Genomic DNA, 56,887 nt, shown 5'->3' on the forward strand with positions numbered 1-56,887 from the left:
CTTCCCCTTGCCGGGTGTGCAGAGGACTTTCACCCCCAAGTCATCCGGCTCGCCACCACAGCGGGTCGGACAGCGCCAGTCACGGCGCTACGCGCCATGCCTGGCGCACCAAAAAAAAATGCGCTGCCGAAGCAGCGCATTTCTCAACTACCGGGCGTCAATCCAGCAACGACATCAACGCTTTCGGCTTACGCTCAACCCGCGCGCGAAAGCAGCAACGCATTGGTCCGCTTCACGAAGCTCGCCGGATCTTCCAGCGCGCCGCCTTCGGCGAGCAGTGCCTGATCGAACAGCAGATGGCACCAGTCGTCGAAATTCGCGCTATCGGCATGCAGACCCTTCACGAGGGCGTGCTCCGGATTCACTTCGAGAATTGGATGGAACTCAGGCGCCTGCTGGCCCGCGGCCTTCAGCATGCGCTGCAGGTAGCCGCTCATTTCGCCGTCGTCGGCAACGAGGCACGACGGCGAGTCGGTCAGGCGGAACGTCAGACGCACGTCCTTCGCCTTGTCCTTCAACGCTTCCTTCATCTTCTCGACGAGCGGCTTGAACGCTTCGCCGATCTTCTCCTGCGCCTCTTTTTCCTCGTCGTTCAGCGCGCCGAGATCGAGGTCGCCGCGCGCGACGCTTTGCAGCGGCTTGCCGTCGAATTCGTTGAGGAACGACAGCATCCATTCATCGACGCGATCGGTCAGCAACAGCACTTCGACGCCCTTCTTGCGGAACACTTCGAGATGCGGGCTGTTCGACGCGGCCTGCCACGTGTCGGCGGTCACGTAGTAGATCTTCGTCTGCTCGGGCTTCATGCGAGCGACGTAGTCGGCCAGCGACTCGGTCTGCTCGGCCGTGCCCGTATGCGTCGTCGCAAAGCGCACGAGCTTCGCGACGCGCTCGCGATTGGCGAAGTCCTCGCCGATGCCTTCCTTCAGCACCTGGCCGAATTCCTTCCAGAAGCCGGCGTATTTTTCCTTATCGGCGTCGTTGTCCGCATTGGCCAGTTCTTCCAGCATCGACAGCGCGCGCTTGGTCACGCCTTCGCGGATCGCCTTCACGTCGCGGCTTTCCTGCAGGATTTCGCGCGACACGTTGAGCGGCAGATCGGCCGAATCGACCACACCCTTCACGAAGCGCAGGTACGTGGGCAGCAGTTGCTCGGCGTCGTCCATGATGAACACGCGCTTCACGTACAGCTTCAGTCCGCCGCGCTGCTCGCGGTTCCACAGATCGAACGGCGCGTGCGCCGGCACGTACAGCAGTTGCGTGTACTCGCTGCGGCCTTCGACGCGGTTATGCGTCCACGTCAGCGGATCTTGATGATCGTGCGAGATGTGCTGGTAGAACTGCTTGTATTGCTCGTCGGTGATGTCGTTCTTCGAACGGGTCCACAGCGCGCTCGCCTGGTTGACGGTCTCGTCCTCGTCCTTCGTGACCATCTCGCTCTTTTCCGCGTCCCACTCTTCCTTCTTCATCAGGATCGGCAGCGCGACGTGGTCCGAGTACTTCTGGATGATCGACTTCAGCCGATACGACGACAGCAGTTCGTCCTCATCGGCACGCAGATGCAGCGTGATGGTCGTGCCGCGCGCGGCGCGCTCGATCGTCTCGACCGCGAAATCGCCTTCGCCCGCGCTTTCCCAGCGCACGCCTTCCGAGGCCGGCAAACCGGCGCGGCGCGTCTCGACGGTGATCTTGTCCGCGACGATGAAGCCCGAGTAGAAGCCCACGCCAAACTGGCCGATCAGCGCCGCGTCCTTCTGCTGGTCGCCCGACAGCTTGCCGAAGAATTCCTTGGTGCCCGAACGCGCGATCGTGCCGAGGTGCGCGATCGTCTCGTCGCGACTCATGCCGATGCCGTTGTCGTCGATCGTGATGGTGCGCGCGGCCTTGTCGAACGACACCCGAATCCGCAGGTTCGGATCGTTCTCGTACAGCGCGCTGTTTTCGATCGCCTCGAAGCGCAGCTTGTCGGCCGCGTCGGACGCGTTCGAAATCAGCTCGCGCAGAAAGATTTCCTTGTTGCTGTACAGCGAATGGATCATCAGTTGCAGAAGTTGCTTCACTTCTGCCTGAAAGCTCATGGTTTCTTGTGCCATGGTCGGACTTCCTCTCTGTTGCGAATTGGGGGATGAGCGGCGGCCGAAGCGGATTCCAACCGCGGTTCGGGCTCGCCGTGCCGGAGCGCCGGACCGCCGGATCGTCCGCGCAAATGGGGACGCTCCGGCGCGGTTTCAAGAGGCCCGGCGCGCGACGCCGTCGAGATAACGGCTTAGAAACGCCGGTAATTCAGGATCGCCGCAATTGGCGATGTTGAAGCGCATCCACGTGCTCGGCGACTGCTGCGGCGAAAACAGCCCGCCCGGCGTCAGCAGATAGCCGGCTTCGTGCCCGGCCGCGGCGAGCGCGCCTGCGTCGACGCCGGTGTCGGCCCACAGGAACATCCCGGCCGTCGGCGTCAGAAACAGCTTCATGCCGGTCTTCTCGATCATCCGCACGGCCTTCTCGCGCACGCCGTCGAGCCGTGCGCGAATGCGCTCGACGTGCCGCCGGTAGTGGCCCTCGGTCAGGATCTTGTAGATCACGCGCTCGTTCAACTCCGGGCTCGTCATGCCGACCAGCATCTTCTGATTGGCGACCACCATCGCGACCTCTGCCGCGCATGCGATGAAACCGACGCGCAAATTCGGCGCAAGCGTCTTCGAGAAACTGCCGAGGTAGATCACGCGCTTTAGCTGATCGAGGCTCGCGAGCCGCGTACCCGCGTAGCTGGGCGGGCACAGGTCGCCGTAGATGTCGTCCTCGACGACGATGAAGTCGTACGCCTCGGCAAGCCGCAGGATGCGGAACGCCTGCGCGGCGCTCAGCGAGGTGCCGGTCGGGTTCTGCAGCACCGAGTTGATCACCAGCATTTTGGGCCGCCATTCCTGGACCAGCGCTTCGAGCGCGTCGAGATCGGGGCCGTTCGGCGTGTACGGCATGCCGACGAGCCGCGCGCCCTGCGACGCGAAGCAGCCGAACATCTGGAACCACGCCGGATCGCCGACGATCACCGCATCACCCGGCTTCACGTAGATGCGCGAAATGAGGTCGATCGCCTGGGTGACGCCCGACACCATCACGATCTGCTCGGGCAACGCGCCGATCTCCAACTCCTCGAGCCGCGTCTGCAACTGCTGACGCAGCGGCAGGAAACCTTGCGCGGTGCCGATGCCGAGCATCTGCATGCCGCTTTGCCGGCCGAGCGTGCGCAGCGCGTTGGTGATCAGGTCGCCGTCGAGCCAGCGGGCCGGCAGATAGCCGAGGCCCGGGCTGCGCTCGGGCCGCGCGCCGGTGTGCAGCATGTTGCGCAGCAGCCAGACGACGTCGATATTGGCCGGCGCGGGCAGCGTCTCGGCGCGCGGGTGCAGCTCGGAGACCGTCGCCGCGCCGCCCTGGCGCTCGCGCACATAGAAGCCGGACCCCCGCCGCGACTCCAGAAAACCCTGCGCGACGAGCCGCTCGTACGCTTCGACCACCGTGAAGCGCGACACGCTCTTGTCGAGCGCTAGCTTGCGGATCGACGGCATGCGCATGCCGGGGCGGAACACGCGCTCCTCGATGCGGCGCCGCGCCCATTGGACGAGCTGTTCGACTAGCGTCAAGGACGCGGTGTCGTGCGGGGCGGGAATCTGGGTAAGCGGGACGGACATGACGGACTCCAACTGTACCGAACAGTATCGCGCCGATTGTACCGTTACTGTGCAGGTCACGGCCGTTACATTTGAATCCAGCGCGGCTGGTGACACCATGTAAATCCATACGTATGGCGCGCCGATCCGGCAAACGGTTATGCTTACGGCCCCGGCAGCGTTGCCCACAAGCGTGGCGCGCAACTGGCCCTTGCACAGAACAGCGTTTTCCGTCGATCCGCCATGACCACCCTGACAGCCCAATCGCTCAGTCTCGATCACCTCGTCGTCTCCGCGCGCACCTTGGACGAAGGCGTCCAGTACGTCGCCGATACGCTCGGCGTCGCGCCGGCCGGCGGTGGCGCGCATCCGCTGATGCGGACCCACAATCGCCTGCTCGGCCTGTGGGGCGGGGTCTACCTGGAAGTGATCGCCATCGATCCGCACGCCGCGGCCGAGGCAACCGATGGCACCGCGCCGCGCCCGCGCCTGTTCGCGCTCGACGACCCGGCGACGCAGGCCCGACTGGAAAACGGGCCGTATCTGTCGCATTGGGTCGCGCGCGTCGAGCGGCCGAAGCATCTGGCGACGTGGCAAGCGCAGTATCCGCAGCGCATCGCGCCGGTCGTGCCGATGACGCGCGGCGATTTCACGTGGGGCCTGACGGTGCCCGACGACGGGTCGTTCCCCGCGTGGCAAGGCGCCGGCGACGGCGTGCTGCCCTCGCTGATCCAGTGGGACTCGACGCGGCATCCGTCGCAGTCGCTGGCGCCGACCAACCTCGCGCTGAAAGCGTTGAAAGCCGTGCATCCGCGGCCAGAGCTGATTGGCGAGCAACTGCGCTGGCTCGGCGCCGCGCACCTGCTAGACGTACAGCCGACCGACGGCGCCGCGGCGCTCGTCGCCGAATTCGAAACACCCGAGGGTTCTCGAACCCTCGGATAAACAGCGCGTGATTGGGCACCCCCCGTGGCAACCCCGGTGGCACCCCAACGGCAATGGTTGGCCAGTCGCGCGATAATTGAAATTTTGACCGGTTCCAGAAATACCAGAGGAGATCATGGACCAAAGCGACCTGAAAGCCCCCACGTGGCAATTGTCCGAACGCGCGCGCAAGCTCACGAGCTCCGCGATCCGCGAGATCCTGAAGGTCACGGAACGGCCCGAAGTCATCTCCTTCGCCGGCGGCCTGCCCTCGCCTGCCACCTTCCCGGCCGAGCGCATGCGCGAGGCGTCCGACCGCATCCTGCGCGACACGCCCGCCGCGGCGCTGCAGTACAGCGCGACCGAAGGTTATCTGCCGCTGCGCGAATGGGTCGCGCAACGCTACTCGATCAACGGCGCGCAGATCCGTGCGTCGCAGGTGCTGATCACGACCGGCTCGCAACAGGCGCTCGACCTGCTCGGCAAGGTGCTGATCTGCGTCGATAGCCCGGTGCTGGTCGAAACGCCGACCTACCTCGGCGCGCTGCAATCGTTCTCGATGTACGAGCCGCACTACGTGCAGGTGCCAACCGACGAGCAGGGCCTGATCCCCGAGGGCCTGAAGCCGGAACTGACCAATGGCGCGCGTCTGCTGTACGCGCAGCCGAATTTCCAGAATCCGACGGGCCGCCGTCTGCCGGTCGAACGCCGCCGCGCGCTCGCCGAGTTCGCGAAGACCGCGCCGTTCCCGGTGATCGAGGACGATCCCTACGGCGCGCTCGACTATGCGGGCGAACCGCTGCCGACGATGTTGTCGATGGCGCCCGATCACATCGTCTATCTCGGCTCGTTCTCGAAGGTGCTCGCGCCGGGTCTGCGGGTCGGTTTCATCATCGCGCCCGAGGAACTGATCTTCAAACTCGTGCAGGCCAAGCAGGCCACCGACCTGCACACGCCGAGCTTCACGCAGCGCATCGTGCACGAGGTGGTCAAGGACGGCTTTCTCGACACGCACGTGCCGACGATCCGCGAGCTGTATCGCAACCAGTGCGACGCGATGCTCACCGCGCTCGAACGCTATATGCCCGAAGGCGTCAGCTGGAACCGTCCGGAAGGCGGCATGTTCATCTGGGTCAATCTGCCGGCGGGCATCGACACGATGAAGCTGCTCGAGGAAGCGGTCGCGCAGAACGTCGCGTTCGTGCCGGGCGCTCCGTTCTTCGCGAGCGAGGCGCAGCACAACACGCTGCGTCTGTCGTTCGTCACGGTGCCACCGGCTAAAATCGACGAAGGCGTGGCGCGTCTCGCCGCACTCGTGCGCGCGAAAATCTGAACGGCGTTAGCCGCACTGCCATCGGGGCGAAGCTTGCACGCGCGTTGCGGGCGGACTTCGCCCCGCCTGCATTCATGCAATCTCACCGAAACGAGGAAACGATATGGCTCAATCGAATGTGTACGACAAGCTCAAGGAACTCGGCATCGAATTGCCGGCGGCGGGTGCGCCGGCAGCGGCCTATGTGATGAGCGCGCAAAGCGGCAACACGGTGTACCTGTCGGGCCACATCGCCAAGAAGGACGGCAAGGTGTGGGTCGGCAAGCTCGGCGCGACGCTCTCCACCGAGGAAGGCAAGGCCGCCGCGCGCTCGATCGCGATCGATCTGCTCGCCACCTTGCATGCGCACGTCGGCGACCTGAACCGCGTCACGCGCGTCGTCAAGCTGATGAGCCTCGTCAACTCGACGCTCGAGTTCACCGAGCAGCATCTGGTCACCAACGGTGCGTCCGAACTGATCGCCGACGTGTTCGGCGAACGCGGCAAGCACGCGCGCTCGGCGTTCGGCGTCGCGCAGATTCCGCTCGGCGCGTGCGTGGAGATCGAGCTGATCGCCGAGGTCCAATAGCATCGACGCGATGTGACAATGCGTGCGGTGTCGCGCGAGATCGGCACCTGATTCACGCCGCATTGCGATTGAAACGCGCCGACCGGTGTCACGCACCGGCGGCGCGTTTCTGTTTTATGGCGACGGTGGATCGCCGCCGCGCAGGCGGATAGAATCCGCGAACTCCCTCAATGTCCATTGCACCGGGGCCTGTCGATGTCCGCTCACACCGTTCGTTTCAAACAGGTCGACGTGTTTACGTCGACACCGTTCAAGGGCAATCCGCTTGCCGTCGTGTTCGATGCCGACGCGCTCGATACCGCGCAAATGCAGGCCATTGCGCGCTGGACCAATCTGTCCGAAACCACGTTTCTGCTAAAGCCGACCGACGCGGCCGCCGACTATCGCGTGCGCATCTTCACGCCGGGGGGCGAGTTGCCGTTCGCGGGTCATCCGACCTTGGGCACCGCGCATGCTTTACGCGAAAGCGGCTACCAGCCGAAGCAGGCCGGCAAGCTGATCCAGCAATGCGGCGTGGGTCTCGTCGAACTCGAAGCGCTCGACGGCGGCGACAACATGCACGGCGCATGGGCGTTCGCCGCGCCGCCCGCGCGCGTGACACCGCTCGCCGAGCATCGTTACGAAGCGCTGTCTACGGCTTTACGTAGTCAGGCGATCGACTTCAGCGCGCCGCCATGCGCGGTCGACAACGGTGCGCCGTGGCTCGTGGTGCGGGTCGATTCGGCACGCGCCTGCCTCGCGCTCGAACCCGACGCGGCGGCGCTCGCCGAGTTCGCGCATTCGGTCGACACGCACGGCGTCGCCGTGTATGGACCACACGACGCCGACGGCCCCGCGACGTTCGAGGTCCGTTGCCTGATGGCGGGCGGCGGCTTCGGTGTCGGCGAAGACCCGGTGACGGGCAGCGCCAATGCCGCGCTCGCGGGTCTGCTGAACCTGCAGCACCGTCGTCCCGCTGCACGCTACACGGCGCGTCAGGGCACCGCGCTCGGGCGCGCGGGCCACGTGTCGGTCCACTACGACGATGCGCGCGGCAAGATCTGGATCGGCGGGCCTTCGGTGACGATCGTCGACGGCACGTGCCGGCTCGCGTAAGCGAGCTGCGGCTTCGCGCGCACGCCACGGCGACACGCCACATGCCGCCGCTTCACACCACAAAAAGCCGCAGCGCGATGGCGTCGCCATACCTGGTTCTCCGAATTCATCGTGGCCGGATTGCAAAAGCCCTGCCAGAAACTGCCCAGTGGCAGGCACCGTTGCCGATGAAGTCTTCGACAAATCACGGACCGGCCGCGTCATAAGACCGGCGATGCAGGCCACGTGAACAGCCGCACCCGCGCGCCCGCCGCGCGAGCGTATACCCCATGCCCGGAAGCTTCCTTAATCCAGTGGCATTCAGTAATATCGAACCGTATCCGATGACCTGTGGACGGTCCGGCGCGGCGCCACGCCCTCTCATCCTGCGCAGCAGCTTTGGCATCTTGGTCACCATGCAGCCATCCATCTATTTCGCGCAGTCGATGCCCATGCGTTTGCAAGCGGCCCGCACCCAGCCAAGGCCCGCGCGATGACTCAGTCCCGCTTCTCCGAGCCGCGCGAAGCCAGGCCGCGACGCGATCCATTGGTCACGCGCCGGCGCGCATTGCTCGTCATTCCCGCCCTCGGGGTACTCGTACTGATCCTGCTGTGGACCGTGATCTTCGCGCGGCTGTCGGTAGAAAGGGACGCGACGTACCGCGAAGCGATGGCGTCTTCCGCAATACTTTCCGCGGCGCTCGAGCAGCACACCATCAAGGCGATTCACCAGGTCGATCAGATCACGCGCTTCGTCAAGTACGAGTTCGAAAAGACGCCCAATCATTTCGATCTCGCGAGCACGGTCGAAAAAGGCGTCGTGCAAAGCGAAACGCTCGTGCAGGTGTCGATAATCGACGAGCACGGCAGACTGATCGCCAATACGGCCGAACTCAACCCCGCTCACATCGACTTGTCGGACCGCGAGCACTTCAAGGTCCACGAGCACGAAAACGACGACCAGCTGTACATCAGCAAGCCCGTGCTCGGCCGCGTGTCGGGTCACTGGACGCTGCAGATGACGCGGCGTCTCAATCATCCGGACGGCTCGTTCGCGGGCGTCATCGTGGTCTCCGAAGACCCGAGCTACTTTACGTCGGACTTCTACAACAACGCGGCGATCGGCCGCGAAGGCGTGATCGCGGTGATCTCGGACAGCGGCACCGTGCTCGCGCGCCGCACCGGCAACGCCAGCAGGACGAGCAGCACGTTCACCGCGAGCGGCACGTATCCGACCTCGGAGCATGTGTCGGGCACCTACGTCGATTCGATCGACAACGTCACGCGCATCGTGTCGTACCGGCACATCGACGGCTATCCGCTCGGCGTGCTCGTCGGTCTTTCGCAGGGCGAAGAATTCGCCGATTACAACCACACGCGCAACGTCTATCTGTTGATGGCGGGCTTCATCTCGCTCGCGATGCTCAGCTTCTTCGCGGTCGCGACCGGCCTGATAGGCAAACTGCTAGGCCGCGAGCGCGAGATGACGCAACTCGTCGAATACGATCTGTTGACCGGCCTGCGCAATCGCTACGCGACGCTGCAGGCGCTGCGCCATGACGTCGCGCAGCCGTTCAACCTGGGTCGCCTCGCGATTCTTTTTATCGACCTCGACAACTTCAAGACCGTCAACGACACGCTCGGCCACAACGCCGGCGACATCGTGCTGCAGATGACAGCCTCGCGCCTCGCCACCGCGGTCGGCGACGACGGCGCGCTGAGCCGCATCGGCGGGGACGAGTTCGTCGTCGTGATCAAGGGCGACGATGTCGAAAAGCGCGCGGTCGCGCTCGCCGAAGCCGCCGGCGAAGCGTTCTCGAAGCCGTTCGAGGTGCGCGGCAGCGCGTTCGTGCTGCATGCGAGCATCGGCATCGCGCTGTACTCGGTCGCCAACGAAAGCGAGATCGACCTGCTGAAGAAAGCCGACCTCGCGATGTACAGCGCGAAGGACGCCGGCAAGAACTGCTACCAGTTCTATTCGCCGCATCTGTCGCACCGCGCCGACCATCTGATGAAGTGGGAGCAGCAGTTGCGCGTCGCGCTGGCCGAGGGGCAACTGTTCCTCGCCTATCAGCCGAAGATCGATCTGAAGCGCCGCTGCATCACCGGCTTCGAAGCGCTCGTGCGCTGGAACCATCCGCAGCACGGACTGATCCCGGCCAACGAGTTCATCCCCGTGGCCGAGTCGACCGGCCTGATCGTGCCGATCGGCGACTTCGTGATCGAGACCGCATGCCGTCAGCTCGCGCAATGGCAGCAGCAGGGCTACGACACGCTATCGCTCGCGGTGAACATTTCGGCGGTGCAGTTCTGGCGCGGCGACCTGTTCGAAACGGTCTCGCGCGCGATCGAGGAAACCGGCATCTCCGCCCGTCGCCTCGAACTCGAAATCACCGAAACGACGATGATGGAATTTCCGGAAGTGGTCTCCGAAAAAATCTTCGCGCTGAAGCGTCTCGGCGTACGCATCGCGCTCGACGATTTCGGCACCGGCTACTCTTCGCTGTCCTATCTCAACCGCTTTGCCGTCGATACGCTGAAGGTGGACCGCTCGTTCGTCCAGGCGATTCCAGGCGACCGCAGCGTCTGCGTAATGGTCACCGCGATCGTCAACCTCGCGCGCTCGCTCGGGCTCACGGTGGTGGTCGAAGGCACGGAGACCGAAGAGCAGATTGCGTGGCTGGCCGCGCTCGGCCATATCGAGGCACAGGGCTTCCTGTTCTCGCGGCCAGTGCCAGTGGAGGCGATCCCGGCACTGCTCGAGCGCTTCGGGGTATGCGGCATGAACAGCGTCGGCGGCCGCCGCGTCGCGCACGAAGCCCACAGCGCAAGCAGCCTATCCAGCAACAATTAAAGGACGGGCACCCGCACGGCGGGGCCCGCGCAGCGCCGATGCAGACCATCACGAGCGATGAGACTGCCCGCCGCGGGCAACGGGAACCGCTATGGACGCTGTTCCGGGTCGTGTGCGGCCTGTCGGCGCTGTCCTGGGGCGGTCTCGCGTTGATGGCGCAGCTCGAGCATCATTACGTGGAACGCGAGGGGCGGCTCTCGCGCGTGGCGTTCTCGGACCTGATCGCGCTCGCGTGGATGGTGCCGGGACCCGTCGGCTGCAACGTCGCCGTGCAGCTCGGGCACGCGCTGCGCGGACGCGCGGGCGCATGGGTCGCCGGGGTGGCGAGCGTACTGCCCTTCTTCACGCTGATGACGCTGTTCGCGATCTTCTATCGCACGCCCATCATGCACACGATCACGTCGCAAACCCTGCTGCATCACTTCAGCGTCGTGCTCGCGACGCTGATCGCGCTCACCTGGTACAAGCAAACCCGCGCGCTCGTGCGGGGCAAGCTCGAATGGACGGCGGCGCTGCTCGGCAGCATCGCGCTGCTCTATGCGCACGGCGCCGCGGCGTATGTGGTGATGCTCGGCGCGGCCTTCGGCGCCGGCTGGTTCGCGAGTCGGGAGCGCGACTCGCGACTCGCCGTGTCGCTCCAGCGCGGCGACTGTCGGCTGCTGGCCGCGCTCGGCGTGCTGCTCGTGCTGTTTGCGCTGCCGCTGCCGCATCGCTATGACCTCGCGCTGCTGTGGCCGCGCCTCGCGGGCGCCGGCATGACGCTGTTCGGCGGTGGCTTCTCGGCGTTGCCGGTGCTGAAGACGCTGTTCGTCACGCCGGCGGTCGGCGTGTCCGATAACGACTTCACGCTCGCGTTTACGCTGTCGCCGTTGTCCCCGGGACCCCTGCTGAACGTGGTCCCGTTCTTCGGTTATCTCGTCGATGGCTGGCTCGGCGCGCTGATCGCGACGCTCGCGCTATTCGTGCCGTCAGGCTGCCTCGTCGTGCTCGCGCAGCGGCATCTGCATCAGTTGAAGGTGAACCCGCGCTTCGAGCACGGCATGAGGATTCTGCGCGCGGTCACGACCGCGTTTCTCGCGGTCGCGGTACTGCGCATTGCCGTGCACGTACCGCTGGAGCCGATCTATCTGCTGACCGCGACGTTCTCCGCGATGTGCTTCGCGAAGCTGAAGGTGCCGGTCTATGCCGTGTATGGAACGGTGGCGGTGGCGTGCGGTTTGTGGCTCGCGTACGGCGCCACGACGTGATGCGTCGCGGGCCGCACGAAGCCTGCTGCGCCGTTGGCGATCCGGCGGTCCGGCGATCCGGCGATCCGGCGGTCCGGCGGTCCGGCGATCAGAACCCGCGCGACAGCGCAGCGAAGCCGATCGTCACGACGCCCAGCACGAGATTGATCAGCACGAGACGGCGGACCGTGCCGACCGCCAGCGCGCCATCGGGCCACTTCTGCGCCTGCACCGCGCGGCGAATGCGCGGATATACGGCGAAGCGGATATGCCCGAAGATCAGCATCATCACGATGCCGAGACCGGTCATCGCATGCAGCGGCCAGCTAGCATGAGCGCCGCCGAATTGCATCAGCAGGAAGCCGCCGCTGATCAGGATCACGAGCACCGACACCCCGACCCAGTTGAAGAAGCGGCCAAATACCGACTCCCACAGCGGCAGGCGCAGTTGCGGCGACAGATCGCCGAGCGCAGGGCGCAGGCAGAAATGCGCGAACACCATACCGCCGACCCACACCGCCACCCCGAGCAGATGCAGAAAAAGCGCGACTTCGATAGCCTTGTTCATGTAGTTTTCCTCTCCCGACGACGCCACACCGTTTAGGACACGCGATCCCGCTCAGCACCAACTGAGCGCGTTCGACCATACGTGATGCAGGCAGTTCCGGGTATCGACGTCTATTGCGTCGTGTTTTGTCGTTGTGATCGCGGCCCGTTCATCTGGCCTCGACGCCGCCGCGCCCCGTTTGCTTCCACGCCCTTCGCGCGACGGACTTTGCTGCGACAGACCGCGAGCGCCCCGCATGCTAGCAGGCGCTCACGGTTTTACAGCGTCAAACTTCGTTAAATCGACTCCATTAAGCCGGCAGCACCGGACGCATGCCGTCGAGCTTCAGCTTGCTGGCGGGCGCGCGTCCCTTGCGCGCACGCTTGCCGACATGCGCCGCAAGCTCGGCGCCGGCCAGCTTCTCCTCGTCGACGCGGCCGCCACGACGCGTGCCGATCAGCATCACGCCTGCTTGATTGATCGCGAGCGCCTGCACGAGCGTTTCGTTGTCGTCGAGCGCCATCAGCGTGACGCCACGGCCGCCGCCCGACAGCGTCTTCATCTCGTCGAGGCCGAACACGAGCAGACGTCCGCCCGACGACAGACACGCGACCTGCGCCGCGTCCGGCAGCATCGGCATCGGCGCGAGCGGCGCGGCGCCGGCGTCGATCGTCATGAACGACTTGCCGGCCTTCACGCGGCTCACCATATCGCCGAGCTTCGCGATGAAGCCGAAGCCGTTGCTCGACGCGAGCAGCAGCGCCTGTTCCGCCGACGCCGCGTAGTAGTGCATCAAATGACTGCCCGATTCGAGCTCGATCAGCGACGTGACCGGCACGCCGTCGCCGCGTCCGCCCGGCAGTTGAGCCACCGCGACCGAATAGACGCGCCCGTTGCTACCCCACGCGATCAGCGTATCGGGCGTGCGGCATTGGAACGCCGCGTAGAGGCCGTCGCCGGCCTTGAAGCTGAAGCCGGCCGTATCGAGCCCGTGGCCCTTCAGCGCGCGCACCCAGCCCCTTTGCGACACCACGACGGTGACCGGCTCGTCGACCACGCGCGCTTCGAACGTCGCGCGCTTTTCCTGCTGGATCAGCGTGCGACGCTCGTCGCCATACTGTTTCGCGTCGGCTTCGATTTCCTTGATCAGCAGGCGCTTCATCGCCGGTTCGCTGCCGAGCAGCTCTTCGAGCCTGGCCTTCTCGTCGCGCAGCTCGGCCAGTTCCTTCTCGATCTTGATCTTCTCGAGGCGCGCCAACTGACGCAGCCGGATTTCGAGGATGTCCTCGGCCTGGCGATCCGTGAGACCGAACGCGGCCATCAGCGCGACCTTCGGCTCGTCCGATTCGCGAATGATGCGGATGACTTCGTCGATATTCAGGAAGACGATCATCCGGCCTTCGAGAATATGGATGCGGTCGTCGACCTTCGACAGACGATGCCGCGTGCGGCGCGTCACCGTCGCGAAACGGAACGCGATCCACTCGTGCAGGATTTCGCTCAAGCCCTTCTGACGCGGCCGGCCATCGCCGCCGACCATCACCATGTTCAGCGGTGCGTTCGATTCGAGGCTCGTATGCGCGAGCAGCGTGTTGACGAAGTCGGTCTGATCGATGCGGCTCGACTTCGGCTCGAACACGAGGCGCACCGGCGCGTCCTTGCCCGATTCGTCGCGCACCGCGTCGACGAGCCCGAGCAGCGTCTGCCGCGTCTGCAACTGCTCGGGCGTCAACGTCTTCTTGCCGAGCTTGATTTTCGGGTTGGTCTGTTCTTCGATTTCCTCGAGCACCTTCTGCGCGGCCGTATTCGGCGGCAGTTCGGTGATCACGAGTTGCCACTGGCCGCGCGCGAGGTCCTCGATCTTCCAGCGCGCGCGCACCTTCAGGCTGCCGCGGCCGGTTTCGTACGCGGCGGCGATTTCCGCCTCGCTCGAAATGATCTGGCCGCCGCCGGGGAAGTCCGGACCGGGCACATGCTGCATCAGCTCCGCATGCGAGAGCTTCGGATTGCGGATCAGCGCGACCGCCGCTCCTGCGACTTCGCGCAGGTTGTGCGACGGAATTTCCGTCGCGAGGCCGACGGCGATGCCCGATGCGCCATTGAGCAGCACGAACGGCAGACGCGCCGGCAGCACCTTCGGCTCTTCGAACGAGCCGTCGTAGTTCGGCATGAAGTCGACCGTGCCCTGATCGATTTCGGCGAGCAGCAGCTTTGCGATCGGCGTCAGGCGCGCTTCGGTGTAACGCATCGCCGCCGCGCCGTCGCCGTCGCGCGAGCCGAAGTTGCCTTGGCCGTCGATCAGCGGATAGCGCATCGAAAAGTCTTGCGCGAGACGCACGAGTGCGTCGTACGCGGACTGGTCGCCGTGCGGGTGATACTTACCGAGCACGTCGCCGACCACGCGCGCCGATTTGACCGGCTTCGCGTTGTCGCCGAGGCCCATCTCGTTCATCGCGAACAGGATGCGGCGCTGCACCGGCTTCTGCCCATCGCAAACATCGGGCAGCGCGCGGCCCTTGACCACGCTGACCGCATACTCGAGGTACGCGCGCTCCGCGTAGTTGCCGAGCGTCAGCACGTCGCTGTCCGACGGCGGCTCGTTGAAAAGGTCGAGAGTGTTATCGTCGTCCATCTAGATTCCGTGTCCGTGTTTGGCTTGAAGTGTCGTATGCCGCATTGAGGCGCAATGCGCTCAGATGTCCGCTTCCACTTCGTTGCCCTTCTCTTCGAGCCAGCTGCGGCGCGACGCCGCTTCGCCCTTGCCCATCAGCATCGTCATGCGCGCGACGGTCGCATCGTAGTCGAGTTCGCCGAGCGCGACCGGCTGCAGGCGGCGCGTGTCGGGATTCATCGTCGTATCCCACAGCTGCTCGGCGCTCATTTCACCGAGCCCCTTGAAGCGGCTGATCGACCACTGGTTGTCGCGCACGCCGTCCTTGCGCAGCTTGTCGAGAATCGCCTCGAGCTCGCCTTCGTCGAGCGCATAGAGCTTCTGCGCGGGCTTCTTGCCGCGCGCGGGCGCATCGACGCGAAACAATGGCGGACGCGCGACGCACACATGACCGCGCTCGATCAGTTGCGGGAAATGCTTGAAGAACAGCGTGAGCAGCAGCACCTGGATATGCGAGCCGTCGACGTCCGCATCCGACAAAATGCAGATCTTGCCGTAGCGCAGATTCGACAGATCGACCTTGTCGTCCGGATTATGCGGATCGACGCCGATCGCCACTGAAATGTCGTGCACCTCGTTATTCGCGAACAGGCGATCACGTTCGGTTTCCCATGTATTCAGCACCTTGCCGCGCAGCGGCAGGATCGCCTGGTATTCCTTGTCGCGGCCCATCTTCGCGGAGCCGCCCGCCGAGTCGCCCTCGACGAGGAACAGCTCGTTGCGGCCGATTTCCGTCGATTCGCAATCGGTCAGCTTGCCGGGCAGCACGGCAACGCCCGAGCTCTTGCGTTTCTCGACCTTCTGCCCCGCGCGCGTGCGCGCCTGCGCCTGCTTGATCACGAGGTCCGCGAGTTTCTTGCCATGCTCGACGTGCTGGTTCAACCACAGTTCGAGCGCCGGCCGAGCGAACGACGACACGAGCTTGACCGCATCGCGGCTATTCAGGCGCTCCTTGATCTGCCCTTGAAACTGCGGATCGAGCACCTTCGCCGACAGCACGAACGACACCCGCGCGAACACGTCTTCGGCGAGCAGTTTCACGCCCTTCGGCTGCAGGTTGTGCAACTCGACGAAGCTCTTGACCGCCTGATAAAGACCGTCGCGCAAGCCCGACTCGTGCGTGCCGCCCGCGGGCGTAGGAATCAGGTTCACGTACGACTCGCGCGTGAGCGGCCCTTCCTCGCTCCACGCAACGACCCACGCCGCGCCCTCGCCTTCGGCGAACGTCTCTTCGCTCGAACGCGAGCTTTCCGCGTAGCGCTCGCCCTCGAACAGCGGAATCAGCAGATCGCTGCCGTTCATGCCTTCGAGCAGATAGCCGCGCAGGCCGTCTTCGTATTTCCAGCTTTGCCGCTCGCCGGTTTTCTCGTTGACGAGCGTGACCTCGACGCCCGGCAGCAGCACCGCTTTTGAGCGCAACAGACGCTGCAATTCACCGAGCGGCAGGTTCGGCGAATCGAAGTACTTCGGATCGGCCCACGCGGTCACGCGCGTGCCGGATTTCTTGTCGGCCTTGGTGGCGGCACGCACTTCGAGCGGCTTCGCGACGTCGCCGTGCGCGAAGCTCAGTTCGGCGACCTTGCCGTCGCGCCACACGGTGACGTCGAGCCGCGTGGACAGCGCGTTGGTGACCGACACGCCGACGCCGTGCAGACCGCCCGAGAACGTATAGGCGCCGCCGGCGGCCTTGTCGAACTTGCCGCCCGCGTGCAAGCGCGTGAAAACGATTTCGACGACCGGTACGCCTTCGTCGGGGTGCAGGCCGAACGGAATGCCGCGGCCGTCGTCGTCGACCGAGACCGAATGGTCCGCGTGCAGCGTGACCGTGATTTGCCGGCCGTAGCCGCCGAGGGCCTCGTCCGATGCGTTGTCGATGACTTCCTGAATGATGTGCAGCGGATTCTCGGTGCGGGTGTACATGCCGGGTCGTTGCTTGACCGGCTCCAGACCCTTCAACACCTTGATCGACGCTTCGCTATACGCGGCGTTTGGCTTTTTCGTAGACATGATTGACTCGGTGCGTCGGTTCATCGTTGTCCACAGGTCCTGTGGACAGGGCCGTGGACAATGCGTTGAGTATTCAAAAAAAGCGAAACGAAACAACGGGGTTAGGTGGAGCGCCCGCGATGCGGGCAAGCTGTTTTGTCGCGCGGCTTCCGTTGGCGCGCTCGAATGCCGGAGATGGACGCACAGCCCGCCGGGGAAGCCTGTTCGCGGGGTATTGTACTGATTTCGATCACCGCGGCAATTGACCCCGCGCTGAATTGGCCGACTGGATAAGGCGCGGCGGGCGTTGGGGGGACATGCAATGGAGGATGGACGGCTCGCAGGACGGCGGCGCGATAGGTATCGGCGGAAAATGCACGGGCGCGCGCCGGCTGAATTTCGGTGCCGTGCGCGGCGGCGCTTTCTGTTGTTTTTGTGCCGGCCGCGCACGCCGCGTTACTTGACGCGGTTTTCCAGCTCGTCCCAACGTTCGAGCGCGAGCATCAACTCTTCGTCGATCTCGGCATAGCGCTCGGTCAGACGCGCGCCTTCGCGTGCATCTTTCGCGAACACCGAGCCGTCTTCGAGCTGCGCGCCGATTGCCTTCTGTTCGGCCTCGAGGTCGGCAATCATTTTCGGTAGCGCCTCCAGTTCGCGCTGCTCCTTGAACGACAGCTTCGCGCTGCGCTGCGCATTGCGGCCCGACGCGCTGTCCTTCGGCGCCGCTTCTTTCGGCGCTTCCTTGCTCGATTCTTTCTGCGCTTCGAGCGCGAGTTGCTCCGAGCGATCGCGCTGCGTCTGCCAGTCCGTGAAGCCGCCGACGTATTCGCGCCACTTGCCGCCGCCTTCCGAGGCGATCACCGACGTCACGACGTTATCGAGAAACGCGCGGTCGTGGCTGACGAGCAGCACCGTGCCGTCGTAGTCGATCAGCAGTTCTTCGAGCAGTTCGAGCGTCGGAATGTCGAGGTCGTTGGTCGGTTCATCGAGCACCAGCACGTTGGCCGGGCGCGCGAACAGGCGCGCGAGCAACAGCCGGTTGCGCTCGCCGCCCGACAGCGACTTGACCGGCGAACGCGCGCGCTCCGGTGCGAACAGGAAGTCGCCGAGATAGCTCATCACGTGCTTCTTCTGGCCGTTGATTTCGACCCACTCGCTGCCGGGGCTGATCGTGTCCGCGAGACTCTTTTCCAGATCGAGCGCCGCGCGCATCTGATCGAAATACGCGACCTGCGGATTCGTGCCGACGCGCACGTTGCCCTCGTCCGGCGCCAGATCACCGAGGATCAGCTTCAGCAGCGTGGTCTTGCCCGCGCCGTTCGGACCGACGAAGCCGATCTTGTCGCCGCGCATCACCGTGGCCGTGAAGCGGTCCACCACCGCGCGCTCGCCATAGCGCTTCGTCACGTCCGTCAGTTCCGCGACGATCTTGCCGGACTTCTCGCCCTGACCGACGTCGAGCTTCACGTTGCCCTGCACGTTGCGGCGCTCGGCGCGCTCGTTGCGCATCTGCACGAGGCGCGCGATGCGGCCGACGCTGCGCGTGCGGCGTGCCTCGACGCCCTTGCGAATCCACACTTCTTCCTGCGCGAGCAGTTTGTCGAACTTCTCGTTCTCGATGCGCTCGACTTCGAGCTGCTGCGCCTTGCGCGTCTGGTACGCGGAGAAATTGCCCGGATACGACAGCAGCCGCCCGCGATCGAGCTCGACGATGCGCGTCGCGACGCGGTCGAGAAACGCGCGATCGTGTGTGATGAACAGCAGCCCAGCGCGCAGCGACACCAGCAGATCTTCGAGCCAGCGGATGCCGTCGAAGTCGAGATGGTTGGTCGGCTCGTCGAGCAGCAGCACGTCGGGCTGCACGACGAGCGCGCGCGCGAGCGCGGCGCGCTTCTGCATGCCGCCCGACAGCGAGCCGATACGGGCTTCGCCGTTCAGGCCGATCTGCTGCAGCGTGGTCGCGACGCGCGTGCTCCAATTCCATGCGTCCGCGGCGTCCAACGACGATTGCAGCGTGTTCATGCGCGCGAGCAGCGCGTCGTGTTCGGCGCCCTCGGGCGTGTCGGCGAGCTGATGCGCGACCGCGTCGTATTCGTCGAGCAGCGCGCGCGCCTCGGTGAGTCCGGCGGCGACCGCGTCGAACACGGTGTCGTCGGCGTTGAACTCGGGCTCCTGCGGCACGTAGACCGTGCTCAGATGCTGCTGACGCGTGACGAGGCCGTCGTCGGGTTTGGCCAGATCGGCGACGATTTTCAACAGCGACGACTTGCCCGCGCCGTTGCGCCCGATCAGCCCGACGTGCTCGCCCGCTTCGAGCGAGAAATCCGCGTGGTCGAGCAGCGCGACGTGACCGAACGCGAGCTGCGCTCCGGTAATGGTGTAAAGCGACATGGGAATGGGAGAAGACAGCGATGAGTCGGAACTGCTCATTGTACCGGGCGTAGGGCCGGCCGCAGGTATGCCGGGCGGGAACATCCGTGCGATGAAGCGCGCGACACAGTGTGCAACGCTATCGGCGCGGGCCGGGCCGGCCTTTCAAGCAGTTGCTTACTTGACGTGCACCGTGATCGTCTTGCTCATCTCCGGCCCATACGAGCGATGCGCGCCGTCGCCGAATTGCAGCGTCAGCGTATGGTCGCCCGGCGGCAGCGTCAGATCGGTTTCAGTCTGGCCTTTGCCGAAGTGCAGCGACTTGTCGGTCGCGGGGACGACCTCGCCCTTCGGCAGCGGCTTGCCGTCGATCACCAGGTGATGATGCCCGGTGCCGTCCGTTAGCGTGCCGGCGGGCGCGATCTTCATGCCGTCAAGGCCAAACACGACGTGCATCGGATTGGTGACGGTCGCGCCGTCCGCCGGTTGCACGAAGGTCACGCCCTCCGCCTGCGCCACACCTGACCCGGCGAGTAGCCCAGCCGCCGCGACGCCGACCAACCATCTGTTTATAAACATCGTTTTCTCCTTTGGAAGCGAAACCCGGCGATGCGGCGCCGCCAGCGGCCTCTCCGAGACCGATCGTCTCAATACGTGCGAAGCGAGCGCCACATCTGTCCAATCGAATAGCTTGCAGGTCAAAGCGTACACGGCTTGTGTGACGAGGCCCGTCGCGCGAACCCGGGCTCGCCGCAGAGGCGTTGGGGCGGCGCCGCTTCGGTCGTCTGCGGCTGATTTGACAAATTCCGGTAATATTGCGGGTCGCCGCGCCGCCCCATAAAGGGGCAGAGCAAGCCGGCCATTGCATTGAACGAGAGAGCGTGTCGTGAGCGAAGTAATCGAAGTGACGGAATTCAAGAGCTGGGTCTGCCTGATTTGCGGTTGGATCTACAACGAGGAAGACGGTCTGCCCGAAGAAGGCATCGGACCGGGCACGCGTTTCGCCGACATTCCGGAAGACTGGCGCTGCCCGCTGTGCGACGTGGGCAAGGCGGAGTTCGCGGTAGTGGAGTTTTGACAGTGAGATGAGCTTGGGGCGATAGGCGCGGTTGCGTGCGCTTCGTCAGATGCTCAGGTGGTTTTCGCGGCCCGGCAGGCGATGTCTTCGGGGCGTTTGTTTTTGCGGGATTTGTGCGAGGCGCGGGCGGCTGCTGGCTTGGCTCTCCTCTTGCCCGCGCCGGTTTGATATACTCTGCGCTCGCTGGTCTGTCCGGCTCGGTCCTCTCCCTGTAGTTCAATGGATAGAACAAGTGCCTCCTAAGCGCTAGATACAGGTTCGATTCCTGTCAGGGGGACCAGATAGCTTCCCGGCGTTGCCCAGAAAAGTATTGAACATGGGCCCAATCTGCACTGACGAGTCGCCGCGAACGTGAGACGGTGCGGAGGCAGCGCGCAGAAATTCAGCGAGCTTCACCTGTTGCGGTTCGTCCCTCGCCAAAGTGGTCGGGCTGGCAGTGACGATGCGTTTGCGGCCAGCGCGTACCTCACTACTCCCGGCGTCGCCGCAATATTCCGGTCGAGCATAGACCACACAAAGGTTGCCGGCTCTCGCCTGGATTTCGATTGCCACTAGTCCATCCATTCGTGCCCGCTCTAGCGGTACTCGTCAATCTCCACCGTGCCGCTCAGCGCTTCTGGCAGTTCGTCCTCGTTGCCGTCGCCGGACAGCAGTTGGGAAAGCTCGTCTGCGCGTACCGCCAGCATCGCTTTCTCGATCTCCCTGTCGTATCGGCGGTTGTTCCGATCATGCCCGGCGTGCGCCTTACGCGCGTACTTCTGAACGAAGCAACCACGCTCGCCAGCGAGGCGGTCCCGCTTTCGTTTTGCGATCACGGGAGCCGAGGGCCACATGTTCCGCCGTCGGTCTCATGGACCTCAAGCGAGTCACACTCAATCGCGAGTTCGGCACCCAGAGTGGAATAGATGAAAGCAAGCAGTGCGGCTTTCTTGTCGGTAAGTCGCTCTCCAGCTTCGAGCACAGCACTGGCCCGCGCGTGCTTCGCGTCGTCCGGGGCAACGATGTGAATGCCGTAGACGATATTCAGCAAGCCAAGATGCTCAACCGAAACACACGTCACGCCGTTGAACGTGACCAACGCGCGCCTGTTGGCAAGGTACAGGCCTAGCGTCAGCGTCCGGGGCTCGGTATTCGGGCCAATGACCACGCTGTCCAGATACCAATCGTGGAAATAGCCCCACGCCTTCAATATTTCATCCGTCATATCGATTTACCAAGGGAGTAAGGAGACCGGCGCGCCCTCGTCGCGGATGTAGCCGTCCCAATTGTGCGCGTGCGGATTTGGATTGCCGTGGTGCGCTTCAAGGTCAAAGTCCGCTAGCATTCGGCCCGAACTGACGCAACTGCGGCATCGTCCCCGGCATACTGGAGATCCACGTCCCCGGCGTGCCTTTGAACGGCATCCCGGCAACTTCATCTGCTGCACCACCCGGCATGTCGGGCTGATAGTCGAACGCCTGCGCATCGCCAAGCGGCGTTGATACCGGCGTAGCGATGGTTCCATCCGGAAGCACGTCACCGGGGCGGGCGAACCAGATGGCGAGATCATCGTCGGCGGCCAGTCGCGGAAGTACTGGACGCTGGAATGAACGCCCGGCACTCACCACAGGCAGCGAGCGCCTGAATAGCTGCGACGGCGTGACGGTCGCGTGGTACGGCCGGATCTTCTGCTCAATAGGCGCACCGCCTCCGCGCGACGTACGCGGCGTGGGCACGACTGCGATCACATCGCCACGTTCGACGGCGCTCTGTAGCGCCCGGGCGGTCTGCTCTGGAGCAGCGCTACTCGCGTATGCGCCACTGCGCGCGTTGCGCATGAATTCGACGAGCCGCGCTAGCTGACGTCTGTCGCGCGTGAGTTCCCGCAATCCTGCCGAGGTAATGAGCTGGCGGCCGGCGCGCGCCTCGTTGCTCAGGGCATTACCGTGATACTCATGTCGCGTGTAGAGCGTGCAGCGCCGATGCGTTCCGACGTCGAAGTCAATCGCCATCTGTCTGTAATCCCATCAACTTGTGCCTCCTCCAAAAGCGATTTGAAGAGGCTATGTAGCACAAAGCCGGGAACGGAGCGACAGATCCGACACAATCGTTGACACTCGTCCCTGCGCCGGTCCGCCATGCGTCACCACGCACGGCCGTGCGCGTGTCGAAGCGCCGAAAAGGCCGGACGAAAAACCGGACTTGCAAGGATTCCTGCAAGGAGGAGACGAGTCTAGATGCTGCTGAATGCGGAGCAGCACTGAGGCGGCGAAGCGGCGAAAAACTACTCTCTTATGTGACGCCGGATATGAAGCAGCCCCGCTTTAGGGGGCTATACAAGCAAATCAATCGCCCCGCGATCGATTGCGCCGCATCCAGGTCACACAGGAATCGCACACGTTTTTCCTCAGGAGACCGATTCGAGGGGCACAGGTGGGGGGCACAACAAAATCGAAAACTCCCCGCAAACACCGCCAGCCTTGACGTATGAATTCTGTCAGGGCGACCAACCGCCACCGGTGCTTTTCGTTGCCGATCCGCCTTCCAGGCGAACCACCCGTTCGACAACCCCGGAAAATCAGGCCGCTCCCGTAAATCTCAGATCGCTATAATCGGCGAGCCGACTTCGAAACGTTTCCGAGGACCGACATGGATCAAGCGCTTGAATGCGTTACCACGTTGAATTTTTGTGAGCAGGCCTATCTCGCCGCAAATCCGGACGTCGCTGAGGCTGTCAGGCTCGGCGCATTACGATCGGGAAGATCGCATTTCGAAGTTTTCGGAAGCGCCGAAAGTCATCGCAGGCAAGATGCACTGGTGGCGGCCCAATCCAGGCAGGAACGAAGAAAAAGAATAGCGTCTGTCCTTCGCACTGATATGCCATTTAGTGACGACGGAAAATTTTTCGATTTTTTGTCGCCCGATCTGCGCTCCCAGTTCGACATTTACGACTCGGAACTGGCCGGAAGCAATCTGTACGATCAGGATGCACTGAGTATGATCGAGCGCCATCCGTCGGGGATCATTCTGGATTGTGGGGCCGGCAGCCGTCCCGCGATCTACGAAAACGTGATCAATTTCGACATCACCAACTATCCATCCACCGATGTGCGCGGTGTCGGCGAAGTTCTGCCATTCAAAGATGCATCGTTCGATGGCCTTCTGTCGTTGAATGTCCTCGAACATGTGAAGGACCCATTCACTGCCGCCAAAGAGATTCTTCGCGTGTTGAAGCCAGGAGGCGATCTGGTCGTGGTGGTTCCGCTCACTCAACCTACTCACGGCTACCCGCATCACTACTACAACATGACAGCCGAGGGGATTCTCAACCTGTTCGGATCTGCGATCAATGTCGAACGTGTGTACGTACCGGAATCGACATCGGCCATCTGGTCGATTTACTGGATCATGAGCGAATGGGCCGATGGTCTCGACGAGAATGCGCTGAAGGAATTCAAGGCGCTCACGGTCGAAGAAATTCTGCAAGGACCGCCGACGTTGCTGGATCGATCGTTTGTGAAGCAGCTAAGCGCAAAAAAGAATCTCGACATTGCGAGTTCGACGACGGTGATCGCGAAACGTGTTTGAGACGACGCCAGTCCAGCGGCTCCATTATTTTTGCATCGGCCGACGGACACTTTGCTCATATATCGAAGGGTCGACGACGTTCATCTGATCCTTTGGGCGTTCACCAAAAACTCGCTCGAAGTCCTCGGGACCCAGAATGTCAGCAGCGTCGTGGAGAAAAGACGAATAGGCCTGGTTCAGCTCCGAGGCGGACGGAACATCGCTGCCCTGCGGGGCAGGTTGCAAACGCTCGACCCGCACCATAAATACGCGTCGATGATTCATCAACGACTTGATTTTCGCATCCGCGTCGGGACCCTTCAAAGTCGCCTGAAGATGCTCCTGAAAATCGTCGACATCGGATTCCTGATGTCCTGGCTTCATCGCGTCACTCCCGCTTGGTGTCGAGCACTGAATCTTCTTGCTCGCCCATGCAGCATGCTGCTTGCCGTATGGTCCGAAGATCGCGATGCTCAACCAGTAGCCCCTGGACATGCGGACGGTAGCTGGAGCCGCTCCACCGCTGCCGGTCGCCCAAAGAATCTGGTTTGACAGCTGATGGCATACACCATCGCGACCATAGCTGAATATCGTTCCACGAGCGGCCGGATCGATGTTCGAGTCCACATCGGGCTTACATAGACAACTAGCATAAAGCAGATTTGCCGCGCCGGAAGCCAAAAAACCATCCGCACTGACCGGCGTCCCACCTCGGGCGTGGAAGCTGCCCCAGCTGTACCAATAGTGCTCGCCCGCGATCAGGACGTCCGCCAGCGCTGGGTAAATCTTCACGCGGCTGTCGTAGGTCGTCACCCATGTATGGTCGACCACGGAATCCTGGAAATACGCCGGAACGGACCACGCGAACAATGTAACGGCGCTCATTGCTTCACCTTTTCGTCCGGTCGCATCACAGCGCTGTCGCGCGATTCTCGCCCGATAAGCCGGTAAGAACTTTACTCACCTCAAAGGTTATACGCGCTCAGCGGTATTAATTTCAAGGACACGAAAACCCGTCGAAGCACGCTTACCGCTTCGCTCCGGCTACCGCGCTTCCCCACGACAACCCGGCGATCCAGCTGGCCACGGCCCGACTTGCCGGTCGCTCGACCCACCGATACGACCCGAGCGCCACCGCCGTCGACGCGACCACAACCGCCCCGCCAACCAGATCTCCCGGCAACCGATGTCGCACATCGATCATCTGCATGAAGCCGACCACGACCGGCATCGCGAGCAGATGCGTCAGATACAGCGAATACGACGCATCGCCGATGCGCTCGAGCCACCTGTTCCACCGCACCTTGCTCTCGACCGACAATCCCGCCACCACGACCGCCAACGCCGGCAGGCCAAATACGAGAAACCGGTTCGCATCGGTCAACCTCGGCGCAAACACACCCGCTGCGGCGACCGCCACCAGCAATCCCGCCGCCGCGGCCACCGGCACCGTCCGCCCCGTCGCATACCAGGCTCCGAAGCAACACCCGAACACGAACTCCAGCACCAGCGGATTCGTGTAAAAGGCGAACGCGACGCCCTCGCCGGGCAGCAGATGCAACGCGGACGTCAGGAGCAGGAACGCCCCTACCGCCAGCAGACGACGTCTCGTCACGCACATCGCCGCGGCAAACACGCCGTAAAACCACATCTCGTAGTTCAACGTCCAGCCGACGCCCAGCACGGGCGCGGCCATGCCGGTCCAGCTCATCGACGGTAGAAACAGAAACGACGACAGCGCATGCCAGGCGCTCACGCGCGCATGACCGAACGCTTCGGAAACGCCCGGCACGGACGCGACGAGCGCGATAAACAACGCGGTGAGAATCCAGTAGAGCGGCACGACCCGCGCGATGCGGGCGCAAATGAACGAGCGCGCCGACTGGATTCCCGGGGGCAAACCCTGAGTCACCAGCACCATCACGAAGCCGGAGATCACGAAGAAGACGTCGACGCCGATTTCGCCATAGCGCGACACGCGCGGAAAAACATGGACGAGCCAGCCATGCGCGGCGACGATGCCGTCGGTATGAAACGCGACGACGCCCAGCGCGGCGAGCGCGCGCAACGCCTGAATTGATCGATACTTCCTGATACCTGTCATGCCCTTCGATCCGGCAAAGTGCGTAAGGGGGCATGGCAGCGCAGAGCGTCGCGATGCCGAGTGGCCGGGCGCGTTCGATTCGCGCCCGGGCGGCCGAGCGGTCAAGCTCGCGAAACGCTCAGGCCATCAAGCCGGCCGTTGCGGAATATTCAGGCCGCGCACCACCGCCGGACGCTCGACGAACGCGGCCAGCACGCGCCGCACGTTCGGGAAGTCCTGAATGCCGACCAGTTCTCCCGCCTCATAGAAGCCGACCAGATTGCGCACCCACGGGAAGATCGCGATATCGGCGATCGAATACTGATCGCCCATCACCCATGTGCGTCCTTCCAGGCGCTGCTCCAGCACGCCGAGCAGCCGCTTCGATTCGGCGATGTAGCGATCGCGCGGACGCTTGTCCTCGTACTCCCGGCCGGCGAATTTGTGGAAGAAGCCGACCTGGCCGAACATCGGACCGATGCCGCCCATCTGGAACATCACCCACTGGAGCGTCTCGTAGCGCCCGGCGGCGTCCCGCGGGATCAGCCGGCCGCTTTTGTCGGCGAGATAGATCAGGATCGCGCCCGATTCGAACAGCGGCAGCGGTTTGCCGTCGGGACCGTTCGGATCGAGGATCGCCGGAATCTTGTTGTTCGGGTTCAACGACAGAAACGCCGGCGTCATCTGATCGTCGGTATCGAAGCGCACCAGATGTGGCTCGTACGGCAAGCCGGTTTCCTCGAGCATGATCGAGATTTTTACGCCATTGGGCGTCGGCAGCGAATAGAGCTGAATCCGGTCCGGATGCTCGGCCGGCCATTTCTTCGTGATCGCGAAAGCGGATAAATCGGTCATGGGTTCGGGTCGCCCTATGGGACAGAAATTGCAAGACCGCCCAATATAAACCGACTCGCCACAACGCGTGCGAGGCCGCGTGAAGACCCTACAAACGCTGCGGCAACAGCGCCGTTCGCGATCGGCGGTTCACCACAAGTCCTTCGTCGCCGTACCCGCGCGCACGTTGAAGCCCTCGCGCCACAGCGCCGCACCGACCGTCAGCAGCAGCGTCTTTTCGGTGCCGTCGAGCAGTTCCCACGCGGTCGCGAGCCACGTCGCGAAGTTCGCGCAGGTCGCTTCGAGATCGGGCGGCGCCTTGCCTTCCAAATACTGCCGTTCAAACATCGAAAGTATCTTTTCGGGTGTCATTGGCGCGACCTCCTGATGGGATTGCGCCAAGTCTAAAGGGCTCGCAGCGCGTGCGGAATGCCGATCATCGCGATCACGGGTTACTCCCAGGCCGGCCGCCGCGCCAACGTCAGCCGTGACCCAACTGGTGAAATCGGACGCGTCGTGTCCGACCTGCGCCGTACAAAAAACAAAGGCGCCGCGACGATCGCGACGCCTCCGCCGTTACGGCAACCTGCATCGAACGGGTTCAGTGACGACCGCGCTTTGCATCGTCCCTGGCGTCTTCCTTCGCATCGCCATAGGCCTTCTGCACCTTGCCGGCGCCCTGCTGCAGGTCGCCCTTGAGTTCCTTCGCAGGGTCCTTCGTGGCCTTGCCGACGGCCTCGTTGACCTTGCCCTTGACCTGCTCGCCAACGCCCTTCACTTGATCCTTGTTCATGCTCGGCTCCCATATGCGTAGTCGACGGAAATGCCGGCGCGGTATTGCGCCGGTGTGTGGGAAGCAGCAACGGCTGTTCCCGGGAGCTGCTCCGCGCGCCGGGCCGCGGCACCGACGAACGCCGACGCGCGATCGGGCAAATTTTTTATCGAAAGGCCTAAAGTCTCGCGGCGCACCGCCGTAAATGCGCTCAGGGAGGAGTCATGGACCGCACGGAGACTACGATTTCGGGATCATCGCAAGCTGCGTTGATCGATCACGACATCGCGCACATCGCGCGGGTGATGCACGTATCGCTACGCGGCGATTTCGGCGGTCCGATCCTGCCAGCCACCTATTGGCGCAAACGACTGACCACGCTGGTCGACAGCGGCCAGCTTTCTACCGCCCAATTGGACAAAGTCGATAGCCTGCTGCTGCAACTCGATCGGCTGGCCTCGACGCCGCTGCCCGAATGGGAACGCTTCGCGCCCGCGCCGACCTCGCGATTCGAGCCGGCTGGCCCGGTGAAGAAGGTGAAGTCGGCCTGACCGCATCCGCCCCACCCGCTGCACCCGCACGCGTGGCGCCAAGCCGGCCCGCGGCTCGTCTTGCGCGCCGCAAAAAAAGCGGCCGGGCACGAGGTCGCGGCCGCCAACACACGTCGCAACGCCGGAGACCAGCGTCACGGGACAAGCGTATATCCGCATTCGTCACAGGCATGGTTCGCGGCAGACAAACTTAGCGGCGCGACGTATCGCGAAAAATTCCTGATCAATCGGCGCCAACAATAGGGAAATGGGACGACCTTAGGTCATAATGTCCGCAAAAATTCCCAGCAAGGACGCCAAGTGACCCTCGCCGCCCCGTTCGACCTGCTCAAGCAGGCGCGCGCCCGTTTCACCCAACGCGAAATCGCAGCCCATGTCGGCAAGGACATCAAGACGGTGCGTCGCTGGGAAAAAGGTGAAACGCCTTGTCCCGCGATGCTGGAACCCGCGTTGCGCGATCTGCTGCGGCAAGGCGCGCGTGAGGCGCAACACGCGGGCGACGCGGCGCGCTTCCGCTTCATCGATCTGTTCGCGGGTATCGGCGGCATTCGCATGGGCTTCGAGGCGCACCGCGGCGAATGCGTGTTCACCAGCGAGTGGAACGAGTTCTCGACGCGGACTTATCGCGAGAACCACGGCGACAACTCCGCGAGCGGCGGCGCGCACGCGCTGATCGGCGACATCGTCACGTTTCCCGCCGAGGACGTGCCGAGCCACGACGTGCTGCTCGGCGGCTTTCCGTGCCAGCCGTTTTCGATCGCCGGCGTCAGCAAGAAAAACGCGCTTGGCCGGCCGCACGGCTTCGAATGCACGACCCAGGGCACGCTGTTTTTCGACGTCGCGCGCATCATCGCCGCGAAGCGCCCCGCCGCGTTCCTGCTCGAAAACGTAAAGAACCTGCTGTCGCACGACAAGGGCCGCACCTTCGACGTGATCCTGCAAACGCTGCGCGACGAGCTCGGCTATGAGGTGCACTACCGCGTGATCGATGGCCAGCATTTCACGCCTCAGCATCGCGAGCGCATCATCGTGGTGGGCTTTCGCGGCAAGACCGGGTTCACATGGGACGACCTGCGCCTGCCCGAACAGGGTCCGCGGCTCGGCGCAATCCTGCATCGCACGGACGGCACGGAACCGATGCTGCCGTGGGACCAAGACCGCTTCTTCGACCACACCGCGCGCCGCGTGCAGCCGAAGTACACGCTCACCCCGAAGCTGTGGGCGTATCTGCAAAACTACGCGGCCAAGCATCGTGCGGCGGGCAACGGCTTCGGTTTCGGCATGGCCTATCCGGACAGCGTGACGCGCACGCTGTCGGCGCGCTATCACAAGGACGGCTCCGAAATTCTCGTCTATCAGGGCGAGGCGCTGCGCCCGCGCCGCCTGACGCCGCGCGAATGCGCGCGACTGATGGGCTTTCCCGACACCTTCAGGATTCCGGTCAGCGATACGCAGGCCTACCGGCAGTTCGGCAATAGCGTCGTGATGCCGGTAATGCGCGAAGTGGCGCGTATCATGCTGCCGCATGTGCAAACCCTGCTTGCCCACCCGACCCGCGATGCGTCGAAACACTCCCTGCCGCTCTACGCGTGAGCGGCCGCGCGACCCGTTGGCCCGCTGACGATGGTCGATATCGTCGATAGCGCGACGCGCAGCCGGATGATGTCCGGCATTCGCGGCCGCAACACCAAGCCGGAGATCCTGATCCGCAGCCTGTTGCATCGGCGGGGCCTGCGCTTCCGGCTCGACGCGCGCGATCTGCCCGGCCGCCCCGACATCGTGCTGCCGCGCTATCGCGCGGTGGTGCTCGTGCATGGCTGCTTCTGGCATGGCCACGACTGTCATCTGTTCAAATGGCCGCAGACGCGGCCCGACTTCTGGCGCGACAAGATCGGCCGCAATCGCAGCAACGACGACAAGGTGCGCGCCGCGTTGCTCGCGAGCGGCTGGCGCGTCGCGGTCGTGTGGGAATGCGCTTTGCGGGGCGCGAATCGCGATATCGCGGGCGTGATCGAGCGGCTCGTCGCATGGATCGGAAGCGACGCGCCGGAGTTCGAGGAACGCGGCTGAAAACCGCGCGCGACCTGCCCGGCTCGCGCGAGTCTCGCGGCCGCTGGTGCTACACTCGAAAGGCTCACCCGGCGCGCTTTCGAGATGCCTTCGAGGCACGCTTCGGCGGCGTTTTCCGGGTGCTTCCAGGCGCTTTCGCGGCACGTCCTCACGCGCTTCGGCATGCCGCGAGATGCGCCTCGCCCGCCGCGACATCGCGAACTCCGACGATCCCAGAACCAATCAACAAGGGAGGCACATCATGGCTGACTTCCGTCTCTGGTCCGACGATTTTCCCACCAACGGCTTCATGCCGAGAGCCCACGAGTACAACGACAAGGCGTTCGGCGGCGACGGCGAAAACATCTCGCCGTCGCTGCAATGGGAAGCGCCGCCCGCGGACACGCAAAGCTTCGCGCTCACCGTTCACGATCCCGACGCGCCGACCGGCAGCGGCTTCTGGCATTGGGTCGTGGTGAACATTCCGGCCGACGCGCGCTCGCTGCCGCGCAACGCCGGCAAGGCCGACGGCTCGCTGCTGCCGCAGGGCGCGATGCAGGTGCGCAACGACTATGGGACGGTCGGCTTCGGCGGCGCCGCGCCGCCGCGCGGCGATCGCACGCATCGCTATATCTTCCGGCTGCATGCGCTGAAAGTGCCGCATCTGCCGGTCAGCGCGGAAACCACCAACGCGGTCGCGCGCTTCATGACGCACCTGAACGAAATCGATTCGACGACCCACACGGGCCTTTACGAACTCAAATAACGCACGCGCGGCGCCGGCGCCCGGTAACGCCGGCGCCGCGCCGACCGATACGCCCGCAGCGGCCAGCGCGTGAGCCGCGCACAGGCGCGCCAACATCTCCGACAAATCAAACAATCGATGCACGCACCCTCCCCGCGCACGGACGGCTCGACGCCCTCCACTTCCCGCTTCGAAGGCAAGGAACTGGGCCTACCGGTTCCGCAACGCTACTGGGCGATGCTCGTCATCGCGCTCTCGCTGACGCTCGCGGTGCTCGACAGCGCGATCGCCAACGTCGCGCTGCCGACGATCGCGCGCAACCTCAATGCGAGTGCCGCCGCGTCGATCTGGGTCGTCAACGCGTATCAGCTCGCGATCACGATCTCGCTGCTGCCGCTCGCGTCGCTCGGCGACCGCGTCGGCTACCGGCGCATTTATCTGTCGGGCCTGATCCTGTTCACGGTCGCGTCGTTCGGTTGCGCGCTGTCGAACTCGCTGGCGACGCTCGCGTTCGCGCGAGTGATCCAGGGCTTCGGCGCGGCCGGCATCATGAGCGTGAACACCGCGATCGTGCGCATGATCTATCCGCCCGCCCAGCTCGGGCGCGGCGTCTCGATCAACGCGATGGTGGTGGCGGTGTCGTCGGCGGTCGGGCCGACGGTCGCCTCGGGCGTGCTCGCGATCGCGAGCTGGCCGTGGCTGTTCGCGATCAACGTGCCGATCGGGATCGCGGCGATCGTCGGCGGCTTCAAGGCGCTGCCGATGAACCCCGGCCACGAATCCCCGTATGACTATCTGAGCGCGGTGATGAATGCGTTCGTGTTCGGCCTGCTGATTTTCGCGGTCGATGGCCTCGGCCACGGCGAGCGTTTCGGCTACGTGACGCTCGAGGCGCTCGGAGCGCTGGTCATCGGCTACTTCTTCGTGCGTCGCCAGCTGACGCGGCCCGCCCCGCTGCTGCCGATCGACCTGCTGCGTATTCCGGTGTTCGCGCTGTCGATCGGCACGTCGGTCTGCTCGTTCTGCGCGCAGATGCTCGCGTTCGTGTCGCTGCCGTTCCTGCTGCAGGAAACGCTCGGCATGTCGCAGGTCGAAACGGGTCTTTTGATGACGCCGTGGCCCGCGATCATCATCATCGCGGCGCCCATTGCCGGCGTGCTGTCGGACAGGATATCGGCCGGCTGGCTCGGCGGCGTCGGGCTCGCCGCGATGACCGTCGGCCTGCTGCTGCTCGCGACGCTCGGGCCTCACCCGGACGCGCTGCAGATTTCGTGGCGCATGGCGCTGTGCGGCGCGGGCTTCGGCATCTTCCAGTCGCCGAACAATCGCACGATGCTGTCGTCCGCGCCGCGCGAACGCAGCGGCGGCGCGAGCGGCATGCTCGGCACCGCGCGCCTGACCGGGCAAACGCTCGGCGCGGCGCTGGTCGCGCTGATCTTCGGCGTCGCGCCGCAGAGCGGGACGATCATCGCGCTGTATGTGGCCGCGGGGTTCTCGGCGGTCGCGGCGGTCGTCAGCACGATGCGGGTCGTGCAGAAGGTGGCGCAGCCGGCCTGAGGGCTGTGGCCGTTACGCGCGCAAGACATGCACAACGTGAGCGGCACACACGCGCCGCCCGCCCGCGCGGGCCGCGCCTGTCGGCTCAGGGCGATGCCGTCACGTCAGCGAGCTTTACCGCTTTGGCCGTCACCGAAGACGCGGTCGCGACGTGGCGCAGATCATCGAGCAACGTATCGCGCCACACCGACAGGTTGCTCTCGCGCATCGGCTCCATCATGTCCGCATGACGCGCCTGACGTTCGGCGAGCGGCATCGCTAATGCGCGCTCGAGCGCTTCGGCCATCTGCGACAGATCGAACGGATTGACGACCAGCGCGCCCGGCAGCTGCTCGGCCGCGCCCGCGAATTGCGACAGCACGAGCACGCCCGGATCGGCCGGATCCTGCGACGCGACGTACTCCTTGGCCACCAGGTTCATGCCGTCGCGCAGCGGCGTCACATAGCCGACCTGCGACTGGCGGAAGAGCGCCATCAGCAGATTGCGCTCGTACTTGCGGTTCAGATACTGGATCGGCGTCCAGTCGAGCTGCGCGAACCGGCCGTTGATGCGGCCCGCCTCGCCTTCGAGCGTTTGCCGGATGCGCTGATAGGTCTGCACGTCGGCGCGGGTCGGCGGCGCGATCTGCACGAGCGACACGCGGCCGTGCCAGCCGGGCGCGTTCTGCAACAGCCGCTCGAATGCCTGGAAGCGCTCGACCAGCCCCTTCGAATAATCGAGCCGGTCGACGCTCATGATCAGCTTGCGCCCGCGCATGCCGTCGCGCAGGCTGCGCACCGCCTTGCGGTCGGTGAACTGCTCGGCGGTCTTCGCGATCGCGTCGGGATAGATGCCGATCGGGTACGCGCCGACCTTCAGGAAGCGGTTGTACGCGTGCACCATGCCGTCTTCGCTCGACGTGCCATGGTGACCGCGCTCGATATAGTCGACGAACGACTGGCGATCCGCCTCGGTCTGAAAGCCGATCACGTCGTAGCTGCACATCGCCTTGACGAGTTCTTCATGCGGCGGAATCGTGCGCAACACTTCGGGCACCGGAAACGGAATGTGCAGGAAGAAGCCGATCGGGTTCTTCACGCCGAGCTCGCGCAGGCAGCGCGCGAACGGCAGCAGATGGTAGTCGTGCACCCAGATGATGTCGCTGGGCTTGAGCAGTTCCTTGAGCTGCTTGGCGAGCGTCGCGTTGACGCGCTGGTAGCCCGCGTAGTCCTCGCGGTCGTAGCGGGACAGGTCGTTGCGATAGTGGAAGGTCGGCCACAACGTGGTGTTCGAAAAACCGCGGTAGTACTCGTCGTAATCGCGCTTGGTGAGGCCCACAGTCGCGTAGGTGACGTTGCCCTGCTTCTCGATCACGGGCGCGGATGGCTCGCTGACCGTTTCGCCGCTCCAGCCGAACCAGACGCCGCCGGTCTCCTTCAGTGCGTCCAGCACGCCGATCGCGAGCCCGCCCGCTGCCGGACGCGCTTCCTGAATCGGTGCGACACGATTCGATACCACGATCAATCTGCTCATTAGTGCTCCATTGTTTCGTTGTATGCGGAATTGCGCCAAAACGGTGCATGCAATCATCGTGCCGATATATGAGATATCGGAAATAAAGTTGTATGAAAATGTGACAAACGAGCGAATCCCCGCAATCATCACGGATTGCGAAGAAGATTTTTCTGTTAGATCCGACGAATCCAGAGGTCTTTCTTACCGGTATCCCGGGTCGCCGGGATACCCCCGCCCGGGTGCTACGCTGCCTCAGGCATCCTGCTCCGAGCCCAGATCGCGCTGGTATTCGAGGCCTTCCTGACGCACCCCGCCCTGGTTGTGCTCGCCGTCCGGCGGCGTATGCGGGGCGATCCGATTCTGCGCGGCCGGGTCCGGCGACACCACCGGCTCAGTCTCGACCTCGGCCGGCCGTGGCCCGCGCTTGGGGTGCCGCGCGGAACGTCGCAATGCGGGATGTCTCATGATCGTGCCTCCGGGGGAAGCCTGCCGCTTGTCGGGCATCCCTACAGTCTAGGGGGCGAAACCGTAAATTGCCGGTAAAACATGCGCCGGCTTTGTAACAAGTACAGCAATGCTCTGCACCGACCCAGGGCATGACGCCTTGCAGTGCGGGATGTGGTTCCATCGAGTGCGCGACAGGGCGCCGACAATCGACGGTCGTATCAACATTGCCGCGGGTCGCGACGGACGGTCGGCGGCCTGAGGCGTTTGCGTTGGCTGCGGCGGCGGATCGCCGATCGGCGGCGTGACCGGTTCGACGGGTTCGATCGGATCGGGTGTCGGGCCGGGGATCGTGTCGGGTTCGGCCGGGTCCGGCGGCGCGATGGGAGGTGCAGTGGGCGGCTCGACCGGTTCGGGCCGATGAGCGTGCAACGGCCTGGACGGCGCGGAAACGGCAGCGTAATGCGACAGGTGCGGCGGCAGGTGCGGCATGTCGGTGACCTCGTTTTGCGTTCCACCGGAGCGCAGCAAGGCTTGTGCCGTTCGGGTGCCCGCCCGGAAGCCCGGGCGGGCGGATACTGGGGACGCGGATGACGTGCGAACGAGGCGCGGATCAGGCGTCCGCGCCGCCGAGTGCGCGTGATTCGTCGGTGGGATCGCCGTCGTCGCGCGCATCGTTGCCGTACTCGACGAGGCGGTTGTACAGCGTCTTCAGGCTGATGCCGAGAATTTCCGCGGCGCGCGTCTTGACGCCGCCGCATTGCTCGAGCGTCGCAAGAATCAGCTGACGGTCGGCTTCCGCGAGCGAGGTGCCGAACGGGATCGTGATCGCGGTGCCGGCCGCGGGCTTCGACAGCGTGATTTGCAACGGCACCGTCGCCGTGCTATCCGAATCCCCGCTCGACATGATGTGCGCGCGCTGCACGTAGTTCTTCAGTTCGCGCACATTGCCCGGCCACGGATACGACAGCAGCATGTCCTTCACCGCGACAGGGAAATGCTTCTTCGTGCCGTGACGCTCGTTGAGCTCATCGAGGAACGATTGCGCGAGCAGCTCGACGTCCTTGCCGCGCTCGCGCAGCGGCGGCAGGCTGATCGGAAACACGTTCAGCCGGTGGTACAGATCGAGCCGCAGCTTGCCTTCGAGCACCGCCTGCTCGGGATCGCGATTGGTGGCCGCGATCAGACGCACGTCGGTTTCGATTTCCTTGGTCGTGCCGACGCGCATGAACATGCCGGTCTCAAGCACGCGCAGCAGCTTTACCTGCAGCTCGATCGGCATCTCGGTGATTTCGTCGAGGAACAGCGTGCCGCCGTTCGCGCGCTCGAAATAGCCCTTGTGCTGCCGGTCCGCGCCGGTGAACGAACCGCGCTCGTGGCCGAACATTTCCGATTCGATCAGATTCGGCGAAATCGCGCCGCAGTTGACCGCGAGGAACGCGTGCTTGCGGCGCAGGCTCAGCTCGTGCAGCGTCTGCGCGGCAACTTCCTTGCCGGTGCCCGATTCGCCGACCAGCATCACCGAGGCCGCCGTCGGCGCGACGCGGCTGATCTGGTCGTAGACCTCCTGCATCGCCGGCGAATTGCCGAGCATCAGACCGAAGCGGCCCATGCGGCGCAACTCGCCGCGCAGCGTGCCGATTTCGGCCTTCAGGTCGCCGGCGCGCGGCAGGCGCGACAGGATCGACTTCACGCGCTGCATGTTGATCGGCTTCACGAGGTAGTCGGCCGCGCCCATTTTCAGTGCGCTGACCGCCGACTCGACCGTCGCGTGGCCGGTGATCACGATCACTTCGACGCCGGAGCGCGGATCGAGATCTTCGAACAGATCGACCCCGCTGCCGTCGGGCAGCTTCAGGTCGGTGAAAACGACGTCCGGCATCTGCCGGATCAGTTGAATACGCGCTTCGCGCAGATCGCCCGCGGTGGCGGTGGTCAGCCCGTCTTCCCCGATGACGGCGGAAAGTGCCTCACGGGTACCTGCGTCGTCATCGACAATGAGTACATGTGGCATCGCGTTTCGAAAGCCTGCAAGCGTGGGTCAGAAAATATGCGGAACATGCCAATGGGCATGCGGCTGGGTCCGGTCGGCTGCATGACGCGGACTCGATTGCGTTCCGTTCCGCCGACCATTTGATGAAAAATTGCAACAATAACGGCCAGATTCGCGCCAACTTCCGCGTCATTGTTGTCTATTTACCTATTATACGGCTTTATAAGATTCATTTAACAATCCCGTTCCAGGCGCCGGCGGCAGGCCGCGTTGCATTCGAGCGAACCGCGTCAGCCGCGCGGAAAGGGCCATGCGCGAGGTTCGCCGTTGACCTGCCCCGAGCCGTTGGCGCTGTGCGAGGCAGGCGCCAGCTCGGTCGACAAAGTCGCCGGCGCCGCCACCGCGCCGCCCTCGTTTTCCCAGCGGCTCAGCTCGCGCGCCGGTGAGACCTGGCCCATGCGCTTGTGTTGCACGTAGCGAACCGCCAGGAAGCCGCCGATTGCCATCAATGCGCCAAAAAAACCAATTGTGGGTCGTGTCATCATGAACTCCTTGGATCGTGATGCGGATGGATGCAGCCGTGCCAAGCGTGCGCCGCGCCTAACGCGCGACCAGCACGCCGAGCAGAAAACCGCTGCCCGCCGCGAGCGCGAGCGAGCGCCACGGGTTATGGCGCACATAGTGCTCGGCGCTGACCGCCGCCCCGCGATACCGGCGATGCACGTTGCGTTGCGCATCGCCGAGCGTCGATTGCAGCGTTTCCACGTGCGTGCCGAGCCGGTCGCGCAAGGCGCCGACGCCTTCGCCCGGCACGTTGGCGGCGAGCCGCAGCATTTCCTCCGAGTCCCTCAGCAGCACCCGAAGATCCTCGACGATCTTCTGTCCGCCGAGTGCAAGTTGTTGTGTGGTGTCAGTCATCGTTCACTCCTCGTCTGATTCGGCGTTCGTGCGTTGCCGCGGAATCGGTGCGTCGACCGGTGCAACAGTTCGGGCTTCGGGCGCACGATGCGGGTTGCCGGTTTGCGCTGGCCGGCGGCGCTGCGACGTAGCCGTCAAACCTCGCACGACTCGATCAAACGGTCAATGATGCAATGCGTGTGCCCGGTATATTTACCGCTCCAACGCGCTGATAAAGCCAATTTCGCGCACTTTCGACCGATTGCGCGCACGGCTATTTCAGCGACTGCCAGTTCGATTGCCGGAATCAGTGTCGAAGTGGTTAAATCGTCTTTTATGAGATAGTGGCTGTACGGTCTATCGCATTCAAGGCCTGCGCGCCGCAACACGAACTCCATTTGCACAGGACTTCCCTTTTTATGGCGTCAATCGATCTGGACTCGCCCACCGTGTCCGCCGGTGGCAATGCTTCGCCACAAGCGAAGCAGCGCGTCGCGGACGCCGTCGCGGGACTGAAATCGTACGGGCTGCTGTACGGCTCGTCGCCGGTAATGCTCGATCTGTACGAACAGATCGAACGCGTCGCCGATACCGACGCGACCGCGCTGATCATCGGCGAATCGGGCACCGGCAAGGAGCTGATCGCCCGCACCATTCACGAGCGCAGCGGCCGCAAGGACGGCGCGTTCGTCGCCGTGAACTGCGGCGCGATTCCCGATGAGCTGATCGAAGCCGAACTGTTCGGCCACGAAAAAGGCAGCTTCACCGGCGCGGTCCAGGGTCGCATCGGCTACTTCGAACATGCGAACGGCGGCACGCTGTTTCTGGACGAAATCACCGAAATGGCGCCGGTGCGCCAGGTCAAGCTGCTGCGCGCGCTCGAAACCGGCACGTTCTATCGCGTCGGCGGCAACGAGTTGATCAGCGGCAACGTGCGCGTGATCGCCGCGACCAATCGCGACCCCGCCGTAGCCGTCAAGGAAAACGGCTTGCGCGAGGATCTGATGTACCGGCTCGCGGTGTTTCCGCTGCGCGCGCCGCCGCTGCGCGAGCGCGAAAACGATCGCGAACTGCTCGCGCAACACTTCCTCGCGCAATTGAATCAGCAGGAAGGCACCAACAAGAGCTTCAGCAAACGCTCGATCGAAACGCTGCGTTCGTGGTCGTGGCCGGGCAACGTGCGCGAGTTGAAGAACGCCGTCTATCGCGCGTTCATTCTCGCGGAAAAGACGGTTGAATTGCCGCATCCGCATCTTGCGTCGCGAGTCAAGAAAGCGGTCACGCAAGGCGACGCGATGAGCGTGTGGATCGGCACGCCGCTCGCCGACGCGCAGAAGCAGATCATTCTCGGCACCCTCAAGTACTGCGGCGGCGACAAGCGACGCGCTGCCAAAGCGCTCGGCGTGAGCCTCAAAACGCTGTACAACCGGCTGAGCGCATACGGCGACGAAAGCGGGGAAGACGAAGCCGACTCATAGGCACGGTGCAACGCGAGCCGTGCGCCGATGGCGGCGGCCAGCTGTTGCGCTGTTCGTCACGATCCTTTCGCCGCGCGCTTCGCGGCACCGAATTCACCTGCTCAACGTCACACGCCGACGGCGAATTCACCTGATGTCCCCAATACCTGGCAGAGCCAGGTAAGCCCGCCCATGCGACAGAAAACATCGCAGCGCACGATGTTTTGCAATTTCTTGCATTTTTTCGCTGCCAATTACAAAACGCATCCTGCACAATGCGGCTGCATAATGAACGACGTGTCCTTCGTTTACACGCGCGAAGCGTGAACGCAGGCACCTGTACGGGCAGGGATGGGAGAAATGCAAAAGAACATGGTGCGGGTTGTCAACGCAAAGTCCGTTGTCGCTGGCAAACGCCCCCACGTAACAGCGCTGATTGCGCTGGCGCTGGCGGTTTCGTCGGCATTGAGCGGCTGTAGTTCGTTGTACTCGGAAGGCGCGGTCGCGGGCGCCGGTGTCGCGGGCGCCGCGGTCGCCAGCAAGGTCACCAGCAATGCGGCGGTCGCGACCGGTATCGGTCTTGGCGCGGTCGCCGCCGCGCGCGCCGGTGTGCAGTACTCGGAGCGCGTAGTTCACACGAATACGCAGAACAGCATCGCGCAGGCGGCCGGTCCGCTCGAGGTCGGCGCGGTCGCCCCGTGGAGCATCACCCACTCTTTCCCAATCGAAGACGACGAACACGGCCGCGTGACCGTCAGCCGTCTGATCAGCACCGGCCCGCTCGACTGCAAGGAAATCGTCTTTTCCGTCGATCAAAACGAAACCCGCGACAAGCCCGCGAGCAGCGCGTTCTACATCGCATCGGTTTGCCGTGATGGTAAGGACTGGCGTTGGGCATCGGCCGAACCCGCCACCGAGCGCTGGGGTGCGCTGCAATGAAATTGCGTTCGCTTGGCGTTCCGATGGGTGATCGGATGCGGCTCATCGCGGCCGGCGCGCTATGCGTCGGCGCGAGCCTGCTGGCGAGCGGCTGCGCGTCGATCGGCGCGGCGAGCGGCGCGGCGGCGGGTATCGCGTCAGGCCTCGTGACCAGCAATCCGGCCGTCGCGCTCGGCGTCGGCGTGGCCGTGCAGGCCGCGACCGACGAAGCGGTCGCGCGCTACATGCGCAGCATGCACAAGGATCAGCAGGATCTGATGGCGGCGCTGGTCGGCACGATGCCGGTCGGCGAAACGAAACCGTGGTCGGTCAAGCACACCTTGCCGATCGAAAACGGCCACGGCGAGGTGCGCGTGACCCGCGCGTTCAGCTCGGCGCTCGCGCTGTGCAAGGATTTCGTGTTCTCGGTGCAGGACGGCGACGGCCCGAACGCGCCCGAGAGGTGGTTCACGGCGAGCGCGTGCCAGCAGGACAAGGGTTGGAAGTGGGCGACGGCCGAGCCGGCGGTTGCACGCTGGGGCAATCTGCAATAAAAAAGCGGCGAGGTTTTCCTCGCCGCTTTTTTGTCTGAACCGGAGTCGTTTCCGCGGCAACCCAGGCTTAAGACTCCACGTCTTCCAGACTGAAGATTTCGGTCTGGTCGTTATACGAAAAGATCTCGCCGTAACGGCCCCAGTTGATGACCGCGTCGAGCGTCTCTTCCGCCGCGCTGTCCGACAGGAAGTCCTCGAGCTCCTGCTCGAAACGCACGCGCGGCGCGCGATGTCCGGGCCGCTCGTTCAACACCTTCTTGATCCGCGCCGCGAGCGGAACGTGCCGCAGCAGATGCTCGGCGAACATCATCTTCCGTTCCTGCGTGCCGAACTCGGAGAACACGCGCGCCGGCGGCGTCAGGAAAATGTCGCCCTCGCGCACGTCGGCGAAACCGAGGTGCTGCAGCACTTCGGCGATCGGGAACAGATCGTCGACCTCCAGATGCAGCGAGCGCGCGATTTCCGGCATGTCCGCGCGGCCGTGATACGGCGCGGCGGCGAGCGTTTCGATCAGACCGGCCATCAGGTTGGTCGATACGTGCGGCAGCCAGCTACCGAGCTCCAGCCCCTTCTTGGTCTTTTCGTCGGTCTGACGCGCGGTCATCTTCGCGTAGATCTCGTCGACGAGGCGGCGGAATGCCGGGTCCAGACGGTTGCGCGGATGCTTGAACGGCACCTTGATCTCGGCGATCACGCGGCCCGGGTTCGACGACAGCACCAGAATGCGGTCGCACATGAACACCGCTTCCTCGATGTTGTGCGTCACGATCAGCACCGCCTTGATCGGCATGCGCCCCTGCGTCCAGAGATCGAGCAGGTCGGTACGCAGCGTTTCGGCGGTCAGCACGTCGAGCGCGGAGAACGGCTCGTCCATCAGCAGCAGCGTCGGATCGACGACGAGCGCGCGCGCAAAGCCGACGCGCTGGCGCATGCCGCCCGACAACTCGCGCGGATACGCGTTTTCGAAGCCGTCGAGGCCGATCAGGTCGATCGCGGCAAGCGCGCGCGTGCGCCGCTCCGACGCACCGACGCCTTGCGCCTCGAGACCCGCTTCCACGTTCTGCAGCACGGTCAGCCACGGAAACAGCGCGAAGGTCTGGAACACCATCGCGACACCCTTCGCCGGGCCTGCGAGCGGCTTGCCCATGTACGTGACTTCGCCGTCGGTCGGCTCGATCAGACCGGCGATGATGCGCAGCAGCGTCGACTTGCCCGAGCCCGAACGGCCAAGCAGGCCGACGATCTCGCCCTCGCGCAGCGACAGATTCGCGTCGTCGAGGACGAGCAGTTCGCCCTGCGTCTTGTTGAAGCCGCGGCACACGTCCTTCACGCGCAGGATTTCCTCGCCGAGGCGCGGGGGCTTCGGCGGCGTCTGGATCGGCGCGGCGGTCATAGCAGCTTTAGGATTTTGCATCGCGTTAAGCCTTCATTTCTCAATCTAGACGGAGCTTGCCTTCGGCGTAGGCGTACATCGGACGCCACAGCAGACGGTTGAACAGGGTCACGAATAGGGACATCACGGCGATGCCCACGATGATCTTCGGATAGTCGCCCGCCGCGGTAGTCTGCGCGATATAGGCGCCGAGGCCATGCGCGGCGACCTTGGTATCGCCCCACTGCACGAACTCGGCAACGATGCTCGCGTTCCACGCGCCGCCCGACGCGGTGATCGCACCGGTCACGTAGTACGGAAAAATGCCCGGCAGCATCGCCTGACGCCACCACTGCCAGCCGCGAATGTGGAAATTCTTGGCCGCCTCGCGGTAGTCGTTCGGATACGAGCTTGCACCTGCAATCACGTTGAACAGGATATACCACTGCGTGCCGAGCACGATCAGCGGCGACAGCCAGATGTCCGGATTCAGGTGAAAGCGCACGATCGCGATCACGAACACCGGGAACAGCAAATTCGCCGGGAACGCCGCGAGGAACTGCGCGAGTGGCTGCATCTTTTCCGCGAGCGCGGGGCGCAGGCCAATCAGCACGCCGACGGGCACCCAGATCACGGAAGCGATCGCGATCAGCACGACCACGCGCAGGAGCGTGATCAGGCCCAGCACGAACACGTGGCCGATCTCGTCGAGCGTCACGCCGGTACGCACATACAGGAACACGCGGTACACCACATACACCGTGGCGAGCAGCACGATCGCCGCCCAGATGAAGTCGCCGAGCTTCGAGTTCTTCTCGCGCTGCGGGATGTGAAAGCGCGGCGCGCTGAACGCCGGCAGTTGGAAGCGCACCCGAGCCGCGCGCGCGAACATCCAGCCGAGCGGCACGAGCAACCGGTGAATCAGCCGCGTGCGGCGGATAAGGTCGAGCAGCCACGATTCCGGCGCATCGCCCGAACTCGTGAACTCCATGCGGAACTTGTCCGCCCACGCGACGAGCGGACGGAACAGCAACTGGTCGTAGGCGAGAATCACGACCGTCATCGCGAGGATGACCCAGCCGATCGCGTGCAGGTTCTTGTCGCTGATCGCCTGCGCCAGGTAGGCGCCGATGCCCGGCAGCGTAACCGTATGATTGCCGACCGTGATCGCTTCGGAAGCCACGACGAAGAACCAGCCGCCCGACATCGACATCATCATGTTCCAGATCAGGCCGGGCATCGAGAACGGCACTTCGAGTTTCCAGAAGCGCTGCCATGAAGTCAGATGAAAGCCGCGCGAGACTTCGTCGAGATCGCGCGGCACCGTGCGCAGCGACTGATAGAAGCTGAACGTCATGTTCCACGCCTGGCTCGTGAAGATCGCGAAGATCGCGGCGAGTTCGGCGCCGAGCACGCGGCCCGGGAACATCGCGAGGAAGAACGTGACCGTGAACGAGATGTAGCCGAGCACGGGCACCGACTGCAGGATGTCGAGAATCGGCACCAGCACGAGACCGGCGCGGCGGCTCTTGGCGGCCAGCGTCCCGTAGACCAGCGTGAAGATCAACGACGCGACCATCGCCGCGAGCATGCGCAGCGTGGTGCGCATCGCGTACTCGGGCAGGTTGGCCGGATCGAGCGAGATCGCCTGCGTCTTTAGCGTCGACATCGGCGCGAGCGTCTCGTGAAAGCCGATCGACGCCATCGCGATCAGGCAGATGATCAGCGGGAACGCGACGAAGTCCCAGCGGTTGGGCAACACGCGCCATGCCGACGCATTGGCGGTGCGATTCAGGTTGAAGCTGAAATCCATCAGATGCCCTCCCTCTTCAAACAGGCATTCGAACGCTCGAAGGAGGCCGCGGCTGCTCCGCGGCGGTCTATGGGTCGGTCCGGAAAGCGGAAATCAGGCATGGCAAAACGCGCGTGCGTGGTAAATCGTTAGCGTTGGAGACACATGGGCCGGCAATGGACAGATTCGTGAACGCGTCGCCCACGACCCCAACCATCACGCCGAACTCCTGTCGCCGCGGGCGCCGCCCGAGGGCTGGCGGGCTTTCCTCGTTTTGGACGGCACGACACTACACCATCCTATGTTTCAGGCACAACCTTTCGCCGCAAATTGCGATACGGCCTTGCGAGGCCGGGGCGTAAGGCTTCAGCAAGCCCCGGCACGCGTCGCCGCGCCGCACTGTACTCTGCTGCCGCGTGCTTCAGCGTGACACGTCGCGAGGCCGTCTCGCGGCGTGGCGCGCAAGCCACATCGGCGCGTCGCCCCGGCCGTCGTCGCTCGATCGCTTCATTGGCCCGCACAGCTATCAAGAAAGCGGCGCGGCTGCCGTTAAGAATCTGATCAGTGCGGCATATGCAGGCGGCATCCCAGCAATAACGGTGGCATCGTGCCCCGCGACGGTTAAAATCGGGAAACGACGTACCTGTTTATCAGCGGATCATCCCGGGCATGGCGACGGCGCAGCGCACCTCGCTCGCGACGGGACGAAACCGCAGCTGATGCAGATAACGACACAGCGTTGAGAGCGCGCTGCCCACGAACGAGCAAGTTGCATGTCACAGCCAGACGGATCAGAGGGTCGATGAACAGGACAACCTTGCGCCAGGTAGCCGGGCCGGTCAGCTTCGTGCTGATCGTACTCGTCTGCTGGTTCGTGGCTGGCATGGTCGCGGACCGGATGGTACAGCAAGAGCTGGACGCGGCGTTGCGCACGCAGCGGCAAATGTCCACGTCGATCGTCGACAACATGGCCGAAGTGATTGCCAGCGACCTCGCGATGTCCCGCGCGATCCCCGCAACCATGGCCGAAATGGACGTGGTCCAGCGTGCCCTCGTGCAATCGCAGAATTATGCCGTGAACAGCGAGGCGGCGGAACCCGCCTTGCGAGCCGCCTTGCTCAAGGATCCGAAGATGGCCGGGGTCAGCAGGTTCCTGCACGAAGCGCAGGGCTTCTCCGGGCTCGATCAGGTCTGGATCGTCAACGCGAACGGCATCTGTGTTGCGTCGAGCGGCACGATGTCGAACCCCGAGGGTGCGCAGCAATCGTTCGTCGGCGTGGACATGCGCGCGCGCGGCTATCTGACCAACGCGCTGCTCGGCGCATTCTCCGAAGCCTACGGCGTGGGTCGCGCGAGCGGCGAGCCGGGCATCTTCATCGCCGCGCCGGTGTACGCGGACGGGCTGCTGGTCGGCGCGGTGGTCGCGAAGGTCGGCATCGCGCGGTTGCGCCACTGGGTCGCGCACGCGGGCACCTTCGTGTCCGACGACAACGGCGTCATCATCATGGCGCACAACAGCGCGCTCGAAGGCCACGCGTTGCCGAACTCGCGCGTCACGCTGATGAGCCCCGCCGAGCGGCGCATCATCTACCGCCGGGAGACGTTCCCCGACATGCTGATCCGCAAAGACACGCAAGTGCGTGAGCAGGCGCCGTGGGTGCCGGCGTCGGTCGCCGCGCAGCTGTTCGGCATGATCGAACGGCCGGCCCCGGCGCTCTATCAGAACCGCGGCGGCCTGAACTCGGGGCTCTCCGCGCACCTGGTCGATCCGCTCGCCGCGTGGCCGGAGCTGCTGCGCAACCACAAGCGCGACCACCTGCTGGTGTTCCTGACGCTGGCCGGCACCGTCGCGCTCGCGTGGGTGATCACCGTGTCCTACGTGCGCGAGCGGCGCCACCATCGCGCGACACGCGATCTCGCCGAGCAGTTGCAGTCGGCCAATACGCTGCTGTCGGCGGAGGCGCGGCACGATGCGTTGACCGGCGCGCTGTCGCGGCGCTATTTCCTCGACCTGCTACGCCACGAGATCGATCGCGCGCACGCGGGGCGCGAGCCGCTGTGCATGGCGATCGCCGATCTCGACCACTTCAAGCAGATCAACGACCGCTTCGGCCACGCCGCCGGCGACCGCGCGCTCGAACATTTCGTCGATACATGTCGCGCCGAGTTGCGTGGCTCCGACGCGGTCGGCCGGCTCGGCGGCGAAGAGTTCGGCCTGCTGCTGCCGGCCACCGATCTGACGGGCGGGCGCGAAGTCGTCGAGCGTCTGCGGCTGCGGTTGAAAGCGGTGCCCTCGCCGAAGCTGCCGGCCTCGGCGGGGCTGAGCGTGAGCATCGGCATCACCGAACTGTCGCCCGACGATCTGCCCGAGCGTCTCATGAGCCGCGCCGATACCGCGCTGTATGCGGCGAAGACCGGCGGGCGCGACCGCACCGAAGCACTGCCGCCCGACGATACGGCGCCGCCTACGCGCACCGCGGTGAATGCCTGGTGAATGCCTGACGCTCGCCGAAATATTCAGCGCGCGACGGTATCGCCCTCTCCGCTCAGCCAACCCACGCCGACACCCTGCCCCGCGCTGAAAACGACGCCGAGCCTCCCACAACGAAGCAGGTATCATCAATCCTGATATCGGATTGTCACTACCGCACTAACGGGAGATTCGCATGAAGGGAAATCTGGTGATCGTCTGTCGCGATCACGACGCTGATGCTTTCGACCAGCTGCTCGCCGAATACGGCGCGTTCCAGACGCGTCTGTCGTCGACCGCGTGGTATCTGAAACTGGAGGTCGCGCCGGAACTGATTCAGGAGGAAATACTCGCGCGCCTCGGCAAATATACGACGCACTATATTTTCGAGGCGGAATCGGTGACGTGGAATACCGTCGATAGCGAAACGGCGAACGCGTTGAATACGCTGTTTTCGGACTGAGCTCTCGCCGCTCGCGATGCCGACGCCTCGCGCGCGCATCGCGACTCCAACACCCCTGCCTTCTACCAGGCGTTTTCCGAGGCGGTCGCGACCCGCGGCAGCACGTCGAACGGAAAACTCATCAACACCCGCAAACCGCGGCCGCCATGATTGCCGATTTCCCATTCACCGCCCGCGCGCCGCACGAGCCGCTCGACGATCGCAAGGCCCAGCCCGCTATGGCCGTTGCCGCCTCGCGCCGGATCGAGCCGCACGAACGGCCGGCTCGCGTTGATCAGGTCCTGGGCGGCGATGCCCGTGCCGCTGTCGCTAATTGATAGCGTAAAGCTCTGCGGTGTGCGCGCGGTCGCGACGACCACCGGCGGCGCGCCATACGCATGCGCGTTATCGATCAGATTGGACAGAATCCGGTCGAGCGTGGCCGCCGGCAGCAGAAATGACGGCCCGGCGTTCAGTTCCGTGTGCACGGTCGGCGCACTGGTGGCCACCGCCCGATAGCTGCGCACGACACGCTCGCACTGCGCATCCACTTCCACGGGTTCGCTGCGGTCCGCGCCGTCGTGCGCGAACAGCAGGAACTGCTCGACGATATGCGTCATCGAATCGACGTCGCGCACGACGCCGTCGCGCGTCTTCGCGTCGTCCATCATTTCGGCGCGCAGCCGCAGACGCGCGAGCGGCGTCTTCAGGTCATGCGCGACACCGGCAAGCATCACCGCGCGATCATTCTCGGTGCGCGCGACTTCCTGCACCATCTGATTGAAGCCATGGGTGAGTTGCCGCAACTCGCGCGGCCCGCGCTCGGGCACCGGCGGCACCGGCAGCCCGCGACCGAAGCGCGCCACCGCCTGCGCGAGCAAGCGCAGCGGCCGCTGCAGCGCCCAAGCAGCGAACAGCGCCGCCATCACCGCAAACGAGAAAATGATGACGAGCCACAAGACCGTGCGGTCGAGCGAGCGCGGCATGCGCAGCGGCTGCACCGGCACGACGATCCAGTTCTGATCGGTCACGGCGCGCACCCATAGCATGGGCGGAGCGCCGGGCGGACCGACGCGCACCTGGGTGTCGGCCGGCATGCGGTCGCGCACGTCCTCGACGAAACGCGCGAGCGGCGGCGGCATGTTCGCGCTGGCCGCCGGCACGTCCGGACTCGCCGGGTCGACCAGCTTCACACGCGACGGCAGCGGTTGATCCGGTGTGCGGGCGACGTGCTGACGCACCGCGTCGACGAGGAAGGTCGCTTCCTCGACCGCGTAGCGCGTTTGCAGTTGCGAACGTTCGAGTCGCATCAGCGCATACCACGCGAAATGCGACAGCAACAGCACCGCGACGACGAGCAGCGCGAGCCGCCCGAACAGCGAATCAATGGGCCGACGCATGCTGCTCGCCGTCCGGCACGAACACGTAACCGCGGCCGCGCACGGTCTGGATGAAGCGCGGCGTGGATGGATCGGTTTCGAGAATGCGACGCAGGCGCCACACCTGCACGTCGATGCCGCGGTCGGTGCCGTCGTACTCGGGACCGTGCAGCAGTTCCAGCAGGCGCTCGCGCGTGAGCGTGCGCATGGGGTGATTGACGAAAATCTTCAGCAGCGCGAACTCGCTGCCCGACAGCGCGAGCGGCTTGTCTTCGAGATGCAGCGTACGCGACTGGAAATCCAGCGTGAAGCGGCCGAAGCTGAACGGCTCGCGCTGCTCGGGCGCGGCCGCCGACGGCAGCGTGCGGCGCCGCCGCAGCACCGCCTGCACGCGCGCGAGCAGTTCGCGCGGATTGAACGGTTTGCCGAGGTAATCGTCCGCGCCGAGTTCGAGCCCGACGATACGATCGACGTCGTCCGCACGCGCGGTCAGCATGATGACGGGGATATCGTCGCCCGACGCACGCAGCTTGCGCAGCGCGGTGAGGCCGTCCACGCCGGGCATCATCAGGTCCAGCACGATGAGGTCGGGGCGCTCGCGCTCGAGGCGCCGTTCGAGCGAGCCCGCGTCGTGCAGCACCGAAACTTCGATGCCCTGACGGGCGAGATAGTCGCGCAACAGATCGCGCAGTTCGACGTCGTCGTCGACGACCAGGATTTGAGTAGCCATGGAATGAAGTTTAACGCGCAGCCAAAAGGGATTTCGTTTTCCAAACGGTCTGAAGGGTTACCGGGTGTTACGGTGAAAGCCACACGTAATTGCTGGTAATAGCGGCGTCCGGGCGCGTAACACAGCGGCGCACGCGGTTCTCTACGCTGTGCCTTACCGAGTGCAGGCAGTCCAAAGACCGGTTGCTTCGTCGGCTATTCCATTACAAGGAGCCTCATATGTCCACCAAAAAGATGTCGCGCGTTCTCGCCGTTGCTGCCACCGCTCTCGCCATCGGCGCGGGCGCCGCTTACGCCGCCCAACCCGCCGAGCAGGCGCACGGCGGGCCCGGCGGCTGGCATGGCCACTTCATGAAGGAACTGACCCAACTCCACGACCGGCTGAAGCTGAACGCGGATCAGGAAAAGCTGTGGCAAAACGCGCTCGATACGATGAAGCAGAACCGCGAAGCGATGCGCGCCAACCACAAGCAGGTTCAAGACCAGTTCAAGGCCGCACAGCAACAGCCGATCCTGGATCTGAACGCGATGGCCGCGACGCATCAGCAGATCGAGCAGAAGGACGCGCAACTGCGTCAGCAAACCACCGACGCGTGGCTGAAGTTCTATAACGGCCTGAACGACCAGCAGAAGACCACCGTCAGCACGGCGCTGAAGCAGCGCTTCGCGCGGATGGAGCAGCGTCACGAGAAGATGCGCGAGCGCTGGGAGCATCACAAGGGCGCCGCGTCGGCGCCGGCCGCCAATCAATAAGCGGCGCATTCGCGAGGCGGACCAGGGAGGGCGCCTCGCTAATAGAAAAACGCCACGGAAGAGGTTTTCCGTGGCGTTGCTGTTTGGCGCTGCTCGCCGCTCGATCGGCGGCCCGCGCGAATCAACTGCTTGAATCAGCCGTTCAACTGACCCAGATCGAACAGCAGCACTTCCGCGTCGTCGCCCTTTTCCAGCGTCACCGTGTCGACGTCGCTGAGCTTCGCGGCATCGCCCGCCTCGAGCACCGTGCCGTTCACGCTCAGCGTGCCGCGCGCGACGTGCAAATAGCCGAGGCGCCCCGCCGGCAGCGCGAACGTCGCGTGTTCGGCGCCGTCGAACAGTCCCGCGTAGATCGACGCTTCCGCATGGATCGTCACCGAGCCGTCACGGCCGTCGGGCGACGCGATCACGCGCAGGCGGCCGCGCTTGCTGTCGGCGTCGAAGCGCTTTTCCTCGTAGCCGGGCTGGTCGCCCGCGCGGCGCGGGATGATCCAGATCTGCAGCAAGTGCGCGAGTTCGTCGCGCGACGCGTTGAACTCGCTATGCTGCACGCCGGTGCCCGCGCTCATGCGCTGCACGTCGCCGGGACGGATCGTCGAGCCATTGCCCATGCTGTCGCGATGCGCGAGCGCGCCTTCGAGCACATACGTGACGATCTCCATGTCGCGATGCCCGTGCGTGCCGAAACCCTGACCGCCGGCGATGCGGTCTTCGTTGATCACGCGCAGCGGCCCGAAGTGCACGTGCTCGGGGTCGCGGTAATCGGCAAACGAGAAGCTGTGATACGAATCGAGCCAGCCGTGGTTGGCGTGACCGCGTTCTGCGGAGCGGCGAATCTCGATCATGGAAAGTCTCCCGGTAAGTAGTCAATCAGAGCGATGCTGGGAATGTAGGGGTTGCGCCGCCCCATAACAATCGTGCGCAACCGCACCGCAGCGTTCCATCGCTGCATGCAATCGCGCGACCGGCGAGCCCATCGCACGGAAAGCCCGGCGCCCGGATGCCCGGCGCCCGGCAGCCGGCGCCCGCAAAACCGCGCCGGCGTCGCGCACGCACAACGCGTTGCACGGCGTCTTGCCGCTCGATGCCGCGCTGCGCTGGCAGCTTGCCGCTCTTCGGGTAAAATACCGCGCTTTTCAAGCCGCGTGGACGTCCCGCGGGACGCGCAGGCCGCGCCGGCAAGCCTCGGCGGGCGGGCCGCAACCGGTGCGCGACGGGCTTCGACTCGGCACCAAACCGTGCGAGCCACGCCCGATACGCACCGAACGCGCCGGACCGGCGCGCCACGTCGGACGAACCGCCCGCGCAAGGACCGACCAGAGCGCGGCGACGATCCCTGCGGCACGGCAATTTTGACCGCCTAGAATACCGACCGTCGGCCCTCGGCCGGTGCTCGTCGAGTCGTGTCATTACGACGATCAGTTTGATTCAGGAGAAACATGAAGAAGTTCGCACTGTGCGTGGCTCTGGCAGTCATGGCCACCGGCGCGATGGCGAAAGAATGGAAAACGGTGCGCATCGGGGTCGACGCCAGTTATCCGCCATTCGAATCGAAGGCGCCTGATGGCGACATCGTCGGTTTCGATGCCGATCTGACCCGCGCGCTGTGCGCGAAGATGAACGTGAAGTGCGTGTGGGTCGCGCAGGATCTCGATGGCATCATCCCGGCGCTGAAAGCTCGCAAGTTCGACGCGATCATTTCCTCGCTGAGCGTCACCGACAAGCGCCGCGAGCAGATCGACTTCTCCGACAGGATGTTCGACGCGCCCGCCCGCATGATTGCGAAAACCGGTTCGCCGCTTGTGCCCACCCCTGAATCGCTGAAAGGCAAGCACGTCGGCGTCGAGCAGGGTTCGACGCAGGAACAGTACGCGAAGGCCTGGTGGGAGCCGAAGGGCGTGCTCGTCGTGTCGTACCAGAATCAGGACCAGGTGTACGCGGATCTTGCGTCGGGCCGCCTCGACGCCGCGCTGCAGGACGAAGTGCAGGCCGACGCCGGCTTTCTGAAGACGCCGCGCGGCAAAGGGTTCTCCTGGGCCGGTCCGGAAGTGAAGGATCCGCAGACGATCGGCGAAGGCACCGCGATCGGTCTGCGCAAGGGCGATGCCGAGCTGAAGGCGAAGTTCAATCAGGCGCTCGCCGAGGTTCATCAGGACGGCACGTTCAGGAAGCTCGAAAAGCAGTACTTCGATTTCGACATTTATCCTGGCCGTTGAGCGAAACAGGCAGGATACTGCGTGGTAAGCCGGCTCGTGCCGGTGGCAGGAAAGCGGCAACGAAGGTGGCGACACCAGGCAGTAGATTCAAAACAATCCGAGACGAAAGTCCCACAAGCGCGCTGCAGGAGCACGAACGTTTCTGCAGCATGATTTGCACAGCGGCACGCTGTGCGCTGCGGATCACGGCGAGCCAGGCGCTCGTCCCCGACGCGGCGCTACGCGGACCGCGTCTTTCGCGGTGCGCGTAGCGCATCGTCGTGGACTACCTATGTTCCTTCAAGGCTACGGCCCGCTGCTTCTCAGCGGCACCTGGCAAACCGTCAGGCTGGCGGTGTTCTCGCTCGCGCTCGCGTTCGTGCTCGGCCTGCTCGGCGCGGCGGCGAAATTGTCGAAGAACCGTCTGTCGAACGGCATCGGCACGGTGTATACGACGCTCGTGCGCGGCGTGCCCGATCTCGTGCTGATGCTGCTGCTGTTCTATAGCATCCAGATCTGGCTGAACAACCTGACCGACGCGCTCGGCTGGGAGCAGATCGACATCGACCCGTTCGTGGCCGGCGTCGCGGTGCTCGGCTTCATCTACGGCGCGTACTTCACCGAGACGTTCCGCGGCGCGTTTATCGCGGTGCCGCGCGGCCAGCTCGAAGCGGGCGCCGCCTACGGCATGACGAGCTGGCAGGTGTTCTCGCGCGTGATGTTCCCGCAAATGATGCGCTTCGCGCTTCCGGGCATCGGCAATAACTGGCAGGTGATGGTCAAGGCGACCGCGCTCGTGTCGATCATCGGTCTCGCCGACGTCGTCAAGGCCTCGCAGGACGCCGGCAAGGGTACCTTGCGGTTCTTCTTCTTTACCCTGCTCGCGGGGGCGATCTATCTCGTCATCACCACCGTGTCGAACTTCGTGCTGATGTACCTCGAAAAGCGTTACTCGACCGGCGTGCGAAAGGCGGATCTATGATCGAGATCATTCAGCAATACTGGCGCAACTATCTGTTCACCGACGGCTATCGCTTCACCGGCGTCGCGATCACGTTATGGCTGCTGGTCGTGTCGATCGGCCTCGGCTTCTGCCTGTCGGTGCCGCTCGCGGTCGCACGCGTGTCGAAGAAGAAATGGCTCGCGGGCCTCGTGTGGCTCTATACGTATGTCTTCCGCGGCACGCCGCTCTACGTGCAGCTGCTGCTGTGCTACACGGGTCTCTACAGCCTCGAGATCATCCGCAACAACGAGCTGACCAACGCGTTCTTTCGCGACGGCATGCATTGCACGCTGCTCGCGTTCACGCTGAACACCTGCGCCTATACCACCGAAATTTTCGCGGGCGCGATCAAGGCGACGCCCTATGGCGAGATCGAAGCGGCGCGCGCGTACGGCATGTCTTCGTTCACGCTGTACCGGCGCGTGATTCTGCCGTCGGCGCTGCGCCGCGCACTGCCCTACTACAGCAACGAAGTGATCCTGATGCTGCACGCGACCACCGTCGCGTTCACGGCCACGGTGCCGGACATCCTGAAGATCGCGCGCGACGTGAACTCCGCGACGTATCAGTCGTTCAACGCGTTCGGCATCGCCGCGCTGCTGTATCTGTGTATTTCTTTCGCGCTCGTGTGGCTGTTCCGCCGCGCCGAGCGTCGCTGGCTCGCTTACCTGCGGCCGCAAGGCAAGTAACTGCGCGTCCCTGGACAAGCAAGCTCGTTAAGGATCCTGATGAATTCCAAGAAGCAGAAGCTCTTCGTCGACCAGCTTCACAAAAAGTACGGCGACAACGAAGTCCTCAAGGGCGTGTCGCTGAAAGCCAATGCCGGCGACGTGATCAGCGTGATCGGTTCGTCCGGTTCGGGCAAGAGCACGATGCTCCGCTGCATCAACTTTCTCGAACAGCCGAACGCGGGGCGCATTTTCGTCGACGGCGAGGAAGTGCGCACGCAGACCGCCAGGGACGGCGCGTTGCGCGTGTCGGACCCGAAGCAGTTGCAGCGTGTGCGCACCAAGCTTTCGATGGTGTTCCAGCACTTCAACCTGTGGTCGCACATGAACGTGCTCGAGAACATCATCGAGGCGCCGGTGCATGTGCTCGGTCTGAAGCGCAAGGAAGCCGAGGACCGCGCGCGCGAATATCTGGAGAAGGTCGGTCTCGCGCCGCGTCTCGAGAAACAGTATCCGTCGCATCTGTCGGGCGGCCAGCAGCAGCGTGTCGCGATCGCGCGGGCGCTGGCGATGCACCCCGACGTGATGCTGTTCGACGAGCCGACCTCCGCGCTCGACCCGGAGCTCGTCGCCGAAGTGCTGAAGGTAATGCAGAAGCTCGCCGAGGAGGGCCGCACGATGATCGTCGTCACGCACGAAATGGGCTTCGCGCGCAATGTGTCGAACCACGTGATGTTTCTGCACCAGGGCCGCGTCGAGGAAGAAGGCCATCCCGACGAAGTGTTCAGGAACACGAAGAGCGAACGTCTGAAGCAATTCCTGTCGGGCAGTCTCAAGTAATAAAATTACCCGCGACTTATGATGCGAATGGCATGGAAAATGTAGTCAATGTAGTTTTACAAGGCGCTTACGAGCGCCTTTTTCGTTTTTACCATGTCCTTCCGCCCGGCCATTCGAACGACGAAAAAGCGCCGAAAATCCCACAAAACGGGCCATTCAGGCCGAGTTTTCGCCTACCCCGCCACTTTTGACTCGTCAATAGTGACAATCCTTAATACGACCCCTTCCAAGCCGCGATTCCCTTGCCGGACAAGGCTTTTCGCCTTTTCCCGAGGAACTCCTTCGGGTCCCAGCCCACATTCGTATTGCAATTTGGCGACACCCCCTGTTGGCGGTACTAATTTCTTCTCCCAGTTAAAGTTATTTTTGATAAATTGGTAACCAAAGTAGCAAAACAAAGTTGATTAAAAGTAGTTTCACTTCAAAACGCAGAGGAGAACCGGTCGGCGTGGGATCGGCATGATGCAAAGATAGCTCGACGCTACATGTCATGACAGGAGAATCCCTATCCACCCGCCACTCTCCCTGGTACCGCTTTCTGTTCGGTGCTTATCGCGTCCGAACACCACTCGCAGTACTGGGTTTCTTTTTTGACAGGGTATGGAGGAGAAGATGAAGAAAGCTTTGCTCGTCGCTGCGCTGATGTCGGCCGGCGTTGTTGCACACGCTCAGAGTAGCGTCACGCTGTATGGCCGTTTGGATGCAGGTCTCGAGTACATGTCGGGCGTCCCGACAGGCGCTAACGCCAACGGCGCGGCCAACACCAGCTCGAACCGCTTCAAGGCGGAAAGCGGCGACTGGGGCACCAGCCTGTGGGGCATGAAGGGTGTCGAGGACATCGGCGCCGGCAACAAGATCCTGTTCCAGTTGGAAGGCTCGTTCAACACGATGACGGGCGCAGGTCCCGGCGGCGGCGGTCTCTTCAATCGCTGGGCAACGGTCGGTATTTCGAACAACCAGTACGGTACGTTCACGATGGGCCGCATGCTCTTCATCTCGAACGGCGTGTGGGACTTCGACCCGTTCGGTCAGTCGAACTGGTCGTCGGCATCGCTGGTGCGTGGCCGCAACTGGCCGCAGTCGAGCAACAACTTCGCGTACCAGTCGCCGAAGATCGCAGGCTTTGACTTCTACGGTCAGTACGCGCTGTCGAACGCGACGAGCTGGAACGGTAACGGCACGACGCCGCAAGGTCGCGAAGCTGGCGCGCAGGTCACCTACACGACCTCGCTCTTTCAGGTCCGCGGTCTGTACGACGAAATCCGCAACCCGACGACCGGTGGGTTGTGGGGTGGCCCGGTCGCCAACAACGGTATCAATACGGCTAACACGGCCAACGGCGTATTCGCTGCATCGCGCGAGTACTCCGCTCTGCTGAACGTGTTCCTCGGCCAGTTCAAGATTCAGGCTGCTTACCAGGCAGTCCGTTCGGCAGGCGCAACGGGGGTTCTGCCCGGTCAGCCGACCACGCTCGATCACGAATGGGGCGGTGTGACGTGGCAGGCAACGCCGGCTGCAGCGCTGATCGCGGCGGTCTACCACGTGAACGGCAACAACGGCGCGGGCAATGCGACGATCTACACGGTTGGCGGTTCGTACAACCTGTCGAAGCGCACGCTGCTCGACCTGCAGGCCGCGACGGTGCGCAACAGCCGTAATGCTAACTTCGGTCTGAACGCGAACAACGCGGGCTTCGCCGCTGCAACGGACAACCCGCTGCAAGGCCGCCAGCAAAGCGGCGTGTACGCAGGTATCCAGCACTCGTTCTAATCGAACGGTGCGCCCCGAGGGTCATCCCTCGGGGTGCAATACAGGTTTCTTCGAGAGAATCTTTTTCACGCTGCTGCGAGAGGCGCGTATCGGTGCGATATCCGCAAGGGTATTGCACCGTTTTTTATTCGGCGCACGGTTTTTGCCGTTGCGCGCACCGGGCCGGTGCGTGATTGCGTCGACTTATACGGCCGCTTCGTTCTCTTCGCCGGTACGGATACGGATGACGCGCTCGACGTCCGCGACGAAGATCTTGCCGTCGCCGATCTTGCCGGTACGCGCCGCGCCGATGATCGCGTCGATGACCTGATCGCACTGGCTGTCCGCGACCACGACTTCGATCTTCACTTTCGGCAGAAAGTCGACCACGTATTCCGCACCACGATAGAGCTCGGTATGCCCTTTCTGGCGGCCGAACCCCTTGACCTCGGTAACGGTCAGGCCGGTGAGGCCGACTTCCGCGAGGGCCTCGCGCACTTCGTCGAGTTTGAACGGTTTGATGACTGCGGTGATGCGCTTCATGGCGAACCTCGTCTCTTGATGGGAAGAGTGAAAAGGAAAAGGATGATTTTTATTCTACGCCGCGCCGGATGCATTGCGGCATCCGCGCGCGGGTGTCGTCTTTCACTCCACCGGTTCGGTGTAGCGCGACGTGATCGGATAACGCCAGTCGCGGCCGAACGCGCGATGCGTGACGCGAATGCCGATCGGCGCCTGACGGCGCTTGTACTCGTTGATCTTGATCAGGCGCGTGACGCGCTTCACGTCGTCGACCTGATAACCCGCCGCGATGATCTCCGCGAGCGAACGGTCCTCCTCCATATACATGCGCATGATCGCGTCGAGTACTTCGTATTCGGGCAGGCTGTCCTGGTCGGTCTGGTTCTCGCGCAGCTCAGCGGACGGCGCGCGCGTCAGAATCCGCTCGGGAATCACGTCGCGCGTCGCAAACGTGGTGGCCGCGTTCCGATAGCGGCACAGCCGGTACACGAGCGTCTTCGCAATGTCCTTGATCACCGCGAAGCCGCCGGCCATGTCGCCGTACAGCGTGCAATAGCCGACCGCCATTTCGCTCTTGTTGCCGGTGGTCAGCACGATCGAGCCGAACTTGTTCGACAGCGCCATCAGCAGCGTGCCGCGAATGCGCGCCTGAATGTTCTCTTCGGTCGCATCTTCGGCGCGGCCCGCGAACTCCTCGGCGAGCGAGCCGCGGAACGCGTCGAACATCGGCGCGATCGCGATCTCGTCGTAGCGCACGCCGACGCGGCGCGCCATCTCGGCGG

The 56,887-nt window shown here is 64.1% G+C and carries 51 protein-coding genes, 1 tRNA gene and 1 pseudogene (1 of these 53 cut by a window edge); 25 read left to right on the forward strand and 28 right to left on the reverse strand.

All coding sequences use genetic code 11. From position 1 onward, the window contains the following. Window positions 1–194 precede the first annotated feature (194 nt). Entirely contained in the window at window positions 195–2,093 is a 1,899-nt protein-coding gene (htpG, locus tag HWY30_RS07585) for a molecular chaperone HtpG (protein ID WP_090803611.1), read from the reverse strand. A 135-nt stretch (window positions 2,094–2,228) separates the two neighbouring features. Continuing rightward, window positions 2,229–3,686: an aminotransferase-like domain-containing protein gene (locus HWY30_RS07590; RefSeq protein WP_090803609.1), complete on the reverse strand. Its 1,458-nt coding sequence runs from the start codon at window positions 3,684–3,686 to the stop codon at window positions 2,229–2,231. 231 nt (window positions 3,687–3,917) lie between these two features. Here HWY30_RS07590 and HWY30_RS07595 point away from each other — a divergent pair, with 231 nt between their 5' ends. The 6 genes from HWY30_RS07595 to HWY30_RS07620 all read left to right on the forward strand — a co-directional run bounded on the left by HWY30_RS07595 (window position 3,918) and on the right by HWY30_RS07620 (window position 11,665). Further along, the gene (locus HWY30_RS07595) at window positions 3,918–4,610 is read left to right on the forward strand and encodes a VOC family protein (RefSeq protein WP_090805634.1); all 693 of its coding nucleotides are present in this window, start codon (window positions 3,918–3,920) and stop codon (window positions 4,608–4,610) included. Between the two features lie 115 nt (window positions 4,611–4,725). Next, a complete protein-coding gene (locus tag HWY30_RS07600; protein ID WP_090803607.1) occupies window positions 4,726–5,922 on the forward strand; it encodes an aminotransferase-like domain-containing protein in 1,197 nt (398 codons plus the stop codon). Window positions 5,923–6,025: 103 nt separating this feature from the next. Next, window positions 6,026–6,490 carry a RidA family protein gene (locus HWY30_RS07605; protein WP_090803605.1) on the forward strand — a complete coding sequence of 155 codons (465 nt, stop codon included), beginning with the start codon at window positions 6,026–6,028 and terminating at the stop codon, window positions 6,488–6,490. A gap of 195 nt (window positions 6,491–6,685) precedes the next feature. After that, complete coding sequence (locus HWY30_RS07610; protein WP_090803604.1) at window positions 6,686–7,585, forward strand: PhzF family phenazine biosynthesis protein; 900 nt, start codon at window positions 6,686–6,688, stop codon at window positions 7,583–7,585. 472 nt (window positions 7,586–8,057) lie between these two features. Then, entirely contained in the window at window positions 8,058–10,418 is a 2,361-nt protein-coding gene (locus tag HWY30_RS07615; protein ID WP_090803602.1) for a bifunctional diguanylate cyclase/phosphodiesterase, read from the forward strand. Between the two features lie 38 nt (window positions 10,419–10,456). Beyond that, entirely contained in the window at window positions 10,457–11,665 is a 1,209-nt protein-coding gene (locus HWY30_RS07620) for a chromate transporter (protein ID WP_090803601.1), read from the forward strand. 88 nt (window positions 11,666–11,753) lie between these two features. Here the strand turns inward: HWY30_RS07620 and HWY30_RS07625 are convergent, their stop codons facing one another. The 5 genes from HWY30_RS07625 to HWY30_RS07645 form a co-directional block, all read right to left on the reverse strand. Continuing rightward, complete coding sequence (locus tag HWY30_RS07625) at window positions 11,754–12,212, reverse strand: CopD family protein (RefSeq protein WP_090805632.1); 459 nt, start codon at window positions 12,210–12,212, stop codon at window positions 11,754–11,756. Between the two features lie 289 nt (window positions 12,213–12,501). After that, window positions 12,502–14,823, reverse strand: a complete 2,322-nt coding sequence (parC, locus tag HWY30_RS07630) for a DNA topoisomerase IV subunit A (protein ID WP_090803599.1) — start codon at window positions 14,821–14,823, stop codon at window positions 12,502–12,504. A gap of 60 nt (window positions 14,824–14,883) precedes the next feature. After that, the gene (locus tag HWY30_RS07635; protein ID WP_090805631.1) at window positions 14,884–16,869 is read right to left on the reverse strand and encodes a DNA topoisomerase IV subunit B; all 1,986 of its coding nucleotides are present in this window, start codon (window positions 16,867–16,869) and stop codon (window positions 14,884–14,886) included. A 435-nt stretch (window positions 16,870–17,304) separates the two neighbouring features. Continuing rightward, a complete protein-coding gene (locus HWY30_RS07640) occupies window positions 17,305–19,239 on the reverse strand; it encodes an ATP-binding cassette domain-containing protein (RefSeq protein ID WP_090803598.1) in 1,935 nt (644 codons plus the stop codon). A 156-nt stretch (window positions 19,240–19,395) separates the two neighbouring features. Beyond that, complete coding sequence (locus tag HWY30_RS07645) at window positions 19,396–19,797, reverse strand: DUF4399 domain-containing protein (protein ID WP_090803596.1); 402 nt, start codon at window positions 19,795–19,797, stop codon at window positions 19,396–19,398. A 307-nt stretch (window positions 19,798–20,104) separates the two neighbouring features. Between HWY30_RS07645 and HWY30_RS07650 the strand changes: the two genes are divergently transcribed. Next, complete coding sequence (locus tag HWY30_RS07650) at window positions 20,105–20,296, forward strand: rubredoxin (RefSeq protein ID WP_090803595.1); 192 nt, start codon at window positions 20,105–20,107, stop codon at window positions 20,294–20,296. Window positions 20,297–20,501: 205 nt separating this feature from the next. Beyond that, window positions 20,502–20,576: transfer RNA gene (locus HWY30_RS07655), tRNA-Arg, on the forward strand. A 295-nt stretch (window positions 20,577–20,871) separates the two neighbouring features. Here HWY30_RS07655 and HWY30_RS07660 read toward each other — a convergent pair. The 3 genes from HWY30_RS07660 to HWY30_RS07670 all read right to left on the reverse strand — a co-directional run bounded on the left by HWY30_RS07660 (window position 20,872) and on the right by HWY30_RS07670 (window position 22,287). Continuing rightward, window positions 20,872–21,111, reverse strand: a complete 240-nt coding sequence (locus HWY30_RS07660; protein ID WP_090805629.1) for a hypothetical protein — start codon at window positions 21,109–21,111, stop codon at window positions 20,872–20,874. Continuing rightward, complete coding sequence (locus HWY30_RS07665) at window positions 21,108–21,500, reverse strand: hypothetical protein (RefSeq protein ID WP_244144823.1); 393 nt, start codon at window positions 21,498–21,500, stop codon at window positions 21,108–21,110. Before HWY30_RS07665 ends, HWY30_RS07660 begins: the two co-directional genes overlap by 4 nt. A gap of 103 nt (window positions 21,501–21,603) precedes the next feature. Continuing rightward, complete coding sequence (locus tag HWY30_RS07670) at window positions 21,604–22,287, reverse strand: hypothetical protein (protein ID WP_090803593.1); 684 nt, start codon at window positions 22,285–22,287, stop codon at window positions 21,604–21,606. Between the two features lie 637 nt (window positions 22,288–22,924). Between HWY30_RS07670 and HWY30_RS07675 the strand changes: the two genes are divergently transcribed. After that, window positions 22,925–23,863, forward strand: coding sequence for a class I SAM-dependent methyltransferase (locus HWY30_RS07675; protein WP_090803591.1), 939 nt, complete (start codon window positions 22,925–22,927; stop codon window positions 23,861–23,863). A gap of 24 nt (window positions 23,864–23,887) precedes the next feature. On the opposite strand, the gene HWY30_RS07680 is transcribed toward HWY30_RS07675, so the two are convergent. From HWY30_RS07680 to HWY30_RS07700, 5 genes are all read right to left on the reverse strand, one after another. Then, window positions 23,888–24,727, reverse strand: a complete 840-nt coding sequence (locus HWY30_RS07680) for a hypothetical protein (protein ID WP_090803590.1) — start codon at window positions 24,725–24,727, stop codon at window positions 23,888–23,890. 142 nt (window positions 24,728–24,869) lie between these two features. Then, complete coding sequence (locus tag HWY30_RS07685; protein ID WP_090803589.1) at window positions 24,870–25,946, reverse strand: acyltransferase family protein; 1,077 nt, start codon at window positions 25,944–25,946, stop codon at window positions 24,870–24,872. A 126-nt stretch (window positions 25,947–26,072) separates the two neighbouring features. Next, on the reverse strand, window positions 26,073–26,780 hold the full coding sequence (locus HWY30_RS07690) for a glutathione binding-like protein (RefSeq protein ID WP_090803587.1): 708 nt from the start codon (window positions 26,778–26,780) through the stop codon (window positions 26,073–26,075). A 129-nt stretch (window positions 26,781–26,909) separates the two neighbouring features. Continuing rightward, window positions 26,910–27,131, reverse strand: coding sequence for a hypothetical protein (locus HWY30_RS07695; protein WP_090803585.1), 222 nt, complete (start codon window positions 27,129–27,131; stop codon window positions 26,910–26,912). A 229-nt stretch (window positions 27,132–27,360) separates the two neighbouring features. Next, window positions 27,361–27,552, reverse strand: coding sequence for a CsbD family protein (locus HWY30_RS07700; protein ID WP_090803583.1), 192 nt, complete (start codon window positions 27,550–27,552; stop codon window positions 27,361–27,363). Window positions 27,553–27,755: 203 nt separating this feature from the next. Here HWY30_RS07700 and HWY30_RS07705 point away from each other — a divergent pair, with 203 nt between their 5' ends. The 5 genes from HWY30_RS07705 (at window position 27,756) to HWY30_RS07725 (ending at window position 32,433) form a co-directional block, all read left to right on the forward strand. Then, window positions 27,756–28,082, forward strand: a complete 327-nt coding sequence (locus HWY30_RS07705) for a hypothetical protein (RefSeq protein WP_090803581.1) — start codon at window positions 27,756–27,758, stop codon at window positions 28,080–28,082. 300 nt (window positions 28,083–28,382) lie between these two features. Further along, window positions 28,383–29,675, forward strand: a complete 1,293-nt coding sequence (gene dcm / locus HWY30_RS07710) for a DNA (cytosine-5-)-methyltransferase (protein WP_090803579.1) — start codon at window positions 28,383–28,385, stop codon at window positions 29,673–29,675. A 30-nt stretch (window positions 29,676–29,705) separates the two neighbouring features. After that, entirely contained in the window at window positions 29,706–30,152 is a 447-nt protein-coding gene (locus HWY30_RS07715) for a very short patch repair endonuclease (protein ID WP_090803578.1), read from the forward strand. A gap of 241 nt (window positions 30,153–30,393) precedes the next feature. Then, window positions 30,394–30,897 carry a YbhB/YbcL family Raf kinase inhibitor-like protein gene (locus HWY30_RS07720; RefSeq protein ID WP_018419796.1) on the forward strand — a complete coding sequence of 168 codons (504 nt, stop codon included), beginning with the start codon at window positions 30,394–30,396 and terminating at the stop codon, window positions 30,895–30,897. A gap of 117 nt (window positions 30,898–31,014) precedes the next feature. After that, window positions 31,015–32,433, forward strand: a complete 1,419-nt coding sequence (locus HWY30_RS07725; protein WP_090803576.1) for an MFS transporter — start codon at window positions 31,015–31,017, stop codon at window positions 32,431–32,433. Window positions 32,434–32,518: 85 nt separating this feature from the next. On the opposite strand, the gene otsA is transcribed toward HWY30_RS07725, so the two are convergent. The 6 genes and pseudogenes from otsA to HWY30_RS07750 form a co-directional block, all read right to left on the reverse strand. After that, window positions 32,519–33,946, reverse strand: coding sequence for an alpha,alpha-trehalose-phosphate synthase (UDP-forming) (otsA, locus tag HWY30_RS07730; RefSeq protein ID WP_090803575.1), 1,428 nt, complete (start codon window positions 33,944–33,946; stop codon window positions 32,519–32,521). Between the two features lie 234 nt (window positions 33,947–34,180). Next, complete coding sequence (locus HWY30_RS07735; RefSeq protein WP_090805626.1) at window positions 34,181–34,393, reverse strand: hypothetical protein; 213 nt, start codon at window positions 34,391–34,393, stop codon at window positions 34,181–34,183. A gap of 213 nt (window positions 34,394–34,606) precedes the next feature. After that, window positions 34,607–34,864: pseudogene (locus tag HWY30_RS41485) on the reverse strand (hypothetical protein); the annotation flags it as partial. Window positions 34,865–34,985: 121 nt separating this feature from the next. Next, window positions 34,986–36,386, reverse strand: a complete 1,401-nt coding sequence (locus HWY30_RS07740; protein WP_090803573.1) for a sigma-54-dependent transcriptional regulator — start codon at window positions 36,384–36,386, stop codon at window positions 34,986–34,988. A 269-nt stretch (window positions 36,387–36,655) separates the two neighbouring features. Continuing rightward, a complete protein-coding gene (locus tag HWY30_RS07745) occupies window positions 36,656–36,907 on the reverse strand; it encodes a hypothetical protein (protein WP_090805625.1) in 252 nt (83 codons plus the stop codon). 58 nt (window positions 36,908–36,965) lie between these two features. Continuing rightward, window positions 36,966–37,283: an ElaB/YgaM/YqjD family protein gene (locus HWY30_RS07750; RefSeq protein WP_090803571.1), complete on the reverse strand. Its 318-nt coding sequence runs from the start codon at window positions 37,281–37,283 to the stop codon at window positions 36,966–36,968. 398 nt (window positions 37,284–37,681) lie between these two features. Here HWY30_RS07750 and HWY30_RS07755 point away from each other — a divergent pair, with 398 nt between their 5' ends. The 3 genes from HWY30_RS07755 (at window position 37,682) to HWY30_RS07765 (ending at window position 40,191) form a co-directional block, all read left to right on the forward strand. Beyond that, window positions 37,682–38,740: a sigma-54 interaction domain-containing protein gene (locus HWY30_RS07755; protein ID WP_090803570.1), complete on the forward strand. Its 1,059-nt coding sequence runs from the start codon at window positions 37,682–37,684 to the stop codon at window positions 38,738–38,740. A 339-nt stretch (window positions 38,741–39,079) separates the two neighbouring features. Beyond that, window positions 39,080–39,658: a hypothetical protein gene (locus HWY30_RS07760; RefSeq protein WP_090805623.1), complete on the forward strand. Its 579-nt coding sequence runs from the start codon at window positions 39,080–39,082 to the stop codon at window positions 39,656–39,658. Continuing rightward, window positions 39,655–40,191, forward strand: a complete 537-nt coding sequence (locus tag HWY30_RS07765; protein ID WP_090803568.1) for a hypothetical protein — start codon at window positions 39,655–39,657, stop codon at window positions 40,189–40,191. Before HWY30_RS07760 ends, HWY30_RS07765 begins: the two co-directional genes overlap by 4 nt. A 67-nt stretch (window positions 40,192–40,258) precedes the next feature. Here HWY30_RS07765 and HWY30_RS07770 read toward each other — a convergent pair whose 3' ends face one another. Together HWY30_RS07770 and HWY30_RS07775 are read right to left on the reverse strand one after the other, a co-directional pair. After that, window positions 40,259–41,605, reverse strand: a complete 1,347-nt coding sequence (locus HWY30_RS07770) for an ABC transporter ATP-binding protein (RefSeq protein WP_026225663.1) — start codon at window positions 41,603–41,605, stop codon at window positions 40,259–40,261. Window positions 41,606–41,624: 19 nt separating this feature from the next. Continuing rightward, entirely contained in the window at window positions 41,625–43,376 is a 1,752-nt protein-coding gene (locus HWY30_RS07775; RefSeq protein ID WP_090803567.1) for an ABC transporter permease, read from the reverse strand. Between the two features lie 781 nt (window positions 43,377–44,157). Here HWY30_RS07775 and HWY30_RS07780 point away from each other — a divergent pair. Then, window positions 44,158–45,849, forward strand: coding sequence for a sensor domain-containing diguanylate cyclase (locus HWY30_RS07780; RefSeq protein ID WP_090803566.1), 1,692 nt, complete (start codon window positions 44,158–44,160; stop codon window positions 45,847–45,849). Between the two features lie 172 nt (window positions 45,850–46,021). Next, a complete protein-coding gene (locus HWY30_RS07785; protein ID WP_090803564.1) occupies window positions 46,022–46,288 on the forward strand; it encodes a double-stranded DNA-specific endonuclease in 267 nt (88 codons plus the stop codon). A 62-nt stretch (window positions 46,289–46,350) separates the two neighbouring features. On the opposite strand, the gene HWY30_RS07790 is transcribed toward HWY30_RS07785, so the two are convergent. Then, window positions 46,351–47,667: an ATP-binding protein gene (locus HWY30_RS07790; RefSeq protein ID WP_090803562.1), complete on the reverse strand. Its 1,317-nt coding sequence runs from the start codon at window positions 47,665–47,667 to the stop codon at window positions 46,351–46,353. Continuing rightward, window positions 47,651–48,376: a response regulator gene (locus tag HWY30_RS07795; protein WP_090803560.1), complete on the reverse strand. Its 726-nt coding sequence runs from the start codon at window positions 48,374–48,376 to the stop codon at window positions 47,651–47,653. The genes HWY30_RS07790 and HWY30_RS07795 overlap by 17 nt, the downstream gene beginning before the upstream one ends. Before the next feature lie 218 nt (window positions 48,377–48,594). Between HWY30_RS07795 and HWY30_RS07800 the strand changes: the two genes are divergently transcribed. Then, window positions 48,595–49,128 carry a Spy/CpxP family protein refolding chaperone gene (locus tag HWY30_RS07800; protein WP_090803559.1) on the forward strand — a complete coding sequence of 178 codons (534 nt, stop codon included), beginning with the start codon at window positions 48,595–48,597 and terminating at the stop codon, window positions 49,126–49,128. Window positions 49,129–49,262: 134 nt separating this feature from the next. Here the strand turns inward: HWY30_RS07800 and HWY30_RS07805 are convergent, their stop codons facing one another. Beyond that, window positions 49,263–49,973: a pirin family protein gene (locus HWY30_RS07805; RefSeq protein ID WP_090803557.1), complete on the reverse strand. Its 711-nt coding sequence runs from the start codon at window positions 49,971–49,973 to the stop codon at window positions 49,263–49,265. A 594-nt stretch (window positions 49,974–50,567) separates the two neighbouring features. On the opposite strand from HWY30_RS07805, the gene HWY30_RS07810 reads away from it, so the two are divergent. The 5 genes from HWY30_RS07810 to HWY30_RS07830 all read left to right on the forward strand — a co-directional run bounded on the left by HWY30_RS07810 (window position 50,568) and on the right by HWY30_RS07830 (window position 55,604). Beyond that, the gene (locus tag HWY30_RS07810) at window positions 50,568–51,344 is read left to right on the forward strand and encodes an ABC transporter substrate-binding protein (RefSeq protein WP_090803553.1); all 777 of its coding nucleotides are present in this window, start codon (window positions 50,568–50,570) and stop codon (window positions 51,342–51,344) included. Window positions 51,345–51,615: 271 nt separating this feature from the next. Beyond that, on the forward strand, window positions 51,616–52,305 hold the full coding sequence (locus tag HWY30_RS07815) for an ABC transporter permease (protein ID WP_090803552.1): 690 nt from the start codon (window positions 51,616–51,618) through the stop codon (window positions 52,303–52,305). Further along, window positions 52,302–53,015, forward strand: coding sequence for an ABC transporter permease (locus HWY30_RS07820; RefSeq protein ID WP_090803550.1), 714 nt, complete (start codon window positions 52,302–52,304; stop codon window positions 53,013–53,015). The genes HWY30_RS07815 and HWY30_RS07820 overlap by 4 nt, the downstream gene beginning before the upstream one ends. Before the next feature lie 39 nt (window positions 53,016–53,054). Further along, the gene (locus tag HWY30_RS07825) at window positions 53,055–53,834 is read left to right on the forward strand and encodes an ABC transporter ATP-binding protein (protein ID WP_090803548.1); all 780 of its coding nucleotides are present in this window, start codon (window positions 53,055–53,057) and stop codon (window positions 53,832–53,834) included. A gap of 612 nt (window positions 53,835–54,446) precedes the next feature. Further along, entirely contained in the window at window positions 54,447–55,604 is a 1,158-nt protein-coding gene (locus HWY30_RS07830; RefSeq protein ID WP_090805622.1) for a porin, read from the forward strand. Between the two features lie 183 nt (window positions 55,605–55,787). On the opposite strand, the gene glnK is transcribed toward HWY30_RS07830, so the two are convergent. After that, entirely contained in the window at window positions 55,788–56,126 is a 339-nt protein-coding gene (gene glnK, locus HWY30_RS07835; RefSeq protein ID WP_013088783.1) for a P-II family nitrogen regulator, read from the reverse strand. A 102-nt stretch (window positions 56,127–56,228) separates the two neighbouring features. Then, window positions 56,229–56,887: the end of an NAD+ synthase gene (locus HWY30_RS07840; RefSeq protein WP_090805620.1), read on the reverse strand. The gene runs 1,054 nt beyond the window's last position; the window shows 659 of its 1,713 coding nt (coding positions 1,055–1,713); the start codon falls outside the window, past its right edge — the gene reads right to left on this strand; the stop codon is at window positions 56,229–56,231.

It is taken from the genome of Paraburkholderia tuberum STM678 (assembly GCF_902833905.1).
Lineage (GTDB): Bacteria > Pseudomonadota > Gammaproteobacteria > Burkholderiales > Burkholderiaceae > Paraburkholderia > Paraburkholderia tuberum.

What these genes read in the sequence shown, in the direction of transcription:
- htpG (WP_090803611.1), bottom strand. Translation starts at nt 2,093, where the DNA reads ATGGCACAAGAAACCATGAGCTTTCAGGCAGAAGTGAAGCAACTTCTG.
- HWY30_RS07590 (WP_090803609.1), bottom strand. Translation starts at nt 3,686, where the DNA reads ATGTCCGTCCCGCTTACCCAGATTCCCGCCCCGCACGACACCGCGTCC.
- HWY30_RS07600 (WP_090803607.1), top strand. Translation starts at nt 4,726, where the DNA reads ATGGACCAAAGCGACCTGAAAGCCCCCACGTGGCAATTGTCCGAACGC.
- HWY30_RS07605 (WP_090803605.1), top strand. Translation starts at nt 6,026, where the DNA reads ATGGCTCAATCGAATGTGTACGACAAGCTCAAGGAACTCGGCATCGAA.
- HWY30_RS07610 (WP_090803604.1), top strand. Translation starts at nt 6,686, where the DNA reads ATGTCCGCTCACACCGTTCGTTTCAAACAGGTCGACGTGTTTACGTCG.
- HWY30_RS07615 (WP_090803602.1), top strand. Translation starts at nt 8,058, where the DNA reads ATGACTCAGTCCCGCTTCTCCGAGCCGCGCGAAGCCAGGCCGCGACGC.
- HWY30_RS07620 (WP_090803601.1), top strand. Translation starts at nt 10,457, where the DNA reads ATGCAGACCATCACGAGCGATGAGACTGCCCGCCGCGGGCAACGGGAA.
- HWY30_RS07625 (WP_090805632.1), bottom strand. Translation starts at nt 12,212, where the DNA reads ATGAACAAGGCTATCGAAGTCGCGCTTTTTCTGCATCTGCTCGGGGTG.
- parC (WP_090803599.1), bottom strand. Translation starts at nt 14,823, where the DNA reads ATGGACGACGATAACACTCTCGACCTTTTCAACGAGCCGCCGTCGGAC.
- HWY30_RS07635 (WP_090805631.1), bottom strand. Translation starts at nt 16,869, where the DNA reads ATGTCTACGAAAAAGCCAAACGCCGCGTATAGCGAAGCGTCGATCAAG.
- HWY30_RS07640 (WP_090803598.1), bottom strand. Translation starts at nt 19,239, where the DNA reads ATGTCGCTTTACACCATTACCGGAGCGCAGCTCGCGTTCGGTCACGTC.
- HWY30_RS07645 (WP_090803596.1), bottom strand. Translation starts at nt 19,797, where the DNA reads ATGTTTATAAACAGATGGTTGGTCGGCGTCGCGGCGGCTGGGCTACTC.
- HWY30_RS07665 (WP_244144823.1), bottom strand. Translation starts at nt 21,500, where the DNA reads ATGACGGATGAAATATTGAAGGCGTGGGGCTATTTCCACGATTGGTAT.
- HWY30_RS07670 (WP_090803593.1), bottom strand. Translation starts at nt 22,287, where the DNA reads ATGGCGATTGACTTCGACGTCGGAACGCATCGGCGCTGCACGCTCTAC.
- HWY30_RS07675 (WP_090803591.1), top strand. Translation starts at nt 22,925, where the DNA reads ATGGATCAAGCGCTTGAATGCGTTACCACGTTGAATTTTTGTGAGCAG.
- HWY30_RS07680 (WP_090803590.1), bottom strand. Translation starts at nt 24,727, where the DNA reads ATGAGCGCCGTTACATTGTTCGCGTGGTCCGTTCCGGCGTATTTCCAG.
- HWY30_RS07685 (WP_090803589.1), bottom strand. Translation starts at nt 25,946, where the DNA reads ATGACAGGTATCAGGAAGTATCGATCAATTCAGGCGTTGCGCGCGCTC.
- HWY30_RS07690 (WP_090803587.1), bottom strand. Translation starts at nt 26,780, where the DNA reads ATGACCGATTTATCCGCTTTCGCGATCACGAAGAAATGGCCGGCCGAG.
- HWY30_RS07695 (WP_090803585.1), bottom strand. Translation starts at nt 27,131, where the DNA reads ATGACACCCGAAAAGATACTTTCGATGTTTGAACGGCAGTATTTGGAA.
- HWY30_RS07700 (WP_090803583.1), bottom strand. Translation starts at nt 27,552, where the DNA reads ATGAACAAGGATCAAGTGAAGGGCGTTGGCGAGCAGGTCAAGGGCAAG.
- HWY30_RS07705 (WP_090803581.1), top strand. Translation starts at nt 27,756, where the DNA reads ATGGACCGCACGGAGACTACGATTTCGGGATCATCGCAAGCTGCGTTG.
- HWY30_RS07715 (WP_090803578.1), top strand. Translation starts at nt 29,706, where the DNA reads ATGGTCGATATCGTCGATAGCGCGACGCGCAGCCGGATGATGTCCGGC.
- HWY30_RS07720 (WP_018419796.1), top strand. Translation starts at nt 30,394, where the DNA reads ATGGCTGACTTCCGTCTCTGGTCCGACGATTTTCCCACCAACGGCTTC.
- HWY30_RS07725 (WP_090803576.1), top strand. Translation starts at nt 31,015, where the DNA reads ATGCACGCACCCTCCCCGCGCACGGACGGCTCGACGCCCTCCACTTCC.
- otsA (WP_090803575.1), bottom strand. Translation starts at nt 33,946, where the DNA reads ATGAGCAGATTGATCGTGGTATCGAATCGTGTCGCACCGATTCAGGAA.
- HWY30_RS07735 (WP_090805626.1), bottom strand. Translation starts at nt 34,393, where the DNA reads ATGAGACATCCCGCATTGCGACGTTCCGCGCGGCACCCCAAGCGCGGG.
- HWY30_RS07740 (WP_090803573.1), bottom strand. Translation starts at nt 36,386, where the DNA reads ATGCCACATGTACTCATTGTCGATGACGACGCAGGTACCCGTGAGGCA.
- HWY30_RS07745 (WP_090805625.1), bottom strand. Translation starts at nt 36,907, where the DNA reads ATGACACGACCCACAATTGGTTTTTTTGGCGCATTGATGGCAATCGGC.
- HWY30_RS07750 (WP_090803571.1), bottom strand. Translation starts at nt 37,283, where the DNA reads ATGACTGACACCACACAACAACTTGCACTCGGCGGACAGAAGATCGTC.
- HWY30_RS07755 (WP_090803570.1), top strand. Translation starts at nt 37,682, where the DNA reads ATGGCGTCAATCGATCTGGACTCGCCCACCGTGTCCGCCGGTGGCAAT.
- HWY30_RS07760 (WP_090805623.1), top strand. Translation starts at nt 39,080, where the DNA reads ATGCAAAAGAACATGGTGCGGGTTGTCAACGCAAAGTCCGTTGTCGCT.
- HWY30_RS07765 (WP_090803568.1), top strand. Translation starts at nt 39,655, where the DNA reads ATGAAATTGCGTTCGCTTGGCGTTCCGATGGGTGATCGGATGCGGCTC.
- HWY30_RS07770 (WP_026225663.1), bottom strand. Translation starts at nt 41,605, where the DNA reads ATGCAAAATCCTAAAGCTGCTATGACCGCCGCGCCGATCCAGACGCCG.
- HWY30_RS07775 (WP_090803567.1), bottom strand. Translation starts at nt 43,376, where the DNA reads ATGGATTTCAGCTTCAACCTGAATCGCACCGCCAATGCGTCGGCATGG.
- HWY30_RS07780 (WP_090803566.1), top strand. Translation starts at nt 44,158, where the DNA reads ATGAACAGGACAACCTTGCGCCAGGTAGCCGGGCCGGTCAGCTTCGTG.
- HWY30_RS07785 (WP_090803564.1), top strand. Translation starts at nt 46,022, where the DNA reads ATGAAGGGAAATCTGGTGATCGTCTGTCGCGATCACGACGCTGATGCT.
- HWY30_RS07790 (WP_090803562.1), bottom strand. Translation starts at nt 47,667, where the DNA reads ATGCGTCGGCCCATTGATTCGCTGTTCGGGCGGCTCGCGCTGCTCGTC.
- HWY30_RS07795 (WP_090803560.1), bottom strand. Translation starts at nt 48,376, where the DNA reads ATGGCTACTCAAATCCTGGTCGTCGACGACGACGTCGAACTGCGCGAT.
- HWY30_RS07800 (WP_090803559.1), top strand. Translation starts at nt 48,595, where the DNA reads ATGTCCACCAAAAAGATGTCGCGCGTTCTCGCCGTTGCTGCCACCGCT.
- HWY30_RS07805 (WP_090803557.1), bottom strand. Translation starts at nt 49,973, where the DNA reads ATGATCGAGATTCGCCGCTCCGCAGAACGCGGTCACGCCAACCACGGC.
- HWY30_RS07810 (WP_090803553.1), top strand. Translation starts at nt 50,568, where the DNA reads ATGAAGAAGTTCGCACTGTGCGTGGCTCTGGCAGTCATGGCCACCGGC.
- HWY30_RS07815 (WP_090803552.1), top strand. Translation starts at nt 51,616, where the DNA reads ATGTTCCTTCAAGGCTACGGCCCGCTGCTTCTCAGCGGCACCTGGCAA.
- HWY30_RS07820 (WP_090803550.1), top strand. Translation starts at nt 52,302, where the DNA reads ATGATCGAGATCATTCAGCAATACTGGCGCAACTATCTGTTCACCGAC.
- HWY30_RS07825 (WP_090803548.1), top strand. Translation starts at nt 53,055, where the DNA reads ATGAATTCCAAGAAGCAGAAGCTCTTCGTCGACCAGCTTCACAAAAAG.
- HWY30_RS07830 (WP_090805622.1), top strand. Translation starts at nt 54,447, where the DNA reads ATGAAGAAAGCTTTGCTCGTCGCTGCGCTGATGTCGGCCGGCGTTGTT.
- glnK (WP_013088783.1), bottom strand. Translation starts at nt 56,126, where the DNA reads ATGAAGCGCATCACCGCAGTCATCAAACCGTTCAAACTCGACGAAGTG.